Genomic DNA, 57671 nt, shown 5'->3' with positions numbered 1-57671 from the left:
CGTTGGCAACCAGTTCTTTCATAACGAATGGTTTGAACAGCTCAATCGCCATTTCCTTCGGAAGACCGCACTGATAAATTTTCAGCTCCGGTCCTACGACGATAACGGAACGTCCGGAATAGTCAACACGCTTACCAAGCAGGTTCTGACGGAAACGTCCGGACTTGCCTTTCAGCAGTTCTGACAGGGATTTCAAAGGTCTGTTGCCAGGGCCGGTAACAGGACGGCCGCGGCGTCCGTTATCGATCAGCGCATCCACAGCTTCCTGCAGCATACGTTTTTCGTTGCGGACAATGATATCAGGAGCGCCAAGCTCCAGAAGTCTTTTCAGACGGTTATTACGGTTGATGATTCTTCTGTAAAGATCATTCAGGTCAGAGGTGGCAAAACGTCCGCCATCCAGCTGTACCATCGGACGAAGATCCGGCGGGATAACCGGAATCACGGTCAGGATCATCCATTCCGGACGGTTACCGGATTCACGGAAAGATTCCACAACCTCCAGACGTTTGATGATTCTCGCACGTTTCTGACCGGTTGCATCCTGAAGTTCGCTCTTCAGTTCTGCCGCATCTTTTTCCAGATCAATTGCTTCCAGAAGTTCTTTGATGGATTCTGCACCCATGCCTACACGGAATTTGCTTCCGTATGCTTCTCTCGCATCCTGATATTCTTTTTCGGTCAGAATCTGTTTGTACATCAGACCGGAATCAGCAGGATCCAGGACAATATAATTTGCAAAGTACAGAACCTTCTCCAGTACTCTCGGAGACAGGTCAAGGATCAGTCCCATACGGGACGGAATTCCTTTAAAATACCAGATATGGGATACCGGAGCTGCAAGCTCGATATGTCCCATACGCTCTCTGCGGACAGAAGACTTGGTAACTTCTACACCACATCTGTCGCAGACAACGCCTTTGTAACGAATTTTCTTATATTTACCGCAATGACACTCCCAGTCCTTGCTTGGCCCGAAAATTCTTTCGCAGTAAAGTCCGTCCTTCTCGGGTTTCAGGGTACGGTAGTTGATGGTCTCAGGTTTTAAAACTTCGCCTCTTGACCACTCTCTGATCTTCTCAGGGGACGCCAGTCCAAGTTTGATGGCATCGAAAGTCATTGGCTGATATGTTTCTGTGGTATTTGTTGTTTCTGCCATGTATTCTTTCCCCTTTCTATTCCTCGTCATCACCCAGAGATTCTTCAAACTCCAGGTATTCTTCATCCTCGTCCTCGTCTTCAGGTTCCTCGATATCTACCAGTTCCTCTCCCTGGAATTCCTGCTTGGTAAAGCCGTATTTGCCAAGGGATTCTTCATCGTGATGTCCTCTGGAATCACCCTCAATAACGGAACGCAGATCAGTATCGCCGTAGTCTACGGTTTCCATGATCTTCACTTCTGTATTGTCATCTTTAAGGACTTTAACATCCAGAGCAAGAGACTGGAGTTCCTTCAGAAGTACCTTGAAGGATTCCGGAATACCCGGCTCAGGAATATTTTCACCCTTAATAATTGCTTCGTATGTCTTCACACGACCAACAACGTCATCGGACTTGACTGTCAGGATCTCCTGCAGAGTATAAGCTGCGCCGTACGCCTCAAGAGCCCAAACCTCCATCTCACCGAAACGCTGTCCGCCGAACTGTGCCTTACCACCCAATGGCTGCTGAGTAACCAGAGCATATGGGCCGGTAGAACGTGCATGGATCTTATCATCTACCAGATGATGCAGTTTCAGGTAATGCATGTGGCCGATGGTTACCGGACTGTCGAAGTATTCTCCGGTACGTCCGTCACGAAGCCGTACTTTACCGTCTCTCGAGATCGGAACGCCCTTCCAGAGTTCTCTGTGAGCTTTGTTTTCGTCCAGATACTGCATAACCTCCGGATCAAGAATATCCTGATATTTTGCACGGAATTCTTCAAAATCCTCAATATTTACATAGTCATTGGCAAGTTCCAGAGTATCCTGAATATCATTCTCGTTCGCACCATCAAAGACAGGAGTTGCCACATTAAAGCCAAGTGCTTTGGCAGCAAGACTCAGATGGATCTCAAGGACCTGTCCGATGTTCATACGGGACGGCACACCCAGAGGATTCAGTACGATATCCAGCGGACGGCCATTCGGAAGGAACGGCATATCTTCTACAGGAAGTACACGGGAAACGACACCCTTGTTACCATGACGTCCGGCCATCTTATCACCAACGGAAATCTTACGTTTCTGTGCAATGTAGATGCGGACTGACTGATTTACACCAGGTGACAGCTCATCGCCGTTTTCTCTTGTAAATACTTTGGCGTCTACGATAATACCGTATTCACCATGCGGAACCTTCAGGGATGTATCACGTACTTCACGTGCCTTCTCACCGAAGATCGCGCGCAGAAGTCTCTCTTCTGCAGTAAGCTCGGTTTCTCCCTTCGGAGTTACCTTGCCGACCAGGATATCACCGGCACGTACTTCTGCACCGATACGGATAATTCCGCGTTCATCCAGGTCTTTCAGAGCATCATCGCCCACACCCGGAACGTCACGTGTGATCTCTTCCGGTCCCAGTTTGGTATCACGGGCTTCTGCTTCATATTCTTCAATGTGAACAGATGTATAAACATCGTCCTGTACAAGTTTTTCACTTAAAAGAACCGCATCCTCGTAGTTATAACCTTCCCATGTCATGAAACCGATCAGAGGGTTCTTGCCCAGTGCCAGCTCGCCATTGGCTGTGGAAGGACCATCTGCAATAACCTGTCCTGCCTCTACGTGCTCGCCCTGGAAAACGATTGGTTTCTGATTGTAACAGTTGCTCTGGTTACTTCTCATGAACTTGGTCAGATGATAATTCTCTTTGGTTCCGTCATCGTTCTGAATAGTAATATCTGTAGATGTGGAACGAAGAACTGTTCCGGCTTTTTTCGCAACGACACATACACCGGAGTCTACTGCAGTCTTGGTCTCCATACCAGTACCTACAACCGGAGCTTCGGTAGTAAGAAGCGGTACGGCCTGACGCTGCATGTTGGATCCCATCAGCGCACGGTTCGCGTCGTCGTTCTGCAGGAACGGAATCAGTGCTGTCGCTACAGAGAACACCATCTTCGGGGATACGTCCATGTAGTCAAACATTCTCTTCTCGTATTCCTGTGTTTCTTCACGGAAACGACCGGATACGTTCTTGTGAATGAAATGTCCCTCTTCATCCAGAGGCTCATTCGCCTGTGCTACATGGTAATTATCTTCTTCATCTGCAGTCATGTAAACAACTTCTTCGGTTACACGCGGGTTCTGCGGATCTGTCTTGTCAATCTTACGGTACGGTGCCTCAATGAAACCGTACTGGTTAATTCTTGCGTAGGATGCAAGGGAGTTGATCAGACCGATGTTCGGACCTTCAGGAGTCTCGATCGGGCACATACGTCCGTAATGGGAGTAATGTACATCTCGAACCTCGAATCCGGCTCTGTCTCGGGACAGACCGCCAGGTCCCAGGGCGGAAAGACGTCTCTTGTGTGTCAGCTCACCAAGCGGGTTGTTCTGATCCATGAACTGAGACAGCTGGGAAGAACCGAAGAACTCTTTCACTGCTGCAGTTACCGGTTTGATATTGATCAGGGACTGTGGAGAAATACTCTCCGTATCCTGTGTGGTCATTCTCTCACGAACAACTCTCTCCAGTCTGGAAAGTCCGATACGGTACTGGTTCTGCAGCAATTCACCTACAGAACGGATACGACGGTTGCCCAGGTGGTCGATATCGTCGTCATTGCCCATGCCGTATTCCAGATGCATGTTATAGTTAATGGAAGCAAGAATATCTTCCTTAGTAATGTGTTTCGGAATGAGGTCATGGATATCTCTGCGGATAGCCGCCTTGATATCCTCAAGGGTGTCGTTTTCTTCCAGAATTTTTTGGAGTACCGGGTAATATACTAATTCTGTAACACCCAGTTCCTTCGGATCGCAGTCCAGATCCACATGGCTGCGGATATCTACCATAAGGCTGGAAAGAACTTTGATATTGCGTTCTTCTCCCTGAATCCATACATAAGGAACTGCTGCATTCTGGATGGTATCTGCCAGTTCTCTGGTCACAACAGAGTCTTTCTCTGCGATGATCTCGCCGGTAGAAGCATCTACGACATCTTCTGCCAGTTTCTGACCTACGATACGCTTATTCAGATGAAGTTTTTTATTAAATTTATAACGTCCGACTTTGGCAAGGTCATACCTTCTGGGGTCAAAGAACATGGCCATGATCAGGCTCTCAGCACTTTCTACTGCGAGCGGCTCACCCGGACGGATTTTCTTATACAGTTCCAGAAGACCTTCCTGATAATTGGTAGAAGTATCTTTCGTGAAACTTGCAAGAATCTTCGGTTCTTCGCCGAATAATTCAAGAATCTCCGCATTGGTGCCAATACCCAGGGCACGAATCAGCACTGTAATCGGAACCTTTCTGGTTCTGTCTACTCTTACATAAAATACGTCGTTGGAATCCGTCTCATATTCCAGCCATGCGCCTCTGTTAGGAATAACGGTACTGGAAAATAATCTCTTACCAACTTTATCATGTGCGATTGCATAATAGATACCAGGGGAACGTACTAACTGGCTTACAATTACACGTTCTGCACCATTGATGACAAACGTACCAGTTGCAGTCATCAAAGGCAGGTCACCCATGAAAATTTCGGTTTCCTTAATTTCCCCTGTTTCCTTATTAATCAGCTGTACCCGAACCTTCAATGGTGCGGCATATGTTACGTCACGTTCCTTACACTGCTCAATCGAATATTTCGCATCTTTCTCGTCAAATGTAAAGTCGATGAATTTCAGGCTGAGTTTTCCGCTGTAATCTTCGATTGGAGAAATATCATCAAATACTTCATTCAATCCTTCGTCGAGAAACCACTGGTAGGAATCTTTCTGGACTTCTATCAAATTCGGCATTTCCAGGACTTCTTTTTGTCTCTGGTAACTCATGCGCATGCTTTTTCCAGTTTTTACAGAACGAATTCTGTTTTTTTCCATTGACGTTTCACCCCTGTTTTTTTTATTTATTACTGCATGATCCCGCTTATTTGTTCAGATAAGCAGGCATATCTTGCCATAATATAGCATCCTTTACTGTAGCATAAACCTTCAACCCTGTCAATCATTTTTTTATTTTTTGTAATATTTTTTATTCCAAAAAATAAATTGATTCCACTGTGCCAGAGCAAGTATGAAATCTCAGAAAAAGAAAGGGGCCAAACTGCCTTGACCCCTGTTGTTACCGCAGACTGATCCGCGATCTGTTCTTATTATTCTGTTGCTTCCTGTGCTGCAATTGCTGCAGACAAATATGCCTGCCGTGTCAGTCTGCCTTCTTTCTGTTCCTGAAATCATGCAGACATATAGGTTTGCAGCATCAGGCTACCTTCTTTTCATTTGTAATGGCATTTCCATATTTATCGTATACCTTGATCAGAAGAACGGTTCCTTTTTTCTGCGCCTTAATGGGAACGGTGTATTTCCAGTTCTTCGAGATCCTGGCGCTTCCCAGTTTTTTACTGTTGCTCTTCACATAAACATAAACACTGCTTCCTCCGGTGGCGGTACCTGTGATTGTCTTCGTCGTACTTTTCACCGTACTGATACTGAAATTCTTAACGTTCTGCACCTGCCCCTTACACTTGGAAAAATAAATCGCATAGGTTCCCTTATTCGCCTGGAGCGTATTCTTTTTCTGAAGCTTGATTGTGGAAGAATAACAGTAAATCCCGTACTTGGCATTGGTAATTGCTTTATTATACGTCATGGAAGTAATCGTGGAACTGTGAATCTCAATTCCATATTTCTTGTTGCTGGTGCATATATTCTTGTCAATGGAGGTACTGTGGCTTCCGGCTGAAATTCTGATTCCATCGGACGCACAGCTTTTCACCTGATTGCTCACCACCTTGTTTCCGGTACTTCCATATTTATAAGAAGAAGTAGTATAAATATAAATCCCAATATTGGATGCACCGGATACCACATTTCCGCTGATTTCATTATTCCGGCTTCCACCCAGGTAAATTCCGAAGCTTGTAAAAGCGCCCGGATTGGAAAGCGAAATGGTATTTTTGGTAACTTTACAGCTTGCTGTACGGGCCAGATGGATGCCGTTTGCATATCCCTTGATGGTATTTCCCGTTACAGTAACACCCCGCAGAACATAATCCCCTTTTGGAATCGGATAGGTAGGGGTCACCGCTTCCTGTCCGCCAAGATAAACTCCATATCCTCTCCAGAGAACCCCTGCAATATTACACGGTTTTGCCAGCGTAATTTTGTTTTTGGATACTACTACATTCTCCGAGTATTGGTTCTGTTTGGAACTGGCCGTCTGTCCCGAAAGGAGATGTGCATGGGTCTGCCTCATAGGACTTACATAAATACCGGATCCCACATTCGTCATTGTATTGCCGCTGGTTTCTGAATCCTTACAATTCAAAAACCAGACTGCTCTTTTTTTCACATTTTTAAATGTATTGTTTCGCACAATGATTTTGGTATATGGTTTATTAAATACCATGCTGTGGCTTCCCGCTCCGGCAAAAACATTCTGAAACAGATTTTTTTCAATAACAATGTCTGTGCAGACGGTTCCATCAAAAGGCTGGTACCTCGGAAAAATCTCATCCAGACACGTATCGATCTGAATGCATTCCTGCCCGGTAGTTTCATGAGGTGTCCAGTATCCCTCAAATTTGCATCCTGTGATCAGCGCATGTTTGACGCCTCCCAATTCGATAAAATGGGATTTCAGATTATTCAGGAATGTGGCATTTTTAATCGTCACGTTCGTGGCATGCCCGATTCGGAAACCGACAAAACCTCCGTCTGCTTCTTTGTTGGCACAGGACTCATAATTACAGTCCCAGGTTCCGCCTTCTATTGTAATGTTGCGATAACCGTTATATCCGCCCTCGGAAATTTCCGTATTTCCAAGACGGAGCAGAATCTGTTTTTTGGTACTGGTCTTCTTCATAACTGCGCCGACCGCATACAGATGCATATTGCTGTACATGCTGATCGTGCCCTTTATTTCATAATTGCCGGGCGGTATGATCACTTTATAGGGATGGTCATCCGTTGCCAGATCTTTTGCTTTATAAAGAAGGATATTCAGTCTTTCCACAAAATCTTCTCCTTCTTTCAAGACAAGTGTGGCTTCCGACTCTCCAAGTATCAGATCATCTTCGCTCTTCGTTTCTTCCCCATCCGTAATTCCCGGATTTGAGCCATCACCAATGGAATCTGTTCCGTTTTTGTCTTCTGTTTTGGTGTTATCTTCTGTTTCCGTTTTTTCCTGTCCATCTGAAAATACACTGCCGGAGGCGTTTCCCGAATCCGCATGATTGATGTTGGTATCTTCCCCTGCGGTAAACAATTCCACATCCGGATTCTGTTCTGTCAATTCTGACGAGGCACTGTACAGCTGAGAAATATCTCCGTTCTGAAACTCCACAGGACTCTGAAACACTTCCATATCGTCCGGACAGTTTTCTTCCGTCTGCCAGATATCCTGATCTGTTTCCCCAAATATTTCTGTACTCTGAGGATCCGACCCAGAATTTTCCCCTTCTGTTTCTATCGTATCCGGAGATGCGGTTTCTGCCAAAGACTCACCGTTCTGTACCAGTGCGGCATCTCCGGATTCAGCCTCCTCCATCTTCTCTTTTTCCGCGTCTTCTTCAAACATTGTATCCATCCAGGAAAAATCCTCCGGAATTTCCCCGCACTCAGTGTCCTCCGTTTCCTCCTCAAGATACTCTTCCACTCGCTCTTCAGCCAGAACTTCTTTCATTGGATCCGCAACCGTCGCAGTCGCCGCTTCTGCTTCAATCATTGTCAGCGGTCCGGACACACACATGGCCGCAGCCAAACATACGCTCAACCATTTCGCATATTTTTTTCTTTTCATCTTCTTCCCTCTTCCTGCCAGATGAACTCCTGCTTCCTCTGTATCTCACAGGCAGGGACAACAAATGCATCCCACTCTGTTGACTCTTTTCCGTTTCCTTTTCTTCTTTTCACGATATATAAGTAAAAATATTATAACACAGCTTCTTTTCCAAAATAAGTGTTCCTGATGCAATAGTTTTAACTTTTCATTACAATTCTGTTTGTTTTTTATAATTTTACAGGGAGTCGGAAGTCTTTTCATTATACAGAAGGATTCTCCGCCTGCCGCAAATTGCTTCAGCAGTATGTTCTCTCTCCGCCACAATGAGCTCCTGCCCGAAGGGCTTTTATATTGCAGGAAAATACAAAACATTTTCCTGCAAAACAAAAAAAGACCCGCGAAGGTCTGGAATCCAGAGCCTTCACGGGTGTAAGATCGGCTGAAATTATTTAAGTGTAACTTTAGCGCCTTCTGCTTCAAGTTTTGCTTTGAGGTCTTCAGCTTCTGCTTTGGATGCAGCTTCTTTAACAACCTTCGGAGCACCGTCAACAACAGCTTTTGCTTCTTTCAGACCTAAGCCTGTAGCTTCACGAACAACTTTGATAACTTTAACTTTGTTCGGGCCAACATCTGTAAGTTCTACGTCGAACTCATCTTTCTCTTCTGCTGCTTCTGCTGCGCCGCCTGCTGCTGCAACTACAACACCTGCTGCTGCAGATACACCAAATTCTTCTTCGCAAGCTTTTACTAATTCATTTAACTCTAATACGGATAATTCTTTGATTGCCGCAATAAATTCTTCTGTTGTTAATTTTGCCATTTTAATTTCCCTCCATATAATCTTATTATTTTTCTTCCCGTTCTGTATACGGGCTATTTTTAGAAATGTGACCGGGCTAATTAAGCCTCAGCGCTTTTTGCAGCGATTGCTGCTTCTGCTCCGCCTGCTTCTGCAACCTGATTAAGAACACGAGCCAGGTTGGTAATCGGAGACTGGATGCTTCCAAGCAATTTGCCAAGAAGTTCTTCTCTGGATGGAATCTGAGAAAGAGCCTGAATTCCTGCCTGATCATTGTAGTTGCCTTCAACGACACCGGCGATCAGTTCTAATGCCGGGAACTGTTTTGCATATTTAGCAAGGATTCTTGCCGGTGCTGTAGCGTCTGTTGCGGAAATTGCAAGAGCGTTGGTTCCTTCCAGATGCTTGCAAAGGCTTTCACATGCTGTTCCTGCAAAAGCACGATTCATCAGAGTGTTTTTGTAAACTTTGTACTGAACACCAGATTCTCTTAATTCCTTACGAAGAATAGTATCCTGCTCAACAGTAAGACCACTGTAATTAACAAGAACTACACACTGTGCGTCTTTAATGTTGTTTGCGATTTCTTCTACGATTGGTTGTTTCAGTTCTACTTTTGCCATGAAATGGTACACCTCCTTATAGATTTATACCGCCGCGCAATGAGAATATTCTGATGCGGAAACCCGCGTACAAAATAAAAAGGTCTGACTGCATGACAATCAGACCTTGTGTAATCTTAATAGAATACTTAGTCCTCGGTAGGCGTTTTAACCCTTATGCCTTACGGCACCTACTGTCTTCGGCAGCGTTCTTAGATACAATAACATATTGTACAACCGCTGTCAAGAGTTTTTGGAAAGATTCTTTGTTTGATTTTGAAAAGATTCTTTGCTTAAAAAAATTCTTTGTTTGAAAAGATTCTTTGTTTTTTGGACTACATCTGTTTACGCACAATTTTATATTCATCACCCATGCGGAAATACGGACACTGGCTGAAATTCCCGGAAATAAAACGGGCCATCTCATCTTCATCCAGATTCACTTCACATGTATAGCATTCATAATCTTCATCATAGGAATAATTCATGCAGTACTCACAGTTACTTATACGATGATTCTTCATTATATCTACCTCTCTTATGCAGAGTATCTCCCGTTATTTCCAGATTGCTGATTCTGAAATATTTTTTTGGGGGACCTTATTGCCATTCACTTTGTTCACCATCTCTCCACGATTTCCCGACTTTGCAGAAATATATTTTTCGTATATAATGCTGTTGAAATGAAAAGCTTATGATACGCTGACATTCAAAAAATATACAGGAGATTTCCCATGAAAAAAATACATTACCGCTTCGTTTCCTTTTTCCGCACCGCCATCCTTACATCCGCAGTTCTTCTGGCATGCAGCATATCCGGATGCTCTTCCGAAAATTCTTCCGGCAGTTCTTCCGAAGCTTCTGTTTCCGAAGAAGCAACGAAGGATTATATCCGTTCCACCAGCTTCAAGCTGAATACGGTTGTCACCATCACGATTTATGATTCCGAAGATGAAGCTCTGCTTGCTCAATGCATGGAGCTCTGCGATAAATACGAAAAAATATTCAGCAGAACCTCTTCTGACAGTGAATTATTCCAGCTGAATCACAGAGAACTCACTCCTGTTGAAGGACAGACGGATACTTATCAGGTATCAGAAGAACTGGCAGATCTTTTGTCCATCGGGCTTTCCTGGACTCAGAAATCTAATGAAGCCTTTGATATCGCTATTGCACCGCTGACAGAACTCTGGGATTTCACCTCCGAAACGCCCACGGTTCCTGCTGATTCCGATATCCGGAATGCCCTTTCCAAATGCGGTATTCAGGGCGTTTCCATCCATGACCGGAACATTACTCTGGAATCCGATGATACCGCCTTTGACCTTGGCGGCATTGCCAAAGGGTATATCGCCGACCGCATCAAAGATTATCTGGTTTCTCAGGGAATTCAAAGCGCAACCATCAATCTCGGCGGAAATGTACTCTGTATCGGAGCCAAACCGGATGGAACGCCTTTCAAAATCGGTGTACAGAAGCCGTTTGCAGACCGCAATGAAACTGCAGCCGCAATGGAAATCACCGACAAATCCGTGGTATCCTCCGGAATTTATGAACGTTTTTTTGAACAGGATGGTGTTCTTTACCATCATATTCTGAATTCTCAGACCGGATATCCTTACAAAAATGATCTCATTGCTGTCACCATCGTTTCTGATCATTCCGTAGATGGCGATGCGCTGAGCACCACCTGTTTTGCCCTGGGGTATGAAAAAGGGCTGGAATTCATCGAAACTATTCCGGATACGGAAGCTATTTTCATTACCAGTGATTACGAACTGCATTATACAAAAGATTTTCAGAAAAACATCACAGTCAGTGCTTCGCGCCTTTCCTGATCCAGAGCGTGTTGCTTCAGTGTTCCGCGCCTTCCCTGATCAGGCGCGGATGCAGGAAGCGGGCACCCTCTTCCCCCAGAATATATTCCAGCATATCCACATATTCTGCAAATGTCAGTCTTCCATCCGGTGTCAGAAGTTCAAAGTCCGTCTCATATACATTAGCAAAAAGTCCTGTTTCTTTCAGCCCATTTCGAAGATAAAACGCTTTTCTTCTTTTCCGGTCCTCTGCATTCTCTGCCGTTTCATCCTGCATCTCAATTTCAAAAATGTATTTTTTGCCCTGAAAACGTTCCAGGAGGGCACGGATGGCTCTGCTTCCGCAGCCGCTGCTGCGTCTGTCCGGTGCAATAGCAAAGTAATCCAGAAGCGCCGTTTTTTCTGCCAGCATATTCATTGCCAGCCCCGCAAATCCTCCCTCATCTGTAACTGCCAGCATTTCCATTTTTCCCTGTCTGACCAGATCCTCCATCAGAGCCAGAGGTTTTTTCTCTTCCTCGGGAAATGCTTCTTCATAAAGAGCATACACCTGCTCTCTGTACTGGCTTCCATCACCAAAAATATCCGCAAACTGCATTTTTCTCACCTCTTACTCCATCATATCCGGCCATGATAAAATTTCATCAGAAATTGTTTTTTCATAATCTCCTTCCACCTCACGGCTTCGCCCTGCGGAAAACACATTGGTCTCTGCTCCGCGTACTCCATCCTCGTATTCCCATACATGAAAGCTCAGCCCGCGAAACATAAAATCCAGACTTCCGCAGCCGTCCTCTTCCGTATACTGATAATTGATATTTTTTGTTTTCAGTGCTTCCTGCACCTGTTCCAGCCTCATTCCGTTCCTCCTTATCCTGTTCCGTGGAATTTTCAAACATGCTTCAGGCATTTATTTTTCGATGTATTCGTATCATCCAGGGTGGTATTTACTAGCTGATCAGATACACAAAATATGCCGCATAAGAAACCAGCATGACAATACCGCCTGCTCTTGACAATTTATGATCCTTCACTACACACAGCCACAGGAGAATTCCTGCCGCAGCGGAAATCACCATATCTATTATAAATTTGGATTCAAAAACGACCGGGGTGATCAGTGCTGTGGTACCAACCACAAACAAAATATTAAACACATTGCTTCCAACGATATTTCCAATGGCAATATCGGCTTTTCCCTTGCATGCTGCTGCAACGGAAGTTACCAGCTCCGGAAGAGAGGTTCCGAGAGCAACGATCGTAAGTCCGATAAAGCGCTCACTCATGCCAAAAATTCTTGCAAGTTCTGTTGCTGCATCTACAGCGAAATCGCTTCCCAGCATAATCAGGACAATTCCCACGGCAATCAGAAGCAGCAGCTTCCATATCGGCTGATCGACCGTTTCCTCTTCCACATCTGCTTTATCTTTTTTTGCCATCCAGAACAGATACGACAGATAAAGAATAAATGCCGCCCAGAGGACAACACCTTCCCATCGTACGATTTCATTCCCGTTACAGCCCAGCGCAAGCAGCAGAAATGTAATCACCAGCATGTACGGAATTTCAATTTTTACGGTAGATTTCGCTACTTTGATCGGTACGATCACAGATGCAATGCCAAGAATCACCAGAACATTCAGGATATTGCTTCCTACAATATTACCGATTGTAATACCTGCATTTCCCTTCAATGCTGCCGTAATACTCACCGCTGCCTCAGGTGCGCTGGTTCCCATTGCCACAATCGTAAGACCGACCACAAGATGCGGAATGCCGAATTTCTCCGCAATGCCTGCAGCTCCGTCCACAAACCAGTCAGCTCCTTTTACCAGCATCAGAAATCCCACTGCCAGAAGCAACAACTGCCACACAATCTCCATATACGATTCCTCCAATCTTTTCTCTGACATCTCTCGTCAAGATGCAAAAAAAGAGACTTTTACCGCACACAAAAATGCGATAAAAGTCTCGTTCTTATTTCAGTATGTATCCCGGCCCCGAAAGGCGTGATGACGTGATACATAACATCTTCCGAAGATGCGAACTACTCCCTGATATCGAGAAGATTTTATCAGAACCATGACACTCCGTCAAGGAGAAATATTTTTATTTTTGATGGTTTAGCTTTCCGATAGATGTGCATCACAATTTATGACAATTCGCCAGTTATCTTTTATACCAATGATTTTGTAATTTTACGGAAAACTGCCTTTTACCTGGCTATTTACATCGCAGAACTTTTCTTTGTTTTTTGTTTATTGCAAATTACGCTCCAATAGTATCATCGCGAATTCTCAGCAATTCTTTTCTATGAAAGAAATAATAAACAAAACCTGTCACATCTGCGAGAATCCAGCCAATCGGCACTGACCACCAGATTCCGACAACTCCAATGGAAGGAATTGCAGAGAGCACATAAGCCAACACAACTCGTGTTCCCAGAGAAATCACAGTAAGAACTACGGACATCCCGGGTCTGCTGACTGCCCGATATAATCCATATAACAAAAATAAACATCCGATTCCGCAGTAAAAAGCACCTTCAATATGCAGATAACGTACTCCTTCCGCAATAATTTCCGTTTCTCCGGCATTTACAAACAGCATCATCAGCGGGCGGGCAAACACCCACACAGCCATGGACACCACAATACAGAAGGCTGCCGAAGCCATTACCGCTCCTTTGAGCCCTGCCTGAATTCTCTTTTCATTTCCTGCGCCATAATTCTGTGCAATAAAAGTCGAAAAAGCATTCCCAAAATCCTGCACAGGCATATAAGCAAAAGCATCAATTTTTACAGCAGCCGCAAAAGCCGCCATGACAACCGGTCCGAAACTATTTACCAGCCCCTGGACCATTAGAATTCCAAGATTCATGACCGACTGCTGAATACAGGTAAGGACAGAAAAACCGGCAATTTCTCGGATACAGCTCAACCGGACATGCCAGTGGCTTCTGTCAGGACGAAGCTGCGGACATTTCACAATTGCATATACCGCAATCCCGATTCCTGAGATATACTGTGAAATCACAGTAGCCTCCGCAGCACCTGCCGCGCCCCTGTGAATCCCCAGTACAAACCACAGGTCCAGAGCAATATTCAGCACTGCCGAAACTGCCAGAAAAATCAGCGGAACCATGGAATTTCCAATCGCCCGAAGAAACGATGCAAAATAATTATAGAAAAAAGTTGCCGTGATTCCCCCAAAAATCACCGACAGATATTCCCTCATAATTCCCCATACTTCCTCCGGCACCTGCAACAGAAAACGGATCTGGTTCAGGCTGCAGAATGCAGCAATATTGAGAACAGCCGTCAGAACGGCTATCAGGATAAATGACCCGCAGATTCCATCCTGCAGTCCCTGTTCATCCCTCTGACCGAATCGAATAGAAAATACGGCTCCGCTTCCCATACAAAGCCCCAGCAGAATTGAAGTCAGAAATGTCATCAACGTAAATGACGACCCAACCGCTGCCAGGGCATTCGCACCGAGATACTTTCCCACGATTAAAGTATCCGCAATATTGTAACACTGCTGCATCAGATTTCCCAGAATCATCGGAACCGCAAAACGCAGCATAGACCCCATAACGGGGCCTTTTGTCAGATTGATATTCATAATTTTACTCTTTTCTTTTGTTAATTAGAGTGGGGTTGAAAATTGCTTTATTGTACGTTGTTTTACTGCACGTTGTTTTACTGTACGTTGTTACTGCTTATTTTCTTTTGTATTATATATTTTATTTTTACGTTGCACAATATCACATTACATAAATTCTTTCGATAAATCTCTATCTGTGTTCAAGACGCAGATATCTTTCTCTGGTCGCAAGACCGCCGCGGATATGACGCTCCTGTTTATTCAAATCCAGCACTGCCCTCGCCTGTCTGGCAAGTGACGGATTCAGCTGGATGAGACGTTCGGTGACATCTTTATGTATAGACGTTACTATTTGAAATGGTTTTATCGTTGCTGTTGGGATCATCCTCTATCAGTATTGTTTCATCTAACCCCAGATCCCCCAACAGACGTAAATAGATGTCTACATTCCCGTCTTTGTCTACTTCAATTTTCTGAATCAGTTTCTTTAACTGCACATTGGTCATCTGGTGTACATCCGTGATATCTTCGATTGTTTTGAATGTGTTGTTCAAAATGGCTTCCAGTTGCTCACCCTTAGTCAAATGGTAAGATACCATCTTAAGTTCATTTTCCAGACGCTCGATTTCCTGTCGCATGCCACCGATTTTCTCATTCAGCTCCTCACGAGAAATCAGATCATCGGTATACATATCCATATATTTCTGTCTGGTCTTTTGCAGCTTTGTAAGCTGTGCAGTCAACTCTTTCTCGTATTCCAGATTTTCATCCTTTGCCTTGTAAACTCTCTGGAACTCATTCACTACATGGTCGATTACCTTTTTCTTCTGCTTCAATACATTGGCAAAATACTCCTGCAGAACTCCGATCAGTTCTTCCTCATCCACTGTCATTGCATTCGGACAACTGTCCGCTCCACGCCCATTATGTCCGGAACAAACCCATCGGACATAAGTATTCTTGTAAGTACGAACCATCCTTCGAAAAGACCATCCACATTCCTTGCATTTAATTAAGGTGGAAAAAAGGTATTTATTGCTTTGGCGTTCGTGCTTCATATTGAAAGACGCATGTCGGGAGTGCAACGTGTCCCCTGCCTTTTCAAAGGTCTCGTCATCAATAATCCGAAGCTCCGGCCGCTCTACGACCATCCATTCCGTCTCATCTTTATCCGCTCTCTGACCGGTCAAGAAATCTGTCACTTCCTGCTTGCCATTGATGATTTTCCCGGTATAAAGCTCATTGGTCAGGATCCGACAGATAGCATTCTGGCTCCATTTGCAATTCCGCTTTGTGGTCAGCCCTTTTTCGTTCAGCATATTGGCAATCTTGGCAGCTCCATAACCTTCTTCCGTATACCATCTATAAATCTGGCGGATCACTTTCGCTTCTTCCTCATTAATAGCCAGATTGAAATAATCTCCAATTGTCTTATCATATCCGTACACAATGTTAGGAACCCGTCCTTTTTCTGCGTTCATTTTCTTGCCGAACTTTACACGTTTGGAAGTGTTGGCACTTTCCTCCTGGGCAAGCGCACCGAAGATAGTCAACACAAATTCACTGTTACCCATGCTGGTCATGTTGGCTGTGAGGAATTGGGTTTCGATACCAAGGGCTTTCAGTTTGCGGATGTTCTGTAAAAGATCCACCGTATTTCTGGCAAAACGGGAAATATCCTTTACAACGACCATATCAAATAAACCATGCTCCGCATCAGACATCATGCGAAGAAATTCTTTACGATTTTTTATTTTAGTTCCTGAAATGCCCTCATCTGCATATAATCTTACTAAGATGTCGCCGGTACGTTTGGTGTATTCGGAGAAAAATTCTTTTTGAGCTTCCAGGCTGTTGAGCTGGTCAGTTTTATCGGTGGAAACACGACAATAAGCTGCTATGTTCATGTTGGGTGACCTTTCTGTTATAGTTGTGACGTTCTGTTACTACTTTATTATATCGTAAAGTGGAGGATCGTAAACATAGAAAATGTAGGAGATTATGAAATACTATTCCATAATCTCCTACAACTCAATTAATAATTCTCTCTGAAAAAAATTTAATCGTATCTTTCAGATCATCACTGAAGTCATCAAGATCTTCCAGTGTAATGGCACCTTCATTTAATAAAGACATTATAATTATCTGATGGATTTCCCTCTCCACTAAGGATTTCGATGTACTTTTTATTCAGTTTATCCATATATGCTTCTTGCCATCCAGCAATCTTACTTCGGAATAATTTCCAGTCTTTTTCAGAAAATCTGTTCATATCAGTCACAGCACCTCTCAATACTATTTATCTTTTTTTGTAGCGCTTTCCTTTAGTTGCTCCATTATCTTCAAGTTTTTCATCGGATACTAATGCGCGAAGCAATTCCTTAGTCCTGGTTTCTTTCACTCCAAGTACCTCTACCAACTCATTTGCTTTATACCAGATATCCGGTTTCATAAAAGCAAGAATCTTTTCATATTGTTCTTGCGTTTTTTTCGTCGCTTTTTTTCCGTCGCTTTTTTCCGTCGCTTTTTTTCCGTCGCTTTTTTCCGTCGCCTTTTTCACAAAAGGAAGTGACAGTACTGTCCTGTCCGGATCAAATCGTTCCTCAATCTCCGGTTCTATGAATCCTTCATCTTCCCATACATTGAAAATATTCGGAACACCACTTCCGGCACGTTCACCTATATTAATGAGATTGAACATTTTCATGAGAGATTTGTTTCTAGGATCAGACTCACCACCTAAGCGCATCTGTTTTTTACCGGTTCTAACATATCCTGGATTCGCAAAGATAATTTTATCTGGTTCTTTTCTGATTACCACTCCACGAACTCCATGATAATCAGCATTAATCAAGCAGTTTGCCAATGCCTCACGAAGTGCCTTGTGTACCGGAGTATCATCAACACGCTCTCCGCCTACCATCTTAAATGGTATTTTGATATCCTTAATAATCTTATTGTAAACTCTAAAGTAAAAATCACAAACATTTCCCGACCATTCACCGGAACTGGACTGTAATCTATCAGTCCAACGAATCGTGGGGTCGAGTTCTTCCCTGTAATCCAAAAAATATTCTGGAAAATGTCTGACAATGTTATACTCATTACCAAACATAAGCATACCTGCTGCAGTCGGATGTAACTGTCCATCTTCCTCCGAAATGGCTGCGGCACCTATACTTCTTAAATACTCATGGTCATTAAGACGTTCAAAAGGATGTCCTTCTTTCAAAGTTCTATGACTATTACGGTAACCATGGATTGTCTCATAATTTAAATCTTCCATAGGTACTTTATCAAGTACTTCCATATCCATCGTTCTCTCCGTCTGGTCACGGAGCATGGTCTTTACCTGTAATCTGGTACAATGATAGTCACCTTCATAATTCCTGCGAAATGTTCCATTGAAAATGTCATTATTAATATACACCGGTTTTTGTTCTCTCTTCGCCATCGGCACATAAATAACCATAACAACATCTTTATTTTCGCCTACCACATAAGTGTCTATATCTTCATCAGACAAAAGATTAATATTTACTTTTTTCGGATTGTTAATGGTGTCCCAAAAATCTTTGCGCAATTTCGCTTCATTTTGTAATCCTGTTGTCCTCCAACTGCCATCTTTTTCTTCTTTAACACCAAGAATAATGACACCGCCATAGCAATTTGCAAATGCAGAATAAGTATCCCATAAAGAAACCGGCAAACCACCATTTGCCTTTTTCACTTCTCTTCGGTTATCTTCTCTATATTCATCGAACTGTGAAATATCAAATATATCTTGCACTGCAATCACCCTTCTTTCACATATTTGTATTAATGATTTTAGCCCAACTTTAGACATAAAACAATACATAAATCATTCTAAAATCCCGCTTTCCTCAGCTCATCCATCATTGCCGGTCTTCTACGATATATTACTTTCCACTCTTTAGCAATCTGATCTGCCATCTCCCTTCCGTCAGGATATTTTGCAATCTTTTTCATATAAGTCATTAAACCTTTGTATGCTTATCATCTGAATAAATATTGTCATTTTCATCACTGAATACGAGCCTGGAAAAATATTTTCTGGAGTATCATACAGTTCAATTAACAGGATATCATCAGCAATAATGCGTGTTTTGAAGTTTTCAGTATTGACAAACTCTTCAAGGGACATCTCCATGCGCCTTATTATTTCTTCATCCAGATCGAAAAAGTCAAATCCAAGCCGTTCGGCAAGCAATTTTCCAACGGTTGATTTTCCAACATTTGAAACGCCAAATAAAAGTATCTTAATTGTTCAATAGCCTCCATTTGATAAGTTTACCATATCTGCTCTTTATTTCTTTCCATGTATTCCTGGCGACGTTTTTTCTTCCATGATTTCATCCCGACCTTTTTAGGCATTGACATTCCCCCAATCTATGATTCTTCGCAAGTTTGGATCAGCGCCATATTTCCCCTCCAGATACTGCTTGTCAAACTTTGCATCTTTACGAACAGATTCTCCTTTACTGTTCTTAAATTCAACCAGAGAATAAAGCTTGGAGTTCTGACTGTTTCCTTTCGCGACAAACCAGATTTCGTCTCTACGGAACACTTCGCTGTTCATTGTTGACAAATCATGAGATGTAAAGATTAGTTGAGCACCTTTCCGATTCACTTCCATATCGTTGTACAGCATAATAATATGCCGAAGCAATGCCGGATGAATTTTCGCATCCAGTTCATCGATTACTAAAGTTGTTCCACTGATTAAGCTTTCAGCTATAAATGGGAGCAATCCAAACAATTTTTTTGTACCACTGGACTCATCAGACAGATTCAGTTCTGCCTCATAGCCATCTACTTCATGCTTCGTAAAAACCTCAATCCGGTCATGTTCTTTTTCTTCCACACGGAAATCCAAAATATCCAGATCCATTTCCTGAATCATTTTCAAAACAAGATCCTTTACATCATCAGAATTAGCAATCGCCATACGTAATTCCTGCATCGGATTTCCGTAATTCATAAAATCAATACCAAACTCAAACCAATCCAACACATCATTTACGATTTCATTTTTCCGATAAGTAATTCCAAGATAGGAGAGTAACGGAAGAGTGTCCGATAACTCGTCACTTATTTTCAATCTGGCAAAAGTGCCTTTCAGAATAATTCCCTGATCGCCTCTCTCAAAAAGTGCTGATCTTCTACCGGTATCTAACTTTACACGATCCAGACGTTCATATAAAACCACATCGCGTTTTATATTCAAAATATAGCGGTACTCAGCCAACTCTGTTCTGAAAAACACCTCAAATTCCGTAGGTTCTTCTTTTTTCTTTTCCGAAAAAGCGAACGGCTCAATAACCAATTTTTTACGAGGTATTACACGATCTTCATTATCACTGGTTGCATATAATGGTCGAAGTACCTTTAATGATAAACTATGCAAAGCTTCAAGGACATTTGATTTGCCACCACCATTCGGTCCGTAAATAGCTGACACCGGCAAATATAACTCACCGTCTCTATCCTTGATGATTCGATCTTCATGTTCAGAAATGGCGGCAGCTTGCATATCAAACGTTGCCTCGTCTCGTATACTTTTAAAATTCTTAACTGTAAATTGACACAACATAATAGTTACCTCCAAATTCCACACTACTTTCACTATCTATTATATTCCATTTTCATATTTTGTAAACAATATTTGCGATAAAATCTCATATTTTTGTTTGTAATTTGTATAAAGGGAGATTCTACACACTATTTACGCAGAATCTCCCTCATCACATTCCTTCTCCCGGTCAACCTGATCCGCCGCAGCCTGAATCGCTTTTTCTACCTTTTCTGAATTGGCATCTATTAAAATTTTTAGTATGTAATCGGCGGTTGCTACCACTGAGTTCGGATTATGAATTCTATAATTTAGTTTTCTTTTCTGCATAGCGGAGCATCCACCTCCTCCCTGCGGTTTTCTCTTTGTCCATAACTATGAGAAAATATATGAAAATAGTCCTTTAAAATATTGTGCTTCGCAAATGTAACTGAAACACACAAAAATCCATGTCGATTGCCCGACAGAGAGAGTAGATATTTTCTCTTCGGAAATGCTGCTTTCAATCTGTGACAAAGTGATGTAAACCAGAATGTCAACTATATTGAGAACACTTTTAAAAATCAGTCTATATAATTCATTCCTCTTCATGTATGAAAATAAAGTTTTCAAATTCAGTAGTTTACATTTCTATGAAAGTCTTAAAAGCACTGATATTACAATGATTTTCCCAGCAAACCAACTGTAAACTATCTGTCAATTATCGAATACTATTCGTCATAAAAGTTCATCTCCCCAAATGATAAAACATCCTCTCTCTGTCGAGCATTCAAAATGGTAACACCTGTTGTTCACTCTCTGTCAGTTCCCGAAATCCATCCTCGGCGTTCTGGTTTACATCATTGACGCATCTCGTCCAGCCTTTCTGAGTTCCATAATTTCGGAATCTGTGAGAGCTAATCCGCTTCCAGCCAACAATTTTTGTATCCATAATCTCTGCGATTTCATTTGATTCATATCTCTTTGGTTCTCCATACTGATGATCCAGTGCTTCTTTCCAGATCATTTTGATGCAGACATAATCTTCCCTATAATCATCCAGCCATCCTTGAATTGTCCCTGCCAATGTATCCTCCTGCATGAACTGTTCCCGATATAAGCTAATTTGTGATTCCATTTCTCTGGAAAATTTCATCAGCTCTGCCGGATTCTCCGCGGTACGATATAGGTACATAGCCTCTGCCCAGAGCTGATCAAAGTATGCTCTTGCCTCCGCTTCGTCATCTAAAATATGTTTTTCTGCTTTCTCTGCATGAATCATGATTGGCAGAAATCTTCTCGCCCCACTCCGGTCAAATGGCAAGAATTGCTTTGTATTCGTTGTCCCTGCAAAAACACATTGTCTCAGTCGATCTTCTTCATACTGCTGATACGGAATACGAAACGTATCTTTCTGTCTGACAAGAAATGATTTGATCTCTTCGTTACTCTTTGCACTGACTGCAGCAATCATCTCCGACATCTCCATAATCCAATGTCCACGAAGTTTTCCGTATACTTTTTCATCATTCAGATGTTTCAAATCATCAGAAAACCAGTCATCCTTTATCGCAAGAAAGCGAAAAAATGTTGATTTTCCAGCTCCTTGTGTGCCAACCAGGCAGAGCATTTCATCCATCTTATACCCTGGATGAAAAACTCGTAGTATCGCACCTATCATAAAATGCTTCAAGCATTCATGTGCCAATTCCGATTCATCCGCTCCCATATACCGCTTCAACACATGACGGATACGCTCCGTTCCATCCCATTGAAGTTCATTCAGATAGTCACAGATTGGATGATACTTGTTGCTGTTCGCCTCTGCTCTCAATGCTTTTTTCATATTTTTCTCATTTCCCAAATCATAGTATCGTTCAAAGTAATAAAACAGAAATTCCTCCCCTTCGTCTGTCAGCGAAGTAACCCGGTCATTCCACCAGAGGATTTTTACCACATCTACCCGCTGATTCAACAAATTAAAACGCAGACTTCCGGCAAGAATCGGATCTTCTCTGAGGACGGTCATATAATTCTGCATCGTTCCCTTAACCGTTCCGTTCATTGTTACCGCAAGCTGCTCTTTGATATTCCTCACCGCTTCCAGATCTACCATTGATTCCATCCGACACACTGCATTCTCTCGATTTTCTTCTGACATAATCATCACACTTTCGCTCAATTTCTTCCACCTTCTTTCTCTTTTCCTGCACCCAATAATCTCTATCCCATTTTTCACCGAACAAAAGAATATCCAGAACGTACTCAACATAGCTTAGTTCCCGTAATGCTTCCACAAAACGTTCATTCCATTCTTCCTTCGGATTCTTGGGTGCATATTGTTTCTTCCAGTCTAAAAGCATTAATCGATAATCCAAATATGCTCTTACACATCTAATCCCATCATCATCCCGTTTCTTTGTCCGTATTATTTCTGCCGTTTTAATCGAATCGTTCTTTTTCCCTACAGGAGAGTTCCTTGACTTGCTGATGTAGCTAATTCCAAAATCATCTGCCAGTTTTACAGCTGCTTCTCTGGCACCGAGTCCAAATAACTGTGCAGTAAAATCAATTGCATCTCCGGTACATCCACAACCAAAGCAATAATATCTACGATCAACCTTCATGCTGGGAGTGTTGTCCTTATGAAAAATACACCTGATCAACCCACTTCGGTTAGGTTTGAGCCCATACAATTCCGCCGCCTGTCTAACTGTGACATTCTTCTTTACTTCTTCAAATAATCCCATCTTAGTTCCTTCCCATCTGCTGAAATATTACATTCGGACTTTTATTCAAAAATGAATATATCGATTGTCCAAAGAAGGATAAAAAAAGACCCTTCTATATATCCAAATTTTGAGAGGGTCTTATACAACATTTTTTCAAATTTTTTTCAAAAAATATAATCTCTACCTTTATCACCACAGGAAATACATACGGTCTTAAAATTTCCCTGCGAAGCTAAAATACCATTTCTATTTTTTTAAAAAATGGCAGGAAACCGAGGGTATGGGGAAGCGGAATCCCCATCAAGATTGCTACTCGCCAATATTACTAAAATCATAAAATGATGATATTGTAATACGCGGGTGGATCTTGCTCTTAAAAATGTGCAAAATAAAAACCTCTGTATCCATTAGTTTCTAACAGACACAAAGGTTTCAAGATTCATCGATATTAAATTTTTCTTATCCGGCAAGAGCAAGTTCCATCCGGTAATACATAATCTATCATAATTCATTAATTGTCTCTGTAATTGCCATATTCCGTATATTTTTTGTAGGAGCATAAACGGCAATAAAAGCTGAAGCAATAACAAACAATATAATAACAACAATAAGTGTCCCCGGAATATGCCATGCAATTCCAAAATGTCGGGTAATCAAGACATCATACATAAGTCTGCTTAACGGAAGCCCTGCAGCACATCCAACAATAAGACCTGAAATTGCATAAGTAAATGCTTCTGCAGAGATCATTTTCGTAAGCTGATGATCATCCATTCCGACAGCCCGCATGACCCCATATTGCCGGATTCGTGCAGATACGCTCATAGAAATACTGTTGATAATATAAAACACCGTAATCATTGCAATAATTGTCATGAAACCATATCCAATAATCCTCGTTGCCCAATAAGTGGCGGTGGTTTCCTGATTGGACTTTCGATTATCTGTAAATATCTCTTCGTTGTCTGCAAAAGTACTGATCTGCTTAATGGTTTCTTCTGTTGCGCCATTTGTCAACTTCACATTGAGCATAGTATACTTCTGTTCCCCCAGTAAATGTTCAAATGTTTCCTCAGAACATATCAGTATCATATCATCTGAAAACAATCCATCAGAGATTTCGCATGCAACTTCAACTTCTGTTCCAGCAATTTGAATTGTATCTCCAACATGTAATGGATTATTTTTATTGCAAATCGTCATAACCTTTCCATTATCACCATAAATTTCAGAGATATTTCCTTGTACCACATCCTCGGCAGCACAATCAAGCATATAGCTATCATAAGATACCATATTCACACGATCCAGAGGTACTTGTGAAGAGGATGCTGGGATATCACCCAAATATGTATTTCCATAAACTTTAGAGACTCCCGGTATTTTTCCAATCTCGTTCACCAGTGATTTTTCGATCGTACAGGCATTTGCATATCCGTTGATGGTACAATCTGGCTGCCAGGATCGCAGCGATGGAAGAAGCGCACGGGCAAAGTCCATTCCCACTGAAAAACACAAAAACATAATAATACTGAGTGCAAAAGAACCTGTCATAAGTAACCAGTTTTTTCTGGACGACATTGCATGGTGAACTCCCAATGATGATTCTATTTTCAAAAGTGATTTTTTTGCCGCATGATGCACGCTTATCTGTTTTTGTGTTCCACCCAAGACTGCCGCTGCCGGTGATACTTTGGCGGCTCCCCTTGCAGGAGACTGGGCAGCCAGAAGAACTGTCACCAGTCCTACAAGTATCCCGCTTGTAATTCCGGCTATGCTTACTGCAAATACCGGCATAGTGGAAAACTCACCACCAATCCCATATCGCAAAATTGCGCACAAACCACTGCTGGTGACAATTCCAAGAAGCACTCCTGCCGGAATTCCAAGTTTACACCAATTCAATGCCTCCAGACGAACAAACCGCATGATTTGCTGACGACTAGCACCAATACAGCGCATCATTCCAAAAAACTTTATTCTCTGGCTGATATTGCTATTCATGCTTCCCGAAATCATCAGTACACCAGCCAAAAGTACAAGAACAAATAAAACAGCCGCTATACTATACATATTTTTCATAGATTCATTTCTGCTGGCACCTGACATTCCCATCAAACCAGTATTTTCAGAAATCGTATCATCCGACAGATGATACTGTTGCTCTATTTCCGTTCTTGCTTTCGCTGCTTCCTTCGCACTTTGAAACTGTACATAAAAATTTGATGGAATACTGTCTATTCCGTTTTGCTCCACAATATGATGAAATGCCTCTCTCGTCATATACACACCGACCAGATACGACTGACCCTGATAATATTCTGGATCATCCTCACCAAAACCAGAGATTGTATACTCTGAATCTCCGGCAGGAGTACGAAGCATAACAGAATCACCAATTTTCAGATTCAAATAATCTCTCGCATTTGTCCCAAGCATGACTTCATACTCATTTTCAGGAAATTTCCCCTCTTTTAATCCATTCGAAATCTGTTCGATGTAAGAATCATCCGTGCCACACAGGACAGCCCTTTTTTCCCCGATAAAATAAGGTTGCTCTGCATTTATATTAAATACAGACGACCATCCTGTTGCTGTAACATCCGATCTTTGTCCTATCTCTGAAGCAATCTCATCCGATATATTTTCCAGCTGTATATGCCAGTTTCCATGTTTATTCAACATACGTGATGTTTCTGTCCGCACCATCATGTCTGCCATACTGAAAACTACTGTTACCAGAAATACAGAAATAATAATACAAAGCAAAGTCATACGATTTTGTTTTCTCCGCACTTTTGCAGAAATAGAAATCAGACTTAAATAGCTTTTCATGATTAGCACCTCCCAAGATCCGTCAAAACGCCATCTGACACCTGAAGTACCCGGTCTGCAATCTGTGCAATACTCCGATTATGCGTAATCATAATAATTGTCTGTGCATATTTTTTGGATGCTTCTTTCAATAGAGCAATCACTTCACTGCTGTTTTGTGAATCCAGATTTCCGGTCGGCTCATCCGCAAGAATCAGAGACGGTCTCGTTAAAAGAGCCCTCCCGATTGCTACTCTTTGCTGCTGTCCACCAGACAACTGATTTGGCAGATGATTCCGTCGTTCTTTTAAATTCAATACAGTAAGTAATTCTTCCAGATACTTTTTATTTGGTTTCTGATAATCCAGAAGCACAGGGAATATCATATTCTGTTCTACAGTTAATTCTGGAATCAGATTAAATGCCTGAAAAATGAAACCAATATTCCGGCGGCGAAAAACTGTCAGTTTCCTTTCTCTCATGGAAAAGATATCCTTTCCATCAATATACACTTTCCCGGAAGTAGGTGTATCTAATGCCCCCAAGGTGTTGAGCAGCGTACTCTTTCCAGAACCAGATTCACCAACGACCGCCACAAATTCACCCTTAGGAACAGAAAAACTCACATTTTTCAAAGCCTGTACAGCAGTCTCTCCACTGCCATACGTTTTACAAACAGATTTTACTTCTAATAAATCCATTAGATCAACACCTCTTTCTTTTTTTGATTTATTGGAAGAATATCATTGCCACCTTACTGTAGCATTACTGTAAAACTACAATTTTGTAGGAATCAAAAAATTTATGATAAATATTGTTCCTTCCCCCAATGCACTATCCACCTCAATCGTGCCATTATGTTCTTCAATAATCGCCTTTGCCAGTGGCAATCCAAGTCCCAGTCCCTGAATATCTTTTGAAAAACGACTACGATAAAACCGTTTAAAAATATGATGCAGATCTTCCGGATGAATCCCGCACCCGTTATCTTTTATCTGAATCTGAATCAAAGACGAAAACTGTCTCCATTCTATATGAACAAAATCACCCTCTTTTATATGATCCAGTGCATTTTTTACAATATTATCAATTGCTTCCATCATCCAGTCCCGATCACAATAAAGCATAAGAGAATCATCACCAGTAAAAGTAAGTGTTTTTCGATCCTGTTTGGCTCTATATGCAAAATGAAGTTCTACATCTTTCATTAGATCCTCCACATTTTCCATACGTTTTTCAAAGACAATGGAACCGGCATCCAGCTTTGTTATTTTCAAAAGGTTCTGCACCAGAGTCTCCATCCGGTCAAGCTCTTTCTCTGACAATGAAGCAAACTCCTGAATGTCAGATATACATTTTACTTCCTCTTGCATTAACCCATTATAAATATTCAATGCTGCCAACGGTGTTTTCAACTGGTGAGAAATATTCGATATGGTATTTTTCAAAAATTCTTTTTCTCTGTTTTCGTTTGACGCCTGGGCACTTAACACGGCTGCCAGAGTATTTACAGAATGAAAAAGTCTGTATATTTCCCCTTCCTCGTCACATGCAATTCTAGCATCTATATCTCCATCCAGAAATGCATTAATCTGATCCACTGCATTTTCCAACATCCGGTTTTGTCTGCTAAAGTACCGGTAACATAAACCCAATACCATCAAAAGCAACAAAAGAAAAAGGATAAAAATCAATATTAAAGCACGAAGATTTCTAGAAAGAAACCAGACTCCTATCTCCGTTAACAGGCAAAAGCTTCCCACAACGCCTACTATCGCATAAAACAAATACTTAATTTCTCGATTTGCTATTATTTTCATCATAATCCTCAGGAATTCACATTCCATTTATATCCCATCCCGCGAACCGTCACAATCATTTCCGGTTTTCCAGGATCATTTTCCACTTTCATACGAAGCCTACGAATATATACAGTCAGAGTATTATTATCGACATAGTTACCATCGCAATCCCACAACTGATCAAGGATCTGATCTTTAGAAAGCACTATATTCGCATTCTTCATAAAATAGCAGAGCATCTTATATTCAACCGCAGTCAGTTCTAATAATTCTCCATTTTTATAAGCCAGACCCTTCAATAAAAGCACTTTTATCCCATTTGACTGAAGTTCTGTATCTGCCTGTCCAAAATTTTTTGTCCGCCTGAGCAGAGCATTTACTCTGGAAATTAAGACACCCAATTTAAATGGTTTTGTAATATAATCGTCACCGCCTATATCAAGCCCCATCATAATATTGGTTTCCTCATCAGAAGCAGTCAGAAATATAATCGGCACTTTGGAACACTGCCGAACTTTCCTACAGAAATCGAAACCAGAACCATCCGGAAGTGAAACGTCTAAGATTAGCAAATCATATTTACCATCATCCCAGATCACATCCGCCTCTTTCAAAGTCCTTGCGACATCTACAGAAAAATCCTGCTTTTTCAAAGCATATGTAAGCCCGGTTATGAGACTTAAGTCGTCTTCAAGAAGTAATATTCTATTCATCGTTCTTCTCATCTCCCAGTAATAAAAAATGAATGTTAAGCGTATATACCCACTTCTATTATACTTCTCAATTATTGAAAGGCAACTTACAGAAATGTAGGAATCCCATTTCCTGTTATTCATAAAACCTGATAAAAGTTATAGTTCAAAGTAAAAGCATTTACATATGAGGAAATCTACTTTCCTAAATATACACTTTATCAAAAATCTATTCTTGATAAACAGGTAGAACACACATAATAAATGCCAGATTTCAGAAACGCAAAAGAGCACTCCCGAACAATCAACTCCATTTTATTGAAGCCACACATGCTACAAACACTACAAACAAAATGAAAGCTACTGATATCCACCATTATCTACATGAAAGTAAAACTGTAAGAGGTGTAGATTCCGACAGTAACTAAACGCTTACAATGAATTTTATTGTTGTTCAAAAGCAAGGCTTTATCTCAACACACAACCAAAATCGATTACAGATTCTCTTTATAGTGTTTATAGCTTCCAACCGGATTATCAATCCATAGCTAAAAGCACAATAAAAACTCTCACCCCCCAAAGAAAAGAAAGAAATTTTGCCGTTTCGTTACAATACTCAAAATCGCTGCATCCCATTAAATATAAGGGATACAGCGATTTTATTTTACTAACGGTCAAAGATACAAGTTTTTTTATCACAAATAAGAACATTAAGCAAAATAATTTTTCTCTCCCATTTCTTGCAAACGGTATTTTTAGTGTTCTTACAAATAAGTTTATATAAAATTCTTTGATAATAACACTCTTCACAAATATATTAAAGCATATCAGTCTTTATTTCTGAAGCAAGATTTCCTCCGCCATGTTTACTGTCACTACCAGATGCTGCCATTGTAAATAGATATCTGGGATCTCCATTATATGTAAGTTTATAATGACCACCCTCTTTAGTAATGACAAAACCAAACTCTTTTAAATCCCGTTTTAAACTTTCTCCAACTTTTGTATAGCCTTTTAATATTCGTTTAATGTCTTCTCGTTTTTTATTTAAAGCACCGGTAGGTTCGTTACATTCCAAAATATCTTGTAGTATATGTTCTTTACGAGTTTTCTTTTTTACATGATTAAGTTGGTTATCAAGTATCTCCAATATCTGATCCTTAATTTCTCCTTCATAAAGTTCATCTTCTATGCCGTAATACAACAGAGGTACTTCTGTAACTCGTTCATACTTTCCTCTAAGTCCCTGGTTTTCAGCTTGCAATGCCATTATACGATTATTCAATTCCTCGATTGTATGCTCTTTTTCCTCAAGTTCTTCAGCGAAATTATCGTAAACTTCAAACACTTCATTTTCAGCTTGGGCTTTCTTTTCAGTAGCACTTGCATATCGTAATTTTAATAGTTCATTCTGAACGCCTTCCCAAGTCATCATTCTATCACGGGCCTGCTGATTAACATATCGACAAACAATAGCTACAATTCGGTCTATCAATATTTCTTCTCGCCCTTCGTATTTACCTGTCGAAATTATTTTATGTGATGCAGAACTACTTGGATAATAAATACCAACACTTCCATGATGAGAATTTTTTCCACAGCAAGTTTCTCTAAGAATTTTTGATACATCTGCATCCTCTTCTATAAGTACATGAGCAACTTTATTATTCATGTAGAATTTCTTATATATTAATTACTTTGCAGAATTGACTGATAAATGCTATTATCAATTTCTAGTCTTTCCATTTCTCCAATGGTCTCTTCTCTATTACTTATACGCAATATTTTATCGTTCCACTCTCTAACAACATCTTGAAATAAAAGATATTGAATTGATTTTATAATTTTCGAAGCACTATATATTTTTTTATCCGTCACTAAAACAGCTAAATCTGTTAATTCTGTGTTTCGAACAACTATTTCATTATTTGAATCGATTTTTTGCCATTCAACATATCCTGAAAGTAAAGAAGGCTTCTTTTCTGCAAGAAGTGTATATAAATCTTTATATACATATTTTTGTTCCATATCATACGCAAAATATGGGGTAATTTTTCCATCCACCGGATTAATATATATATGATTATAATAATCAATATCGACAATGCAGCCATGAATACTACCATCTCCACCAATTGATTTAATTACTTTAGAGATATTCAACAATTTATCCATGTAAGAATTCATTATTGTTTTTATATTAGACACATATTTATCGAGATTTTTGTAATAATAATTCAATTCATGATAAAGCCGTTTTGGACTACCTCCATTTAATAGCATCAGTTTATTACTACGATTATAATATACAAACATATGTGCAAAGCCCTTTTTTAATAATACAATTTGCTTTCCATCATTTTTCTTTTTTAATCTAACATTTTTCCCAATATTAAAATCAATATATTGTTCATATGTAATCTTATAAATACCATCAGAATAATTTATAAAGCTATCATATGTACCGTTAATTAAAAAGTATCTCAAATCGTAATCATCACTAGAATATCCAACCTGATTGTCTGCGAAAACTGTTTTATCTGAGGACATATGAAATATATTATGGTGTGTATGCCCACTAAGATAGATGAAATTAGAATTATAGTCCCTTTCACTCCAATTATCCAGCGGACAATGGGTTGCAATAATAACATTATAATTAGATAATGCTTCTAATACTTTTAAATATGCTTTTTCACTTTTTTCTGCTTGTATAATATCTTCCGCAAGCGTAGGAACAGCATCTCTATATAATCCTATATCAGCATTATATATACTACCTTCTGATGTTAAAGTTTTACACTTTCCGGAAAAACCTAGTCCTCCAAATACAATCATTTTTGCTTTTTCTGCATACACTTGTATTTCATCAATTGCTAACTCTGATAATTCATTTTCCGAAATTACATGATGATGACTGAACGAAAGTAATTCTCCATTTCCTGTTCTATCATCATAAAAGAATGCCAATTCATTTTGTAGCATTATCACATCATGTTTTTTACAAATAACTCGATACCTTTTAATTATTTCATCTAAATCAGAAACCGCCATGTCATAAGCCCATATCTCATGATTTCCCAATACAAAAATTATAATACCATCTCTGCGCATTCTAAGCTGTGAAAAAAAATAATCCACATTTTCTGTACAACAATCAATATCTCCCACTATAATCAATGGATTATCCCCAAATGGATCATCTCCGTTCATCTTTTTAATAACATGATTTATATATTCCTTATCAGAAAAATCCTTAAATCCCTTTTTCATTTTCATATCACAATGAATATCACTTATATAAAAAACTTTTCTTCTTCCCTGCATTGTCATATTATTATGTACACAAGGCAAGGAATCAATAACTGGTTCGAGATCACATATTTCTTCATAAATATTCTCACATTTTCTCAATTAAATGGTCCCCCAATCCTTTCAATATATCTTCCTTTTTATTTTCTTCTGGTATATTTTTAATGTAAATCAATTATCCTAATCAATAATTCCATTTTCATTATCTAAAATATAACACCTATCTATTTCCTTTTCAATCTGCTATCTAACTTCATATAAAAACACTAAAAGCAAGCCCAAACAAATATTTCCACCCAAATATTTCTTCAAACTTGCTTCCTTCTATATCTTATTTAATTGAATATATTATATTTGTATAACGTTCTATTTTATTACTACTATATGTACTGTAGACTTACTGATTCCATATTTTTTTGCCGCCTGGCGTACTGTCGCCTTAGTTTCAATGATATAATTCGCAAGCTCCACTGCACGTTCTTCGATATAATCTTTCAAGGATAAGCCTCCGAAGACGCTGTTTTTACAGTGTATGCGGAAAAATCGAAAAGTATGAGCGGCAACTTTTTTATCACTTCTATACATTTTCTTCTCAAATTCCCGGCTTATGAAGCGGTTTTTCCCGAAATCCACTTCAGCATAACATCAACTGCTGCCTTTGCAGCTCCGCTTTTTTCTTCATGAAGCAGGTCGTGACGCGCATCGGGGAAAAAATAAACCTCTGTTTCTCTTAAGCCCGCTTTATCCATGCTTTTTTTTACCTGCTGTACTCCTTTTCCGAAATCTCCTACCGGATCCTGCTGACCGGATAACAACAAAACCTGAACTGTCTTATTCCAGTTTTTGTATGTACTCTTCTTTCCGGTCCGTCTCATGGCATCCATCAGCTGATAGAACAAGCCTGCGGAAATATGCTTCCGGCATAAAGGATCTTCCCCGTATGCACTGCGCTGCTCCTCATCTGCGCACAGCCAGTCAAACGACGTCGTATTTGGAGCAAATTTCTGATTATAATTTTCAAAAGACATTTTATCTACCAAAGGCGTGGAACAGTCGAAACCATGTGCCTTTATTTCCCTTTTTACGATCTGCATCAGTACAGAAAGTACGATACCGGGCTGCTGGCCGGTTCCCATAATCACCGCACCCGTTATCTCATCATTACAGCAGCTCAGATAATCTCGCAGCAAAAATGATCCCAGAGAAAATCCCAGCATAAAATGAGGGATATCCGGAAATCGATTCCTCAGTTCCTGATAAAAAAGATGCATATCCCGAACGCTGGCCTCCCATCCGCCTTCTCCAAAAGATGCACATTCCGGATCACTGCCGCTGTGTCCATGCCCCCGCAGATCATATCCGGCAACCACAATGCCGCGATTTGCCAGTGTCTCTGCCATTTTTTCATATCGTCCGATATGTTCTGTCATACCATGGGAAATCTGCAGTACCGCACAGGGATTTCCTTCAGGCATCCATATTTTCCCATACAGATGTACATTGCTTTCTCCAAATACTATATCTTCCGTTTTCATATCATTCTCCAATCTTCAAAGATCACATCAAACCACCGGAATCCCCCATGACTTTTGTCATAGAGCAAAGTTTCATCCAGAACTTTTTACTATACCTATAATAGTGATTATAATCCATCTCCACAGAATATACCAGCTTAAATCCTGATACACGGATTTCTCCGCACTTTGTCTGTTGCTGAGAACGGAGTAAACAGTAACAATAAAAAATTTATATTCCTCATTCTGTACAGATTTTTCTTGCCCTTCCCCCTATGCTCCATATATAATAAGCCAAGAGGAGGAAATCGACATGCCACAAAGAACAGATATTCATAAAGTACTTATTATCGGCTCCGGTCCGATTGTCATCGGACAGGCCTGCGAATTTGACTATTCCGGTACCCAGGCCTGCAAAGCACTTCGCAAACTCGGATACGAGATCGTCCTGGTTAATTCCAACCCGGCTACCATCATGACCGACCCGGAGACAGCAGACGTCACCTACATCGAACCACTGAACGTAGAACGTCTCGAAGAAATCATTAAGAAAGAACGCCCGGATGCGCTTCTTCCCAACCTGGGAGGCCAGTCCGGCCTGAACCTGTGCGCAGAATTAAATAAAGCCGGAATTCTTGACAAATACAACGTCAAAATCATCGGCGTACAGGCAGATGCCATTGAACGCGGCGAAGACCGCATCGAATTCAAAAAGGCAATGAACAAACTCGGCATCGAAATGGCAAGAAGTGAAGTTGCCTACAGCGTTGACGAAGCCCTTGCCATCGCGGACGAACTGGGCTACCCGGTAGTTCTCCGTCCTGCCTACACCATGGGAGGCGCAGGCGGCGGTCTCGTCTACAACAAAGAAGAACTGAAAACCGTATGTGCCAGAGGACTTCAGGCCAGTCTTGTGGGCCAGGTTCTGGTGGAAGAATCCATTCTCGGCTGGGAAGAGCTGGAGCTGGAAGTTGTCCGTGATAAAGACAACAACATGATCACCGTCTGCTTCATCGAAAACATTGATCCTTTAGGCATTCACACAGGTGACTCTTTCTGTTCCGCACCAATGCTGACCATCTCAGAAGAATGCCAGAAACGCCTTCAGGAACAGGCATACAAAATCGTAGAATCCGTAGAAGTCATCGGCGGTACCAATGTACAGTTTGCCCACGATCCGGTTTCTGACCGTATCATCGTCATTGAGATTAACCCGAGAACATCCCGTTCTTCAGCACTTGCATCCAAGGCGACAGGCTTCCCCATCGCTCTTGTATCCGCAATGCTCGCCACAGGACTTACCCTGAAAGATATCCCCTGCGGCAAGTACGGTACACTGGATAAATATGTGCCGGACGGGGATTATGTAGTAATTAAATTTGCACGCTGGGCTTTTGAAAAATTCAAAGGTGTAGAAGACAAACTCGGCACTCAGATGCGTGCAGTAGGCGAAGTCATGAGCATCGGCAAGACCTACAAGGAAGCCTTCCAGAAAGCCATCCGCAGTCTGGAGACAGGCCGCTACGGTCTCGGACACGCCCGGAGTTACGACTCCATGTCCAAAGATGAACTTTTAAGACTTCTGGGAACTCCGTCCAGCGACCGTCATTTCATCATGTATGAGGCACTCCGCAAAGGTGCTTCCACAGAAGAGATTTTTGAACTTACCAAAATCAAGACCTATTTTATCGAACAGATGAGAGAACTGGTGGAAGAGGAAGAAACCCTTCTGAAATCCAAAGGTTCCCTGCCGTCTGATGACCTTCTGATCCAGGCCAAAAAAGACGGTTTCTCTGACAAATATTTAAGCCAGATTCTTGAAATTCCTGAAGAAACTGTCCGTGACCGCAGACTTTCCCTTGGTGTGGAAGAAGCGTGGGAAGGTGTTCATGTAAGCGGCACCGAAAACAGTGCCTACTACTATTCCACCTACAATGCACCGGACAAAAATCCGGTTTCCCAGGAAAAACCGAAGATCATGATTCTCGGCGGCGGCCCGAACCGTATCGGTCAGGGTATCGAGTTTGACTACTGCTGCGTACATGCTTCCCTGGCACTGAAGAAGCTTGGCTTTGAAACAATCATCGTCAACTGTAATCCGGAAACCGTATCCACTGATTACGACACCTCAGACAAACTGTATTTCGAGCCTCTGACTCTGGAAGATGTTCTGAGTATTTACCGCAAAGAAAAACCTCTTGGCGTGATCGCACAGTTCGGCGGACAGACACCTCTGAACCTTGCCGCAGACCTGGAGAAAAACGGTGTCAAAATCCTGGGCACTTCTCCTTCTGTCATTGACCTTGCAGAAGACCGCGATCTTTTCCGTGCAATGATGGACAAACTGGAGATCCCGATGCCGGAATCCGGAATGGCAACCACAGTGGAAGAAGCTCTGAACATTGCCAAAGAAATCGGCTATCCTGTTATGGTACGTCCTTCCTACGTACTTGGCGGACGCGGTATGGAAGTCGTATATGATGACGAGAGCATGGCCGGCTATATGAAAGCCGCTGTAGGCGTTACCCCGGACCGTCCGATTCTGATCGACCGTTTCCTGAATCATGCCATGGAATGCGAAGCAGATGCCATCAGCGACGGCACAGACGCTTTTGTTCCGGCTGTTATGGAGCACATTGAGCTTGCCGGTGTGCATTCCGGTGACTCCGCCTGCATCCTTCCGTCTGTCCATATCTCTCCGGAAAATGTACAGACGATCAAGGAATACACACGCAGAATTGCCGAAGAAATGCATGTCAAAGGCCTGATGAATATGCAGTATGCCATCGAAAACGGCAAGGTTTACGTTCTGGAAGCCAACCCGAGAGCTTCCCGTACGGTACCGCTGGTATCCAAGGTCTGCAACATCCGCATGGTACCAGTTGCCACTGATATCATCACCTCCGAGCTCACCGGACGTCCATCCCCGGTACCCGCTCTGAAAGAACAGAAGATTCCTTACTACGGTGTCAAAGAAGCAGTCTTCCCGTTCAATATGTTCCAGGAAGTAGACCCGATCCTCGGACCGGAAATGCGTTCCACCGGTGAAGTTTTAGGTCTCTCCGCTTCCTACGGCGAAGCATTCTACAAAGCACAGGAAGCAACCCAGCTGAAGCTTCCATTAGAAGGAACGGTACTGATTTCCGTAAACCGCAAAGATAAAGAAGAAGTCGTAGAAGTTGCGCAGAAATTCCATGAAGACGGTTTCCGCATTGCAGCAACCGGAACGACTTATGACCTGATTACTTCCGCTGGAATTCCGGCTGACAAAGTGAAAAAGCTTTACGAAGGCCGCCCGAATATCCTGGACATGATCACCAATGGAGAAATCGACCTGATTGTCAACTCTCCTGTCGGCAAAGACAGTGTCCACGATGACAGCTACCTGCGCAAAGCCGCAATCAAAGCCAAGGTTCCATACATGACCACCATTGCAGCTGCAAAAGCAACCGCAGAAGGCATCGGTTATGTCAAAACACACAAAAGCGGCGAGGTAAAATCACTGCAGCAGCTCCACAGCGAAATTACTGATCTGTAAGATTGGATACAGCAGGAAAAATTCTGCCGAAAATGCATTTTCATATCACAGGAAAATGAAAAACGCTCCTGCGCAATCATATACGTCAAAAAACGGGTGTCCGCACAATACGGACACCCGTTTTTAACGTTTTTATTTTCATTCTCCCGGATACATCACAATCGGATGCTTCCCTTTCTCCCCGGACGGAAGAAGAATATCACACTGGCACAGCGATTGCATCCCTGTTCTACTCCCATCCGTGAAGCAATGACACTCTCTCCCGAGGATGTTCCTCAATGGATCGAGTATTCCGACCGGTTCCACCTGCTGTTTTATGATTACTGCAATAACAGCAGGCTGACTCATGCTGCCGAAAAACTCCGCAGCCAGTTCACTATTTTTTCCAATTTATATGAAACAGAAACGGCTCCTCAGAAAAAAATCAATCAGATGCATACAGAAATTTACCACGCATATCGCAGTGGGGATTATTCCAAAGCCGGTGATCTGATGAAACTGCACCTTCAGGATTCTCTGCAGTATGCACTGGAGCGTATTTAAAAATTGCTTTTCGACAGATGTGCGTCACATACACGCTCTACAGCACACGCTCAAACGCTACTCTCGCATCTCCATCTTCCGAACCGCCTTTCAGATGGATGGTCCCACAGGGTAAAAATCCCGCTTTCCCAAGGGCACGCTGCATAGGCATATTCCCGGGATGCGTATCAATCCGGACGGAACCAAACCCAAGCTTCTCTGCCATGGCAAATCCCTGTGCAAACATCTTTCCCGCAACACCTTTTCCCTTGCTTTCCTCAGACACACAGACCCTGTGCATGGAAGCATATGCACCATCCGTCAACCATTTGCCGTCAATTTCCCCATACGAAACATCCGGTGTGGTCTGGAAAGCAAACACGCCCAGAACCTTTCCCTCTTCCACAGCAAGCCATGCCATCTGATTCCGAATATCTTCCTCCCATATTTCCCTGGAAGGATATCCTTTCTGCCACTGATCCAGTCCAAGTCTCCGCAGCTGTGCCTTCGCCTCAGCGGTAATTCTGCACATCTCCTCCAGATGCTCTTTCTGCGCTAAAATAAATTCCATGCAATATCCCTCTCAATTAATCTCCCGCGTCAGATCCTTTACCCAGATATATTTCTTATAATGAATCATGACCCACGGAATCTTTCCGACCTCATCAAGACAGGTGCAGGCATACACCACAAGTACCGGCCAGTGGAACAGAAAAGTCCCTGCTGCTGCCAGAGGAACCGCCAGGCCCCACATACTCACTGCAAGACTGTACAGATCAAACATCGTATCTCCTCCTGCCGCAAATATTCCATTAATGATGATCGTATTCACCGCTCGCCCGATCATATAAACAGCCATAATAACCATCATACCAACCAGATATTTGCCAGCCTGGTCCGTAAGCTTCACAAAATGCAGCACTGCCGGAGTTGCCAGAAACATAATTCCCGTTGAGAGAATACCGCACAGAAAAGCCAGTTTTACCAGGCGGTCTCCATACAGTTTTCCACGTTTCAAATTACCGGCTCCCAGTTCATTTCCAACCAGAATTCCACCGCCGCTGCTGATTCCGTTACAAAGACAGCAGATCAGATCTCTGACTACGGAAGCTACCGAATTCGCAGCTGCCGCATCTGTCCCCATATGGCCCATAAATGCTGTATAGGAAGTAAATCCAACTCCCCAGAACAGCCCGGCTCCGACAAGAGGAAACGCACATTTCCGGAAATCTGATGACAGCAGCGCATTTCTTTTAAAAAAGCGGCTCCAGTCCGGACGGATATATCCTTCTTTCAGAGAACAGGACACACACCATACCAGTTCCACGATTCTGGCAATCAAGGTCGCCAGTGCCGCTCCCTGCACTTCCATAGCTGGCACTCCGAATAATCCGAAGATAAACACCGCATTCAATACAATATTGAGTATCACTGCACCGGAACTGATCATCGCCGTCTTCGATGCATGCTCACTGACTTTCATAATCGCCAGATAACACTGAGAAATCCCGGTAAGCAGGTAAGACCATCCGGCAACCCTGAGATACCGTACTCCAATCGAGATCAGCACCTCTTCATTCGTAAAAATCATCATCAGATAACGCGGAAAAAAGACACATCCCAAAAAGAACAGAAGGGAAACTCCCCCGCAGTACCTCAGGCTGATGCAAAAAATATCCTGTACTGTCCTTTTGTCGCCTTTGCCCCAGTACTGGGCTCCAAGAATACCTGCTGCCGCGACAATCGAACTCAGTGCCATATTCTGAATAAACTGTATCTGTGTTGCCAGCGATACAGCCGCCATAGAATCCTGTCTGACACTCCCCAGCATAATAGCATCCGCCGCTGCCACCGAAGCCAGCATCAGACTCTGCAGTGCGATCGGCAAAGTAAGCTGGAAAAGCTTCCTGCAAAAAATTTTGTCCGCAAATAAACGATCCCACATTTCCCTTATCTCCCTGGTATTATTTTGATATTTCAGTACACGCAATCCTGTGTGATCCAAACATCCTGAAATGATTCTCCGCTGTATTATACTACGTTTCTTTCTGATTTGATATGTCATTTCTTGTCATCCGGATGTATGATATTGATTTTTCTGTTATTCCTGTAACAAAATGTCAATAGTTTTTTAATCACTTTTTCCAGAAAATGGGCAAAAAATAAGACATAGGAACCTCTTCTCACGGTAACAGATCTTCCTGTATGATTTTACTTTTTACATCATTTTATTTTCATAATCTTGCAATTCATGAAAAATATTATCTACAAACACAATATCATCAACGATTCTGTACATCATAAAATACCTATGTGAAAGAAAATTTATTCTTCGATACCCCAATTTCTTTAATCGAGGATTATCACACGGTTTCAAACTGCCTGCAACATTTTTTAGACTCTGAATAGTAGCCTCAAAATCATCTAAAACATTTTTCGCCGCCTGCTCGCTTTTTTTCACCAGAAGCAAATATCTGATATATTGATTTAAATCTTCTTCTGCATCTGCTGTTACAACTACTTTATAATCCATACTTTTCCCTCATATCGGCAATGACAGAATCCGCAGTTCTATAGTTTCCCTGAGATGCAGATACTCTTGATTTTTCAAGTTTCTCTAACAACATTTCTTCTGTCATAGCAGCATACGGGTTATGCTCTACCCTTTTTATCTCAAAAGGAAAACCGTTATTTGCAACAGCCTGTGTCAAAAACATCCTGATTGCAGAATTTGTATCTGTTCCGAGATCTTTAAACAACTGATCTGCTTTGCTTTTTAACTCATCATCAACACGTATTTGAATTGTACTAGCCATTCATCATTCCTCCATTTCTTTTCTATTATATTACATAATCATTGCTATTTCAATTCATTTGTATTGATTTTGCATCCAACCACTCCGCCTATTTTTATGAGAAAACTCAATTTTTATGAGAATACTCATATTTTCCGGAGAAAATTGTTCCCATATGAAGCAAAATTTGTTATGATAAAGACAAAAATCAATACACTTAAGGGAGGACATATTATGTTAGACAAAAAAGTAGTAGAACTGTTAAATCAGCAGGTAAATAAAGAATTCTATTCCGCATACTTATATCTGGATTTCTCCAACTATTATTATGATCATGGTCTGGATGGATTCGGCAACTGGTATAAGATTCAGGCACAGGAAGAACGCGACCATGCAATGCTCTTTATCCAGTATCTGCAGAACAACGGAGAGAAAATTGTTCTTGAAGCAATCGACAAACCGGCTGTAGAGCTTACAAGTGCCAAAGCGGTACTCGCAGAAGGCTTAAAACATGAACAGTATGTCACAAGCCTGATCCATAACATTTATGATGCAGCATATACTGTAAAGGACTTCCGTACCATGCAGTTCCTTGACTGGTTCGTAAAGGAACAGGGTGAGGAAGAAACCAATGCCGACGGTCTCATCAAGAAATTCGAACTGTTCGGCGATGACCCGAAGAGCCTGTACATGCTGGACAGCGAACTCGGCGCACGTGTATACTCCGCACCATCTCTGGTACTGTAATATGAATCCGGACAAAGTCATCTGCTCCTGCTATAAAGTAACCAAAGGAGATGTCGCCCGTGCCGTGGCAAACGGTGCCACCTCTTTCAAAGAAGTCAAAAAAGCCACCAAGGCAGGAAAAGCCTGCGGGAAATGCAAAAAGAAAGTCAAGAAACTGACAAAGAAATTATTAAAAGATTAAAAGACTGAGGAGCCATCCCGGCTCTCTGTAAATTCAACCAGGCATACAAAATGAAATGAAGTTTCATTCTGTATGCCTGGCTGTCTATTCATGGTTATTTTTTGATAAAATCTTCTCTCATCGGTGTAAAAATATCCAGAACCACAGCATCATCCTCCAGTGCAATCAGTCCATGAGGTACATTTGCCTCCACATAAAAACATTCTCCCGGGCCAAGAATCTTTTTTTCGCCATCCACATTGGCCTCAAAGGTTCCTTTTACCACATAATCACACTGACGGTGTGGATGAGAATGTACTGCACCCTCTTGACCTTTTTTCCATATCAATTCTGCTACCATAAGATCGTCAATATACCCCTTGATTGTTCTTACGACACCATTTTCCAGTACTTCTGTCTGAAAATCATCTCTTGTAATAAACTTGCCATTCACTTTGTCTTCCTCCTTATTATTAATCTAATTTTAATCACAAGATTTAGTACATCGAATAATAAATAACCGGCTATATTACTTGCCTGCGTGATATAAATAGTCATTTATTTTTCCGGGCTATGTTGACCGAATGCGAGATAAATTTCCTGCAAAGTAGGGCGTGCAGATGGCGGAAATGAATTTTCAAACACGCTCTAGCATTTCTTATAATCGAATACCATCCAACATCATCTCTTCCTCAAAAAAAATGTCGGAATCCTCTCCCGGACAGGTGATTTTTATCTCGATATGAGGCCATAATTCTCTGCATTTCTCCTGCAGACTTTCTGCCTTTACACTCCCGTCCACAGCAATTTCCAGAATCATTTCACATGATGAATCCGGGCTATTTCTGGAACTGAGCAGCACAACCTGATCGGCTCCCATGGAGCGAAATGTCTTTCCAATCCGGCGATACAATTCAGTAATTGTACATGCATCTTTCATTTACTATTCTTCCCATCCGTTTACAGTTTTTATAATCCAGTTTCCATTTCGGTCAGCAATTCCATGGTAGATTCCGCGGTCCAGAACAATATATCCGTTTTTCCAGACAGATGCCCTCACATTCTCTGATTCAAAGCAGATCTTCCCTTCCTCATCCATGATTTTTATTTTTGTTTCATACCCGTTATCACTTTCCTTATCTTCTGTTATGATACAATAATCTGACCCCAATGTAAAATAAATATTTCCATTTTCTCTCCATTCTGACTCCAGAAGTGTCTCTCCTGTTTTGCGGTTGATAAGAAGTTCTGAATAGTTTTCATCCACATACTTTCCTTTTATCAGATAGGCATCATTCAGGGTACTCAGAGTTTCCCCCGGCTCCATAGGAACGGAAATCTGTTCCCCGTCTGCATAGATCACACCTGCATTTTCCTCCGAGACATAAGGGTACCAGCAGGTATTTCGATACTTTACAAAGCCTTCACATTCTTTTCCGTCCAGCTGCCGGTAAGATACTCCTGTTACAAATCCTCCGGCATATCTGCTGCTCCAGTATCCATCCTCAGGAACATTCATGATTCCGCATTCTTCCAGATCGGTATTATAAATCAGACACATTCCGTCCATTTCTCTGAGCACCAGAGATATCCGATAATTCTCGCCGGAATTAAATACAGAACAAAATTCATCATCCGCGTATGTACTTAAATACGATACAATATCACCCAGAAGCATATTTCCGTCCAGATTATAAATCGCACCGGTATCTTCATTCCAGTCAAAAACAAAAACATTATTTCCAAATTCCTGAAGATTCCATTCCGCAAACTCTTCCGTCAGATACTCGTCTGTAATTACTCTGCTCTGATTCCCGTCTCTGCTGACCCATACCGGATTTCCGGCAGCAAAATACCCATCATCCGTCATTCTGATGGAGCCAATCAGATATCCGTCATCCAACACCAGAATCCTTCCCAGAAAATACTCATTCATCGAGAACTCATCGATATTTTTCTGCATGGACTCCTCATATTCTGCTTTCTCCGAATATTTATCCGAATCGGACTCCTCATATCCTGCTTCCTGCAAAGATTTATCCGGAACGGACTCCTCATCATAGAATTCCTGTCCTTCTGTCCAATCCCCGGATTCATATAAAATATCACCATGACAATCATACAATGCAAATGCCCCGCTATGACGATCTGTAACCAGAAATACCTCTCCACTGATCTGAATCTGATAATCGTCCACAGGATATTCCTTAATGATCTGCAATTCCGGCATGCTGTATACACTCCACGCAGTATCATCTGCATAGTCCAGAACATATTTTTTCTTTATTGTACAGATTTCATAAGTACTGTCCATGCAGGCACGGCACCGCGACAAATAATTTCCCTGCCCATCGTATAGTTCCGCGTAATTATCTCCCACAGAAAGCAGCACATATTCATCCTCCCCACAGACAGGCGGAATAACAGCAGCATTCGTATCATCCGAATATTCTGCATCTACTGCAGTATTTTTGTCATTCACAGACGTGAAATCTGCTGCAGTATCCTTATCATTCACAGATGTTAAATCTGCTGCAGTATCTTTACTGTCCGGAGCTGCCGTACCGGCAATTGTTCGGGAAGATATAGGATCAATCGTGGCGATTTCCTCGCCCTGACATTTATTTTCTGTCAGAAAAATCCCGCCTGTCAGAAGGCATACGGCTGCGACAGTAACTCTGAAAAATCGTCTGTTTTTATCAGTTCTACATAACCGGAACATACCCGCATCCCTCCACAAAATCCTGTCCTTCTTCTGATAAAAGCCATGTTTTTATCTCCTTAGCACGCTCTGAGGACTGTTCGTTTGTTACACAATAAAACTCATTGATCAGTGGATAATCTCCGGATTTTATGGTTTCATTATTTGGCTCTGTACCGTCTATCTGAAGGAATTTCACCCCCGGCTGACGGAACATTTCTGATGCATAATAATATACAGAATAGCCAAGGGCATTGGCAGAATTATCATATTTTTTCAGTGCTTCAATAATATCATCCATCCCGGAGGCGATCATTTCTTTTTCCGCCTCTGCCATCTGTGCATCACCGATCAGAAGTTTGCGCATCATGGTCTGGCTTCCGCTGGTTTCCGGACGCTGAAAAGCTTTGATTTCTATATCCTCACCGCCAACTTCACTCCAATTGGTGATTTTCCCGGTATAAATATCGTATGCCTGCTGCTGCGTCAGATTTTCCACCGGATTATCTTCATTTACAATAAATACCAGTGCATCTTTTCCCACAGGATCCATATCCAGCGGATCATAATTTTCCAGTTCTTTTTTCGTGCTGTCTGCAGGTTCATAAGCCAGAAGAATGTCTGTTTTTCCCTGCGCAAGCTGGAGATAGCAGGGATTCGTATTGGTAAAATCCGCCATCGTTTCCTCTGCCTGTGCATCTGTACAGCCTGTCATTTCCACTGCAAGTGCTTCACAGAGCGGTACACATGCCAGAGATCCGTCGATTCGCGGATATTCTTCGTAGGACATCTGCGGCTTCGGCACATCAACCGTTTCTGCTCCCACCTGACAGAGCCCCGTCATCATTATCCCAGTCGCTGCCAGCCCCGCAATTACCATCGTCGGCGTTACTTTCCCGTTCATTACCCGCCCCGATATTTCTATTCCTGATACTGCTCTCGCTGGCACTGTCTTTCCTGACATTGTTTTCGCTGACATTCCTCTTCCTGACATTGTTTTTTTCGGCAAAACAATCCCCAAAACCTTTCCTGCTTTTTCCTTCATATACGCTTTCTCCTTTCCATATCCTCATGGATATCATCCCATTGCTTCAACCTGTAATCGGCAATGTGTGGAACAGTAATCGTATCTCACTTCTTCACGAACTTTCAGATACCTCATTATATCATATACGTTTCTGATGCCTGTATATAAAATATATCTTAGTTATGTAATATTTTTGCTTCCTCTTTTTGTTAAAATTGCAGAATGCATCTACGATTGCGCATAATAAAAAGCCTCAGCGTAGCCCGCTACGCCTGCGTTTTTTACCATGCACACTCGAAGAAATATTCTTCGTTATTTGTATAGTTATTTACGAAACGATGTATTAAAAATAAGAACTTTGTATTCCATGTCCAAAAGTGTCAATAAATAGTTTCTTGACACTTTTTTTACTGCATGCTATACTCAAAAAATAAGAGGTGATAATATGAAAACAGATTTTGAACATCAAATCATGGAAATTTTTGGAACCACTGACCTCGACAAACTTCGTGAAATTGCCAGAAATGCACAGAGCAGCCACTGCACAGCAGAAGAATCGGTTTATCCAGAGCAGCACTTCTGTGAAGAGCATTACATCTGTGCAAAACATTCCACCGGCAGAAAAAATTCCTTTAACGAACAGCAGATTGCGCAGATTCTTGCACTGCAGCAGCAGGGTATGAAGATTACAAATATTGCGAAACAATTTCATGTATCCCGCCAGACAATCTATAGTCAGATCAAACGGGCACATCATTTCAGCGATGACCCAGATGTTAAAATGCGTATGAATTTCATGAATCGCAATAATCTCTGTACAACCATTGATATTGATTTCAAACATGAAAAAATCAGCATTCAGAACTATACAGATGAGATTCCGCTGCGTGCTTTCGGAGTAGTAACCAATCCGGACTGGAGTGATTTTGAATATTTTCTGGAAGACAGATGCTTTCCCAGAACCCGCGACCATGCGAAGGAAATCCTGCGTGAAATGGGACTTCCCTTTTATGATCCTTTGTTAATTATTGAGAAAACACAGGGACGAATGGCAGGTGATCACCAGTGGATCATGATTCTGAAAAAGGAGGAATAGGACTCATGCAAAGAGAAACAGGTCCCTTGCAAAAAGAAATAAGCCTCATGAAAAAAGTTCATCTTGGTACCTGTTCCCCACTTCATAAAACAGATCATACTTCCAAAGGTGATCAGCGCAAATGGAAAGTGGAAGACACATGGTACAAAGCAGATTATATGGGATATGAAAGCTTTTCTGAAGTTCTTATCTCCCGTCTCCTGCAAAAAAGCAGTCTGCCTTATCCTTTTGTAACATATCAACCCGTTCAGATTGAATATAAGGGAAATCTGATCCGTGGCTGTTCCAGCAAGGATTTTTTAAACCAGAATCAGATGCTGATTCCTCTGGAAAAATTACATCGCCAATATACCGGAGAGAGTCTTGCACTCAAACTTTCAGAATTTCCCGAAACAGCGGAACGTATTGAATACCTGGTAAAAAAGACAGAAAAGCTTACACACATCAGTAATTTTGGTTCATATATCACTGCAATGCTGGAGATTGACGCTTTTTTTCTGAATGAAGATCGTCATACAAATAATATCGCTGTTATTTATGATGAAGAAACAAAGCAATATTCCTTAAGCCCAATTTTTGATCAGGGACTTTGCCTGTTTGCAGACATAACCCAGGATTATCCTCTCCATCTGTCTGTAGAGGACTGCATAAATAAAATTGAGGCGAAACCATTCAGCACTGATTTTGATAACCAACTGGAAGAAGCAGAGAACTTATACGGAGTCCAGCTGCATTTTCATTTTTCTTTCAAAAATATTCAGGAAGAATTAGAACAGCTTGCCGGGTTTTATCCTATAGAAATTTGCGGACGTGTTGAACAGCTGCTGCGAACGCAGATGCGAAAATATGCGTATTTGATAAAAAATAAGTAATGTACTCTTAGTATATCAAAATCATCGTTTTATATCATCTTCATTTCAAATTCCCGATTTGTCCATAGATTAATCTCTATATGATAAATCGGGAATTCACTGACTTATTATCCAGTTTTAATAATACTTTTCACGATATTTACCTTAGCGCTAATGCTTGCCTTAGGAAAAAAAGATTCATATTTCCTATGTCTTCAAAACATTCCCGTATATTGTTCGTCGTTTTCGAGAAATCTATTAAAATATATGACTTATATTCGTTTTTAGCAAAACACTCTGCAATAGTTGATTTCCCAACTCGTCTTGTGCCTTTCAGTAAGACTGCATATTTATCTAAATAATTCTTTTTTCCACTCTAGAGCTTGTTTGAAAATTACTTTCCGACAGATGTGCGTCACAATTTGTGGGAAATTTGACTCAAATGAGGGAGGCATAGCGGGCTATGTTGACCGAATGCGAGGCAAATTTCCCGCAAAGTGGGGCATACAGATGGCGGGAATGAATTTTCGAACACGCTCTACCCCAGAAAAACATCTCGAATCGCTTCAAGATAACCCATGCCATACGTTTCATCCGGTTCGAGATAGCTTCCTTCTGTCCATTCGTTCCAGGCATTGATCGTAAACATTTTTGTATGATTTTCCTCTGTAAATCGCTTCATTTCTTCCAGCGCAGCCTTGAATTTTTCCGGTGTATTGTCCGTAACAATCGCTGTATACGGATAGTTCAGCACCTCATATCGATCTGTCATAATCGTGCGTGGAGACGGATCCCAGCCCATTGTAATATTGGGGAAATACGGGACATTGTATGTCTCTGTATATTCAGAAAACAACGGCACACTGTGCTTTATCATCTCATCGTAAGGCACTGTCAGCCTGTCTTCCGGAAGGTAATGGTGTACCCATACATAAGAAGATACACTGTCAAAACCAAGGTCTTTTAAGAACCTGTTAATGTCCTCCACCATAATCTCTCCGGGCAAAATCTGTCTGCACCACACAACAGAATTCAGATGGAGTCCGCCAAGTCCTCTGTCTGCTGTCTTCTTTCTGAAGCGTTCCAGCGCTTCCCTTGTTTTCTCCACACTTCCAAATCCCTGTACCAGATTGGACGGCATGTAAAAGGACATATACAGATCTCCGTCTATCCTCCAATAATTCTCCTGCGTAAAATAATTTTCGATAATATAATCTGTCATTTTTTCAAAAGTTTCCGGAGTAATCACACCCTCTGCGAGAACAGGCGGATCCAGATGTCTCGTACACGGGTGAATATCTGTCCAGTCATGATTTGCCCACATAAGAGCAAACTTCAAGTCTTTGCTGTTCTCTGCTTTCAAAAATCCCTGTTCCAGAGCACGGTTCAGATAGGGTCCATCGTTATACCAGTACCAGTCAAAGATAAACGCATCGATTCCATGATCTGCTGCTGCCCTGATTTTCTTTCCCATAACCTCCGGTCTGGATTCGTCTTCATATCCCCAGGCAGGTACGCGAGGCTGATAATGTCCCTCAAACCGCGGTTTTGCATTCTTCACAAGTTCCCATTCCGTCCATTCTCTGCCATGCCATTTCTCATTTCTGGGATCCACATGGTAATTTGGAAAATAATATACCCCAATTTCACATTCTTTCTTCCTGTTCATAACACTCCAAAATCCCTTTCTCCAATCTAATTTTTCAGCTGGTTTTCTATCTGGTTTTCCAATTTGTTATACTGTAAAATCACCAATACAACTGTGAAATCACTAATACACCGGAAAAGATTCAAGTCCGTATACAAATCCAATGTATCCGTTATTTTATTTAAAATGTATCAGTTTTATCCATCATTATCAGCCTTGCCGCTCCATAAATACCGGCATCATTTCCAAGAGAAGCCAGTCGCAGTTTTGTACCGCCAAATGGTTCATATGCGTACTGTCGGTAATATTTTTCAATATAATCCAGCACAATCTGACCGCCTTTTGTCACGCCTCCGCCGATTACGATCATCTCCGGATTCAGCAGACAGGTACAATCTGCAAGCGCTTTTCCAAGATATTTTCCAAACCGCTCTGCTATCTGTACAGCCACCCGATCTTCTTTTCCGGCAGCTTCAAAAACTGTTTTGGCTGATACTTTTTCATTTCTTAAAAGAGAGGGTTCCATGGTTTGCTCCAGTGCTCTTTCTCCCATCCAGCGAAGCCCTGTTGCAGAAGCCAATTGCTCCAGACATCCATATTTCCCGCAGACACATGGAACCGGCATACGATCTTCCACATGCATATGCCCAATCTCTCCTGCAGTCCCATATACACCTGTCAGAATCTGATTTTTCACCACAATTCCGCAACCGATTCCCGTCCCAAGAGTGACAAACATCATACTGTGACAATCCCTGGCACTTCCCTTCCATGCTTCTCCAAAAGCCGCCAGATTCGCATCATTCTCTGTCCGGACAGGCAATCCGGTTTGTTCTGACAGTTCTCTTCCAAGCGGTACATTTTGCCATCCAAGATTCTCTGCCAGAAGGACCATTCCATCCTCTGATACCTGTCCCGGCACGCCTGCTCCAATGCCGGTCAACCGCTCCGGTTTCAGTTTTCGTTCGTATAATTTCCGGTTCACAGATGCTGCAATATCCTGAATAATCTCTGCTCCATTTCGTTCTCTGTTTGTCGGAATACTCCATTTTTCCAACAAAGCACCTTCTAAATCAAACAGTCCTAATTTAACAGAGGTCCCTCCGATATCGATACCAAGACATGCTTTTTTCTGCATATTTCCCTCTATATTACTGTCAATGCATACTTCTTTTCTCATATTCATTTCTATCCCTAAGTGTTTTATTTTCAAACACGCCCCGGTCCATAAAGGAAACAAAGCTGCACAAATCGTGCAGCTTCATTCCCTTTATTTATCTATCTCCCTCTCAAAAAATCCATTATTCACCGGCAAACAGAACCACTTTTACCGGTCCGCTGGAATGTCTTCCTGCCAGGGAAATATCCACGATCAGTTCCAGTCGGCTCTCTTTAAATGCCTCTGTATTAAGTTCAAATTCTTTCTCTGCGCAGGCAAGATACAGGTTATTCAGCGGAAGTTCTGCAACTGAAGCGCCCACGGTTTCCACGCCATCCGGAAGATACAGTTTGATTTTGACCCACTGCTGTTCTCTCATGGTGTTGGAGTTTACCACTTTTACTTTGAATTTTCTTGTTTCTCCGCGTTTGAAGAATACGGAATCCTCATAATCGATCATAACACTGAAGGCCGGGAACTCATATCTTGCAACATAAGACGGCAGTGCACACAGATCACGGATCGGCAGTTCCTCCGAAATGCCATTTCCATTGATTCTCGGGAGATAATCGGTTGTCTTGCTGCAGAACAGTTCATCTCCTTCACGGCACTGAATTTCCATACCGCCAGGTGCAAATACATCGCAGAGATCCTGTCCCAAGAAGCCCGGTACATCACGAAGAATACGTTCCGCAAGTTCGGTTGCCGTATCAGGTACCCAGATTCCATGGCTTGTCTTGTCAATACACATAGTTACAATTTTGTCATTCAGCGGGCTTGTCCATTTCTCAGGAAGTCCGGATGCACCGTAAATAATACCAAGCAGAGCACCAAGAGTTGCACAGGTACAGTCAGTATCTTCTCCACAGTTATTTGCGTAGATCAGACTCTTTCCGAAATCACCTTCTCCATACAGAAGTCCCAGAACAGTAAATGCCACATTTTCCGGTGCATCAAATCCCGGTGCGCCGATTTCCATTCCCTCGTTATCTTTTTCAGGAATTTCACTGAGTTTCTTTCCCTGAATACCAAATGTACCGGGAGCTGCATTGTGCACCAGTTTCCTTGCTTCCAGGAAGTCCACATGATTGTGATAACATTCTACTGCCTTGCGGATTGCTTTTGCCATCATGCTGTCTTCCGGAATATAGGACAGACCGATTTCCACCAGCTTCTCTCTGTCACTTTCCACAAATGCCGCACTCTGAAGAGCAGCGGTAAAAATTTCCCCGTACATGCCCTCGCCTGCATGGTCTACGATTGCATCTTCATAGGCATATCTGGTTGCAATTTCCGGATGCCCAGGTGCCAGGCATGCCCATACTTCTGAACGGATCCAGCAGCCATTGCTGTCTTTGTAAGTATTATCCACTTCCCCGCTCATCGGAGGTACCAGTCCGGCTTTCAGATTTGCTTTTCCTGTACCATATTCCACCCAGTTGGGGATTACATAGGAAAGCCAGTATTCACCTAGGATCGATGCGTTTACATTTCTTCCGTAACGCTCTACAGCTGCCAGCCATACGATCTGCAGATCCAGGTCATCATTGGCAGGCGGTCCCATAGTAAGATCCTGAATGTAAAAATCAACATTCGGAATGGAACGTGTACATTCAAACGGAGCGCCAAGAACACCTCCCACATTCTTTCCGACCCAGCATCCTGTCATCTTGTCTCTGAATTCTTCATACTTTAAAATCATCGTTTTTGCCTCCCGTTTTCCTTATCTGGAATTTTATTTTTTGAACTGTGAAGAATTTACTTCCACAGTATCCTTTTATCACCATAAATTCGCTTTCACAATATTTTTTCATCAAAGATTACTTTCCTGTAATCTCATCGTTTTCTGAACTGCGAAGGTGTTTCCCCCATAATACTTTTAAATACTTTTGTAAAAACCCGGTAGTCACTGAAACCAACTTTTTCCGCCACCAGAGTAATGGATTCATCACTTTCTGTCAGGTACTTCTTCGCCCGCTCTACCCGCATCTGATTCAGATACGCATGATAACCGATACCCAGTTCTTTCTTAAACAGCTGACTGATATACGCCGGATTCATCTCCATCTGTTCCGCCAAAAGAGTCAGACTAACATTCTTTTCCTCCAGATGCAGCTCCATATATGCAACAATCTTTTCCAGAGTTCCGGAAATCACCTGTCGCCGTCTGGGATTGTTCATCACCTTTTCCACCAGCTTCTCAAGCACCGGCACAAAGCTTTCAAAGTCAATAGGCTTCAGAATAAAATCCGATACACGCAGCCGCAGTGCTTCCTGACAATAGGAAAAATCATCATATCCGGTCACTACCACCACATAGACAGGCCTGGAATCCTCTGTTTGATTCTGGATCTCCTTAATTGCTTCCAGTCCATTCAATTTGGGAAGATTAATATCCATGATTACAATATCCGGCTTCAATTCTTCCGCTTTTCTTACGGCTTCCTCCCCATCCATGGCTGTACCAACAACTTCACACTGATACTGCTTCCAGTCAAATACCTTCTGGTAGCCTTCCAGTATCATGGCTTCATCATCTACCAGAAGAACTCTGCATAAATTCATCTTTCCTCACTTTCCACCTTAATCTGAATATGGACACTTGTACCGCCTGCTTCATTTTTGGAATAACAGATACTGCAGTTACTCTGATAATACAGTTTCAGTCTGCTGATCACATTCACGACTCCCAGATGTGCAGCCTCACCCTGTACCTCAAACTGGGTCCGGTAAATACTCTCCGCACTTTCCCTGCTGTAACCATTCAGTTCGTCAAGTTTTTCCTGAGAAATTCCAACTCCGTCATCAATGATCCAGATGGAAAGCACCTGTTCTTCCGCCCGCTCTTTGAATATTTTCAAAGTGATTGTTCCGCAATATCGCCGATCCTTCAAACCATGCATCAAACTGTTTTCAAGAAGCGGCTGCAGGGTAAAATTCGGGATTTCCAGCCCCAGAACCTCTTCCGAAATCTCTGTCTGATAGTTCAGTTCCGAATACCGGTAACACATCAGACTCATGTAGGCATCCAGCATTTCCACTTCTTCTTTTACTGTCACCATGGATGAATGCACACGGGTACTCAGGCGATAAAATTTCACCAGTTTCATCAGCATTTCAGAAACTTCTGCATCTCCATTGATAGCTGCTTTCAACCGTATCATATCCAGAGTATTGTAAAGAAAATGAGGATTTATCTGCTGTTTCAGATAAAGCATCGCCATTTTCTGTTCTGAAATCTCGGCTTTCTGCAGCTGGTCGCGTGCGCGATATTCCGAAATGACCAGCTTATTGATTCTGTCAATCATGTTATTAAACGAATTTTTCAAAATTCCTACTTCATCCATGCGATGAATTTCATAATGATTGATCAGGTCATCCGGTTGAAAATTCTCAACCTCCACAGAAAAATCGACAAGACGTTTCAGATTTTTCCTGGTCATTTTCTGAACACTGAACAAGACAATCAGCGAACACAAAACGGCCAGAAGCAGACACCAGACTACTAATTCTCTGACTTCAAGATAGATCGAAGCATACGTCTTCATCGTGATCAGAAGCATACCACTGTAATCAGACTTCTGATAAGCGCACAAATACTTTTTTCCACCGATTTTTGTGGTAAATGTTCCTTTTTTGTCAGTAATTTCCTCATAGATTTCTGAGTCCTCATCTGCCAGATTCTCACCTATGGAATCCTGATCAGAACAACAGACAATCTGATTATTTTCATCTGCAATGACATAGGAAATATCCTTTTCCAGATATTCATCACAGATATCCTTCATCTTTCGGATTGGTGTCCGAAGAGCAATATATCCGATAATTTCATAAGGAGAAAAACTTCGTATCGGTCTCACCAGATAAATATTATTTCTCTGAAAAATATCATTTTTATATGTATCCGAATATCGAAAACCCTCCGGAAATCCATCCATATATAAATGACATCCTGAAATGTTTGTTTCAAAATCAGCATTACTTTTTACTACCTGAAAAAACTCATCCACATTTCTTTCCAGTCCAAGAGAAGGGGAAGCGGAATCACGATAAAAAACCATGGTTTCGTTATTAAACATATAAATCCCCTTAATATCATCCCTGATGGAAATCATAGAAAAATAGAGATTTTTCAGATATTCCTCATTCTCCACCTCTTCTTGATAGGTGTATCCGAATCCCTTCAGAATTTCCTGTACCCGGTTGTCTGAAAAGGCAATCAGAGACACCCGCCCCATATCCTTCAGTTTATTATCCACAGAGCTCAGAGTATTGGAAATGTAAACATCCATCATCTTCTCATCTCTGCTGACATGATACTGAATATTCAATTTCAATGTACCTGCAATACTGAATATGGATACCAGAAGGAAAATCAGAATATTCGTTATACTGATTCTTTTTACAATACTGGTTCTTTTGTACGAAGCATTTCTTTTCATAAAAACCTATCCTTTGACTGCTCCTGCCGTCAATCCTTCCATCAGCTGTCTGGAAGCCAGCGTGTAGAATATGGCAATCGGAAACAGACAGATAATACATGCCGCAAACAGATTATTGATCGTAAATCCAGTACTCAATGTGGTCTGTGCGAAACGCAGCGGGACTACAGACATTGGCTGTTTATCCGTATCATTGATAAAGATCATAGCCATCTGCAGTTCATTCCAGGATGACAGGAATGTCTGAATCAGAACAAACACAAGCCCCGGTTTTGCAATCGGGAGCATGATCTTGCAGAATGTTTTCCATTTACCGGCACCATCAATTCTGGCCGCATCAAGCAGCTCATCCGGCAAAGCATTATAGTAATTCGTCAGAATCATCAGGTTAAAGCATGCACTTCCTGTTGCATACGGAAAAACCAGAGACCATCCTGTATTATTCAGATGAAGCCCTCTGACAATCTGATAAAGTGGAAAAATGGTTGCAGAAGCCGGAATCATCATTGCGGTAAGAAGGAGATAATAAATCGCCCTTTTACACGGAAAATGAAGCTTCGAAAACGCATATGCTGCCATAGAAACCACGATACCAACTACCAGAAGCGTTCCTCCAACTACAATGATACTGGTAGTAATATTAGGAATCAGATTATAATACTCAAATACCTTCAGATAATTTCCAAATCCATTTACAGCCAGAGATTTCTCCAGCATCAGGCATAATGGAAACATTACAATGACCAGCACAATGATGCATACAATCTGTGTTACAATCCTGTAAGGCAAAGAATTTTTCATCGGCCGCTCATCTCCTCTTTTTCATTTTTGTAATAATACCTTAGCTGCAGAACCGTTAATACCATTGCAATGATAAACATATATACTACAATGGTGGAGGCTTCTCCCTGCTTAAAAGTATTAAACGATTTCGTATAAATGTACGTTGAAAAACTTTCTGTTGCATGGGCAGGACCGCCCTTTGTCAGAACATATGACAGGTCAAAAAACTTCAAAGCACCAAGAACACCCAAAAGAATCAATGTAATGTGTGTTCCTTTCAGAAGTGGAAATGTAATATAAATAAACTGTTTAAAGCTTCCTGCTCCATCAATTGTTGCTGACTCATAAAGATCCTGAGGAATATTCAGCATATTTGTGTAATACATCAGCATACTGTATCCGGTCCACTGCCATATATTAACAAAAATCAGGCAGCCCAGAACCGTTTTCGGAGACGCCAGCCAGGGCTGGCAAAGCGCATCCAGATGAATCATGCGAAGGATGGTATTCAAATAACCTCTGTTTGTTTCAAATATTTTTGAAAAGACAGTACCTATAATTGTTGATGTACAGATTGCCGGAAGATAAAACAAAATCCTGTAAAATCCGGATAATCTGATTTTTCTGATAAAAAACGATGCCAGTACAATTCCAAGAGCTGCCTGAATCAACGTTGTTGCGACTGCAATCCAGCAAAAATTTTTGAAGCATTTATGCATAATAGGATCTGAAAATAATTTTTTATAGTTATCCAGTCCGACAAAAACTTTTTCAGGACTTACTCCATTCCAGTCATAAAAGCTGATAATAAAATTATATACAATCGGATAAGCAAAGAATATCAGAAATAAAACCAGAAGAGGAACAACAAACATAAAGCTGGTCAGACTGTCTTTTTTTCTGTAATTAAGGTGCATCTATTTCTCCTCCTTTCACAGCAGACAACTGCAGCTGTCCTATGACACCTTTTGCCGAAAACAAAAGGCTGCCTGCTGCCGGCAGCCTTTTGCATCAATATCGTTATCTTTCCTGAACCTGAGATGCTTCTTCAATAATAGCTGCTGCATCTTCTGGTGTTATGCTATCCAGTGCAAGTTCTGCAAGTTCATTAATAATAACTTCTTTCAGTTCTGCGTATGCCATTTCTCTGTATCCGCCAACATTGTCTTTGCCCTGTTCTACAGCGTATTCCAGATTAGCCATTCCGTCTTCACTTAAGCCTTCTACATTCAGTTCCATGTCATTGCGGGCAGGAACATACTGCAGATGTCCATTAATCAGGAAATCAGCACCTTTATCCATCATCCAGTCTACAAATGTCCATGCTGCCTCTTTTACTTCAGACTGATTGTTGATTGAGAGTGCTACATCGATTGCTTCCTGTGTATGAGCAATCTGTCCATCACCATTCCAGTCAAGCAGGAACATTTCATGATCAGCACCTTCACTGTTATATACTGTCTGACTCTGATCATCTACATCAAGATAAGCTCCCAATGCCCAGGAACCATTGGTAATCATCGGTACAGATCCTTCTTTCTGGAACATATCCGTTGAATCTGTATACATACCTACACCAAGAGCTCCATCCTGGAAAATACCATCTTTAAAACAATTCTGCCAGATTTCAAAAGACTTCACCAGGTCTTCATCCGTAAATGGTGTTTCGCCTTCAAGTGCGGAATACAGTTTTTCTGCATTGATATCACCGGCAATATTCATCCACATATCAATGTTAATCCAGGAATCCTTTGCACCGATGACCAGTGGATATTCTCCATTGTCACGGAAAGCCTGGCATACTGCCTTTAACTCTTCATAATTGGTCGGAAGCTCCAGACCATATTTTTCGAAGTAGGACATATCTGCCCATACATAACCTGCATAACTCAGTCCAAGAGGCAGTCCATAATATTTATCATCACCGGCTTTCAGAAGAGACATTGCGTATTCATTAAAGTTTGATTCCCAATCCTCACCATACGCTTCTGTCATATACGGTGTCAGATCTTCCTCAAAATCACGGAATTCATTATACATAGCACCTGTCTGAACGCCAAATACATCTGCTGCATCTCCTGCGGAAATATCCACTTTTAATTTCTCCACATGATCCGTATAAGGCATATAGGTATAATCAATTTTGATATCCGGATGTTCTTCTTCAAACATTGCAATCAACTGCTCGGTAACCTCACCTTCGCCCGGATTCCATGTCTGGAATTTCACAACTGTCTGCTCACCGCCTTCAGCTTCTTCCGCAAATACCTGTGCTGCCGGCATGGAAACCAGCATAGCTCCTGTTAATAAAATACTGACTACTTTTCTTTTCATTTTGTAAATACTCCTTTCTTAAAATAAATAGTTCCGTATCAACATATCTATAAATTACCATCTTTTGTGTGCGAAAAATAGTCATTTTTTCTATATCTATGTGTCATTATTTTAGTTTTGCATGAATATTGCCCATTTTTCCAGAAAAAAGAGCTTTTTATTTATCATCAATACTGTTGAAGGCGTATAAGTCTTACAACACTTTCTCTGCCCATTCTGCTTCTTTAAATCCGACCAGAACCTGATTCTCTTCAATCAGCAGCGGACGTTTTACCAGCATTCCGTCAGAAGCCAGAAGCTGATACTGCTCTTCCTCAGACATGTCCGGAAGCTTGTCCTTCAGCCCCATTTCCTTGTACAGCTGGCCGCTGGTATTGAAAAACTTTTTCAGGGGCAGACCGCTTTTCTGATGCCATTCCTTCAGCTCCTCTGCCGTCGGATTTTCTGTTTTAATATTGCGTGCCTCAAAAAAAACTCCATGCTCTTCCAGCCATTTTCTTGCTTTTTTACATGTCGTGCATGGTGGATATTCTAAAAATAACATTTTGTATTCCTCCCTATTAAGTCAAGTCTTTTTTCCTTGAATATCAAGGATTTTTTCAATATATCATCAATAAATATCTCAGAAGAAGGAGCCATAGGAATGGACATTTCTCTGTATCTGG

Annotated in this window: 49 protein-coding genes, 6 pseudogenes and 1 other annotated feature (1 of these 56 running past the window's edge); of the genes and pseudogenes, 9 read left to right on the top strand and 46 right to left on the bottom strand. The window is 41.6% G+C overall.

The window, feature by feature from the left end; all coding sequences use genetic code 11:
* The 6 genes from rpoC to ACTNEW_RS11445 form a co-directional block, all read right to left on the bottom strand.
* On the bottom strand, positions 1 to 1159 hold the start of the coding sequence (rpoC, locus tag ACTNEW_RS11470) for a DNA-directed RNA polymerase subunit beta' (protein ID WP_441061004.1). The gene continues 2561 nt to the left of window position 1, outside the view; the window shows 1159 of its 3720 coding nt (coding positions 1-1159); it begins with the start codon at positions 1157 to 1159; its stop codon lies beyond the left edge, outside the window.
* Between the two features lie 16 nt (positions 1160 to 1175).
* Positions 1176 to 5036 (bottom strand): DNA-directed RNA polymerase subunit beta, encoded by a 3861-nt coding sequence (gene rpoB / locus ACTNEW_RS11465; RefSeq protein WP_441061001.1) that lies wholly within the window; start codon positions 5034 to 5036, stop codon positions 1176 to 1178.
* A 379-nt stretch (positions 5037 to 5415) separates the two neighbouring features.
* Positions 5416 to 7956: a right-handed parallel beta-helix repeat-containing protein gene (locus ACTNEW_RS11460; protein ID WP_441060999.1), complete on the bottom strand. Its 2541-nt coding sequence runs from the start codon at positions 7954 to 7956 to the stop codon at positions 5416 to 5418.
* A gap of 427 nt (positions 7957 to 8383) precedes the next feature.
* The gene (rplL, locus tag ACTNEW_RS11455; RefSeq protein ID WP_441060996.1) at positions 8384 to 8758 is read right to left on the bottom strand and encodes a 50S ribosomal protein L7/L12; all 375 of its coding nucleotides are present in this window, start codon (positions 8756 to 8758) and stop codon (positions 8384 to 8386) included.
* An 80-nt stretch (positions 8759 to 8838) separates the two neighbouring features.
* Entirely contained in the window at positions 8839 to 9360 is a 522-nt protein-coding gene (rplJ, locus tag ACTNEW_RS11450) for a 50S ribosomal protein L10 (protein WP_441060993.1), read from the bottom strand.
* A 66-nt stretch (positions 9361 to 9426) separates the two neighbouring features.
* Positions 9427 to 9561 (bottom strand) — a sequence feature (ribosomal protein L10 leader region).
* A 113-nt stretch (positions 9562 to 9674) separates the two neighbouring features.
* Positions 9675 to 9863 (bottom strand): DUF6472 family protein, encoded by a 189-nt coding sequence (locus tag ACTNEW_RS11445; RefSeq protein WP_441060990.1) that lies wholly within the window; start codon positions 9861 to 9863, stop codon positions 9675 to 9677.
* A gap of 210 nt (positions 9864 to 10073) precedes the next feature.
* On the opposite strand from ACTNEW_RS11445, the gene ACTNEW_RS11440 reads away from it, so the two are divergent.
* Positions 10074 to 11177: an FAD:protein FMN transferase gene (locus ACTNEW_RS11440; protein WP_441060987.1), complete on the top strand. Its 1104-nt coding sequence runs from the start codon at positions 10074 to 10076 to the stop codon at positions 11175 to 11177.
* A 16-nt stretch (positions 11178 to 11193) separates the two neighbouring features.
* Here ACTNEW_RS11440 and ACTNEW_RS11435 read toward each other — a convergent pair whose 3' ends face one another.
* From ACTNEW_RS11435 to ACTNEW_RS11340, 20 genes and pseudogenes are all read right to left on the bottom strand, one after another.
* Positions 11194 to 11754 carry a GNAT family N-acetyltransferase gene (locus ACTNEW_RS11435; protein WP_441060984.1) on the bottom strand — a complete coding sequence of 187 codons (561 nt, stop codon included), beginning with the start codon at positions 11752 to 11754 and terminating at the stop codon, positions 11194 to 11196.
* Positions 11755 to 11766: 12 nt separating this feature from the next.
* On the bottom strand, positions 11767 to 12015 hold the full coding sequence (locus ACTNEW_RS11430) for a kinase (protein WP_441060981.1): 249 nt from the start codon (positions 12013 to 12015) through the stop codon (positions 11767 to 11769).
* A 91-nt stretch (positions 12016 to 12106) separates the two neighbouring features.
* Positions 12107 to 13039, bottom strand: a complete 933-nt coding sequence (locus tag ACTNEW_RS11425; RefSeq protein WP_441060978.1) for a calcium/sodium antiporter — start codon at positions 13037 to 13039, stop codon at positions 12107 to 12109.
* 385 nt (positions 13040 to 13424) lie between these two features.
* Complete coding sequence (locus ACTNEW_RS11420) at positions 13425 to 14783, bottom strand: MATE family efflux transporter (protein ID WP_441060975.1); 1359 nt, start codon at positions 14781 to 14783, stop codon at positions 13425 to 13427.
* 172 nt (positions 14784 to 14955) lie between these two features.
* Positions 14956 to 15135 (bottom strand): annotated as a pseudogene (locus ACTNEW_RS11415) (sporulation transcriptional regulator SpoIIID); the annotation flags it as partial.
* Entirely contained in the window at positions 15098 to 16672 is a 1575-nt protein-coding gene (locus ACTNEW_RS11410; protein WP_441060972.1) for a recombinase family protein, read from the bottom strand. The gene ACTNEW_RS11410 and the pseudogene ACTNEW_RS11415, both read right to left, overlap by 38 nt.
* A 392-nt stretch (positions 16673 to 17064) precedes the next feature.
* The gene (locus tag ACTNEW_RS11405) at positions 17065 to 18555 is read right to left on the bottom strand and encodes an ATP-binding protein (protein WP_441060970.1); all 1491 of its coding nucleotides are present in this window, start codon (positions 18553 to 18555) and stop codon (positions 17065 to 17067) included.
* A gap of 174 nt (positions 18556 to 18729) precedes the next feature.
* Positions 18730 to 19044, bottom strand: coding sequence for a shikimate kinase (locus ACTNEW_RS11400; protein WP_441061024.1), 315 nt, complete (start codon positions 19042 to 19044; stop codon positions 18730 to 18732).
* Positions 19045 to 19152: 108 nt separating this feature from the next.
* Entirely contained in the window at positions 19153 to 20379 is a 1227-nt protein-coding gene (locus ACTNEW_RS11395) for an AAA family ATPase (RefSeq protein WP_441060967.1), read from the bottom strand.
* Between the two features lie 132 nt (positions 20380 to 20511).
* Positions 20512 to 20688 (bottom strand): hypothetical protein, encoded by a 177-nt coding sequence (locus tag ACTNEW_RS11390; protein WP_441060964.1) that lies wholly within the window; start codon positions 20686 to 20688, stop codon positions 20512 to 20514.
* A 439-nt stretch (positions 20689 to 21127) separates the two neighbouring features.
* On the bottom strand, positions 21128 to 22462 hold the full coding sequence (locus ACTNEW_RS11385; RefSeq protein ID WP_441060962.1) for a VapE domain-containing protein: 1335 nt from the start codon (positions 22460 to 22462) through the stop codon (positions 21128 to 21130).
* Positions 22386 to 23087: a CHC2 zinc finger domain-containing protein gene (locus ACTNEW_RS11380; protein WP_441060959.1), complete on the bottom strand. Its 702-nt coding sequence runs from the start codon at positions 23085 to 23087 to the stop codon at positions 22386 to 22388. The genes ACTNEW_RS11385 and ACTNEW_RS11380 overlap by 77 nt, the downstream gene beginning before the upstream one ends.
* Before the next feature lie 483 nt (positions 23088 to 23570).
* Positions 23571 to 25904: an ABC transporter permease gene (locus tag ACTNEW_RS11375; protein WP_441060956.1), complete on the bottom strand. Its 2334-nt coding sequence runs from the start codon at positions 25902 to 25904 to the stop codon at positions 23571 to 23573.
* Positions 25905 to 25906: 2 nt separating this feature from the next.
* Positions 25907 to 26584 (bottom strand): ABC transporter ATP-binding protein, encoded by a 678-nt coding sequence (locus tag ACTNEW_RS11370; protein WP_427820706.1) that lies wholly within the window; start codon positions 26582 to 26584, stop codon positions 25907 to 25909.
* Between the two features lie 75 nt (positions 26585 to 26659).
* Positions 26660 to 27703: a sensor histidine kinase gene (locus tag ACTNEW_RS11365; protein ID WP_441025069.1), complete on the bottom strand. Its 1044-nt coding sequence runs from the start codon at positions 27701 to 27703 to the stop codon at positions 26660 to 26662.
* A gap of 8 nt (positions 27704 to 27711) precedes the next feature.
* On the bottom strand, positions 27712 to 28398 hold the full coding sequence (locus ACTNEW_RS11360; RefSeq protein WP_427820707.1) for a response regulator transcription factor: 687 nt from the start codon (positions 28396 to 28398) through the stop codon (positions 27712 to 27714).
* Positions 28399 to 29194: 796 nt separating this feature from the next.
* A complete protein-coding gene (locus ACTNEW_RS11355; RefSeq protein WP_441060954.1) occupies positions 29195 to 30049 on the bottom strand; it encodes a hypothetical protein in 855 nt (284 codons plus the stop codon).
* A 17-nt stretch (positions 30050 to 30066) separates the two neighbouring features.
* A complete protein-coding gene (locus ACTNEW_RS11350) occupies positions 30067 to 31791 on the bottom strand; it encodes a hypothetical protein (RefSeq protein ID WP_441060951.1) in 1725 nt (574 codons plus the stop codon).
* Positions 31792 to 32073: 282 nt separating this feature from the next.
* Positions 32074 to 32187, bottom strand: a pseudogene (locus ACTNEW_RS11345) (sporulation transcriptional regulator SpoIIID); the annotation flags it as partial.
* Positions 32188 to 32294: 107 nt separating this feature from the next.
* Positions 32295 to 33224, bottom strand: a complete 930-nt coding sequence (locus ACTNEW_RS11340) for an alpha/beta fold hydrolase (protein ID WP_441060948.1) — start codon at positions 33222 to 33224, stop codon at positions 32295 to 32297.
* Positions 33225 to 33516: 292 nt separating this feature from the next.
* On the opposite strand from ACTNEW_RS11340, the gene carB reads away from it, so the two are divergent.
* A complete protein-coding gene (carB, locus tag ACTNEW_RS11335) occupies positions 33517 to 36741 on the top strand; it encodes a carbamoyl-phosphate synthase large subunit (protein ID WP_441060945.1) in 3225 nt (1074 codons plus the stop codon).
* A 165-nt stretch (positions 36742 to 36906) separates the two neighbouring features.
* Positions 36907 to 37284, top strand: coding sequence for an FCD domain-containing protein (locus tag ACTNEW_RS11330; protein ID WP_441060941.1), 378 nt, complete (start codon positions 36907 to 36909; stop codon positions 37282 to 37284).
* 37 nt (positions 37285 to 37321) lie between these two features.
* Here the strand turns inward: ACTNEW_RS11330 and ACTNEW_RS11325 are convergent, their stop codons facing one another.
* The 4 genes from ACTNEW_RS11325 to ACTNEW_RS11310 all read right to left on the bottom strand — a co-directional run bounded on the left by ACTNEW_RS11325 (position 37322) and on the right by ACTNEW_RS11310 (position 40079).
* Positions 37322 to 37834, bottom strand: coding sequence for an N-acetyltransferase family protein (locus ACTNEW_RS11325; RefSeq protein WP_441060938.1), 513 nt, complete (start codon positions 37832 to 37834; stop codon positions 37322 to 37324).
* Between the two features lie 12 nt (positions 37835 to 37846).
* Positions 37847 to 39208 (bottom strand): MATE family efflux transporter, encoded by a 1362-nt coding sequence (locus ACTNEW_RS11320; RefSeq protein WP_441060935.1) that lies wholly within the window; start codon positions 39206 to 39208, stop codon positions 37847 to 37849.
* Between the two features lie 273 nt (positions 39209 to 39481).
* Positions 39482 to 39796 carry a type II toxin-antitoxin system RelE/ParE family toxin gene (locus ACTNEW_RS11315; protein WP_441060932.1) on the bottom strand — a complete coding sequence of 105 codons (315 nt, stop codon included), beginning with the start codon at positions 39794 to 39796 and terminating at the stop codon, positions 39482 to 39484.
* Positions 39786 to 40079: a type II toxin-antitoxin system RelB/DinJ family antitoxin gene (locus tag ACTNEW_RS11310; protein ID WP_441060929.1), complete on the bottom strand. Its 294-nt coding sequence runs from the start codon at positions 40077 to 40079 to the stop codon at positions 39786 to 39788. The genes ACTNEW_RS11315 and ACTNEW_RS11310 overlap by 11 nt, the downstream gene beginning before the upstream one ends.
* Positions 40080 to 40292: 213 nt before the next feature.
* Here ACTNEW_RS11310 and ACTNEW_RS11305 point away from each other — a divergent pair, with 213 nt between their 5' ends.
* Positions 40293 to 40805 carry a ferritin gene (locus ACTNEW_RS11305; protein WP_441060926.1) on the top strand — a complete coding sequence of 171 codons (513 nt, stop codon included), beginning with the start codon at positions 40293 to 40295 and terminating at the stop codon, positions 40803 to 40805.
* Between the two features lies 1 nt (position 40806).
* Entirely contained in the window at positions 40807 to 40986 is a 180-nt protein-coding gene (locus ACTNEW_RS11300) for a (2Fe-2S)-binding protein (protein WP_441060923.1), read from the top strand.
* Positions 40987 to 41080: 94 nt separating this feature from the next.
* On the opposite strand, the gene ACTNEW_RS11295 is transcribed toward ACTNEW_RS11300, so the two are convergent.
* Positions 41081 to 41419, bottom strand: a complete 339-nt coding sequence (locus ACTNEW_RS11295) for a cupin domain-containing protein (RefSeq protein ID WP_441060920.1) — start codon at positions 41417 to 41419, stop codon at positions 41081 to 41083.
* 157 nt (positions 41420 to 41576) lie between these two features.
* On the opposite strand from ACTNEW_RS11295, the pseudogene ACTNEW_RS11290 reads away from it, so the two are divergent.
* Positions 41577 to 41621, top strand: a pseudogene (locus tag ACTNEW_RS11290) (DUF6783 domain-containing protein); the annotation flags it as partial.
* A gap of 2 nt (positions 41622 to 41623) precedes the next feature.
* Here the strand turns inward: ACTNEW_RS11290 and ACTNEW_RS11285 are convergent.
* The 3 genes from ACTNEW_RS11285 to ACTNEW_RS11275 are packed head-to-tail and all read right to left on the bottom strand — an operon-like array spanning position 41624 to position 44711.
* Positions 41624 to 41905, bottom strand: a complete 282-nt coding sequence (locus ACTNEW_RS11285) for a hypothetical protein (RefSeq protein ID WP_441060918.1) — start codon at positions 41903 to 41905, stop codon at positions 41624 to 41626.
* A 3-nt stretch (positions 41906 to 41908) separates the two neighbouring features.
* Positions 41909 to 43687, bottom strand: a complete 1779-nt coding sequence (locus ACTNEW_RS11280; RefSeq protein WP_441060916.1) for a hypothetical protein — start codon at positions 43685 to 43687, stop codon at positions 41909 to 41911.
* Positions 43671 to 44711, bottom strand: coding sequence for a PstS family phosphate ABC transporter substrate-binding protein (locus ACTNEW_RS11275; protein ID WP_441060913.1), 1041 nt, complete (start codon positions 44709 to 44711; stop codon positions 43671 to 43673). Before ACTNEW_RS11275 ends, ACTNEW_RS11280 begins: the two co-directional genes overlap by 17 nt.
* Positions 44712 to 45138: 427 nt before the next feature.
* Between ACTNEW_RS11275 and ACTNEW_RS11270 the strand changes: the two genes are divergently transcribed.
* Positions 45139 to 45789, top strand: coding sequence for a helix-turn-helix domain-containing protein (locus ACTNEW_RS11270; RefSeq protein ID WP_441060910.1), 651 nt, complete (start codon positions 45139 to 45141; stop codon positions 45787 to 45789).
* A gap of 5 nt (positions 45790 to 45794) precedes the next feature.
* Positions 45795 to 46661 carry a hypothetical protein gene (locus tag ACTNEW_RS11265; protein WP_441060907.1) on the top strand — a complete coding sequence of 289 codons (867 nt, stop codon included), beginning with the start codon at positions 45795 to 45797 and terminating at the stop codon, positions 46659 to 46661.
* A gap of 139 nt (positions 46662 to 46800) precedes the next feature.
* Here the strand turns inward: ACTNEW_RS11265 and ACTNEW_RS11260 are convergent, their stop codons facing one another.
* Positions 46801 to 46944: a hypothetical protein gene (locus ACTNEW_RS11260; RefSeq protein WP_441061022.1), complete on the bottom strand. Its 144-nt coding sequence runs from the start codon at positions 46942 to 46944 to the stop codon at positions 46801 to 46803.
* A 50-nt stretch (positions 46945 to 46994) separates the two neighbouring features.
* Positions 46995 to 47150 (bottom strand): annotated as a pseudogene (locus ACTNEW_RS11255) (DUF6783 domain-containing protein).
* On the opposite strand from ACTNEW_RS11255, the pseudogene ACTNEW_RS11250 reads away from it, so the two are divergent.
* Positions 47088 to 47279, top strand: a pseudogene (locus ACTNEW_RS11250) (DUF6783 domain-containing protein); the annotation flags it as partial. The pseudogenes ACTNEW_RS11255 and ACTNEW_RS11250 overlap by 63 nt on opposite strands.
* Here the strand turns inward: ACTNEW_RS11250 and ACTNEW_RS11245 are convergent.
* The 10 genes and pseudogenes from ACTNEW_RS11245 to ACTNEW_RS11200 all read right to left on the bottom strand — a co-directional run.
* Positions 47212 to 48309, bottom strand: a pseudogene (locus ACTNEW_RS11245) (glycosyltransferase WbsX family protein); the annotation flags it as partial. The pseudogenes ACTNEW_RS11250 and ACTNEW_RS11245 sit on opposite strands and share 68 nt — an antisense overlap.
* 160 nt (positions 48310 to 48469) lie before the next feature.
* Positions 48470 to 49468 (bottom strand): ROK family protein, encoded by a 999-nt coding sequence (locus tag ACTNEW_RS11240; RefSeq protein WP_441060904.1) that lies wholly within the window; start codon positions 49466 to 49468, stop codon positions 48470 to 48472.
* Positions 49469 to 49589: 121 nt separating this feature from the next.
* A complete protein-coding gene (locus ACTNEW_RS11235) occupies positions 49590 to 51149 on the bottom strand; it encodes an ADP-ribosylglycohydrolase family protein (RefSeq protein ID WP_441060902.1) in 1560 nt (519 codons plus the stop codon).
* The gene (locus ACTNEW_RS11230) at positions 51133 to 51264 is read right to left on the bottom strand and encodes a hypothetical protein (protein ID WP_441060899.1); all 132 of its coding nucleotides are present in this window, start codon (positions 51262 to 51264) and stop codon (positions 51133 to 51135) included. The genes ACTNEW_RS11235 and ACTNEW_RS11230 overlap by 17 nt, the downstream gene beginning before the upstream one ends.
* A gap of 19 nt (positions 51265 to 51283) precedes the next feature.
* Positions 51284 to 52012: a response regulator transcription factor gene (locus ACTNEW_RS11225; RefSeq protein WP_441060896.1), complete on the bottom strand. Its 729-nt coding sequence runs from the start codon at positions 52010 to 52012 to the stop codon at positions 51284 to 51286.
* Positions 52009 to 53889, bottom strand: a complete 1881-nt coding sequence (locus ACTNEW_RS11220; protein ID WP_441060894.1) for a cache domain-containing sensor histidine kinase — start codon at positions 53887 to 53889, stop codon at positions 52009 to 52011. The genes ACTNEW_RS11225 and ACTNEW_RS11220 overlap by 4 nt, the downstream gene beginning before the upstream one ends.
* A 6-nt stretch (positions 53890 to 53895) precedes the next feature.
* On the bottom strand, positions 53896 to 54690 hold the full coding sequence (locus ACTNEW_RS11215) for a carbohydrate ABC transporter permease (protein ID WP_441060892.1): 795 nt from the start codon (positions 54688 to 54690) through the stop codon (positions 53896 to 53898).
* Complete coding sequence (locus tag ACTNEW_RS11210) at positions 54687 to 55589, bottom strand: carbohydrate ABC transporter permease (protein ID WP_441060889.1); 903 nt, start codon at positions 55587 to 55589, stop codon at positions 54687 to 54689. The genes ACTNEW_RS11215 and ACTNEW_RS11210 overlap by 4 nt, the downstream gene beginning before the upstream one ends.
* A gap of 103 nt (positions 55590 to 55692) precedes the next feature.
* The gene (locus ACTNEW_RS11205; RefSeq protein ID WP_441060886.1) at positions 55693 to 57006 is read right to left on the bottom strand and encodes an ABC transporter substrate-binding protein; all 1314 of its coding nucleotides are present in this window, start codon (positions 57004 to 57006) and stop codon (positions 55693 to 55695) included.
* Positions 57007 to 57199: 193 nt separating this feature from the next.
* A complete protein-coding gene (locus tag ACTNEW_RS11200) occupies positions 57200 to 57550 on the bottom strand; it encodes an arsenate reductase family protein (RefSeq protein WP_441060884.1) in 351 nt (116 codons plus the stop codon).
* Positions 57551 to 57671 lie beyond the last annotated feature (121 nt).

The organism is Blautia sp. HCP3S3_G3 (assembly GCF_052063365.1).
Classification (GTDB): Bacteria; Bacillota; Clostridia; order Lachnospirales; family Lachnospiraceae; genus Blautia_A.
The sequence above is the reverse complement of the archived record's forward strand: the minus strand, read 5'-3'. Positions and strand labels throughout refer to the sequence as shown.

Bases quoted from the DNA above. Each gene is read 5' to 3' on its own strand.
- ACTNEW_RS11360 (WP_427820707.1), bottom strand. From the start codon at position 28,398: ATGAATAGAATATTACTTCTTGAAGACGACTTAAGTCTCATAACCGGG.
- ACTNEW_RS11225 (WP_441060896.1), bottom strand. From the start codon at position 52,012: ATGAATTTATGCAGAGTTCTTCTGGTAGATGATGAAGCCATGATACTG.
- ACTNEW_RS11265 (WP_441060907.1), top strand. From the start codon at position 45,795: ATGCAAAGAGAAACAGGTCCCTTGCAAAAAGAAATAAGCCTCATGAAA.
- ACTNEW_RS11305 (WP_441060926.1), top strand. From the start codon at position 40,293: ATGTTAGACAAAAAAGTAGTAGAACTGTTAAATCAGCAGGTAAATAAA.
- ACTNEW_RS11285 (WP_441060918.1), bottom strand. From the start codon at position 41,905: ATGAAAGATGCATGTACAATTACTGAATTGTATCGCCGGATTGGAAAG.
- ACTNEW_RS11380 (WP_441060959.1), bottom strand. From the start codon at position 23,087: ATGGGATTATTTGAAGAAGTAAAGAAGAATGTCACAGTTAGACAGGCG.
- ACTNEW_RS11200 (WP_441060884.1), bottom strand. From the start codon at position 57,550: ATGTTATTTTTAGAATATCCACCATGCACGACATGTAAAAAAGCAAGA.
- ACTNEW_RS11420 (WP_441060975.1), bottom strand. From the start codon at position 14,783: ATGAATATCAATCTGACAAAAGGCCCCGTTATGGGGTCTATGCTGCGT.
- ACTNEW_RS11410 (WP_441060972.1), bottom strand. From the start codon at position 16,672: ATGAACATAGCAGCTTATTGTCGTGTTTCCACCGATAAAACTGACCAG.
- ACTNEW_RS11460 (WP_441060999.1), bottom strand. From the start codon at position 7,956: ATGAAAAGAAAAAAATATGCGAAATGGTTGAGCGTATGTTTGGCTGCG.
- ACTNEW_RS11445 (WP_441060990.1), bottom strand. From the start codon at position 9,863: ATGAAGAATCATCGTATAAGTAACTGTGAGTACTGCATGAATTATTCC.
- ACTNEW_RS11440 (WP_441060987.1), top strand. From the start codon at position 10,074: ATGAAAAAAATACATTACCGCTTCGTTTCCTTTTTCCGCACCGCCATC.
- ACTNEW_RS11395 (WP_441060967.1), bottom strand. From the start codon at position 20,379: ATGTTGTGTCAATTTACAGTTAAGAATTTTAAAAGTATACGAGACGAG.
- ACTNEW_RS11270 (WP_441060910.1), top strand. From the start codon at position 45,139: ATGAAAACAGATTTTGAACATCAAATCATGGAAATTTTTGGAACCACT.
- ACTNEW_RS11365 (WP_441025069.1), bottom strand. From the start codon at position 27,703: ATGAAAATAATAGCAAATCGAGAAATTAAGTATTTGTTTTATGCGATA.
- ACTNEW_RS11280 (WP_441060916.1), bottom strand. From the start codon at position 43,687: ATGTTCCGGTTATGTAGAACTGATAAAAACAGACGATTTTTCAGAGTT.
- ACTNEW_RS11375 (WP_441060956.1), bottom strand. From the start codon at position 25,904: ATGAAAAGCTATTTAAGTCTGATTTCTATTTCTGCAAAAGTGCGGAGA.
- ACTNEW_RS11205 (WP_441060886.1), bottom strand. From the start codon at position 57,006: ATGAAAAGAAAAGTAGTCAGTATTTTATTAACAGGAGCTATGCTGGTT.
- ACTNEW_RS11315 (WP_441060932.1), bottom strand. From the start codon at position 39,796: ATGGATTATAAAGTAGTTGTAACAGCAGATGCAGAAGAAGATTTAAAT.
- rpoB (WP_441061001.1), bottom strand. From the start codon at position 5,036: ATGGAAAAAAACAGAATTCGTTCTGTAAAAACTGGAAAAAGCATGCGC.
- rplJ (WP_441060993.1), bottom strand. From the start codon at position 9,360: ATGGCAAAAGTAGAACTGAAACAACCAATCGTAGAAGAAATCGCAAAC.
- ACTNEW_RS11240 (WP_441060904.1), bottom strand. From the start codon at position 49,468: ATGAGAAAAGAAGTATGCATTGACAGTAATATAGAGGGAAATATGCAG.
- ACTNEW_RS11425 (WP_441060978.1), bottom strand. From the start codon at position 13,039: ATGGAGATTGTGTGGCAGTTGTTGCTTCTGGCAGTGGGATTTCTGATG.
- ACTNEW_RS11340 (WP_441060948.1), bottom strand. From the start codon at position 33,224: ATGAAAACGGAAGATATAGTATTTGGAGAAAGCAATGTACATCTGTAT.
- carB (WP_441060945.1), top strand. From the start codon at position 33,517: ATGCCACAAAGAACAGATATTCATAAAGTACTTATTATCGGCTCCGGT.
- ACTNEW_RS11210 (WP_441060889.1), bottom strand. From the start codon at position 55,589: ATGCACCTTAATTACAGAAAAAAAGACAGTCTGACCAGCTTTATGTTT.
- ACTNEW_RS11320 (WP_441060935.1), bottom strand. From the start codon at position 39,208: ATGTGGGATCGTTTATTTGCGGACAAAATTTTTTGCAGGAAGCTTTTC.
- ACTNEW_RS11435 (WP_441060984.1), bottom strand. From the start codon at position 11,754: ATGCAGTTTGCGGATATTTTTGGTGATGGAAGCCAGTACAGAGAGCAG.
- ACTNEW_RS11275 (WP_441060913.1), bottom strand. From the start codon at position 44,711: ATGAAGGAAAAAGCAGGAAAGGTTTTGGGGATTGTTTTGCCGAAAAAA.
- ACTNEW_RS11330 (WP_441060941.1), top strand. From the start codon at position 36,907: ATGCTTCCCTTTCTCCCCGGACGGAAGAAGAATATCACACTGGCACAG.
- ACTNEW_RS11215 (WP_441060892.1), bottom strand. From the start codon at position 54,690: ATGAAAAATTCTTTGCCTTACAGGATTGTAACACAGATTGTATGCATC.
- ACTNEW_RS11310 (WP_441060929.1), bottom strand. From the start codon at position 40,079: ATGGCTAGTACAATTCAAATACGTGTTGATGATGAGTTAAAAAGCAAA.
- rplL (WP_441060996.1), bottom strand. From the start codon at position 8,758: ATGGCAAAATTAACAACAGAAGAATTTATTGCGGCAATCAAAGAATTA.
- ACTNEW_RS11235 (WP_441060902.1), bottom strand. From the start codon at position 51,149: ATGATTTTAAAGTATGAAGAATTCAGAGACAAGATGACAGGATGCTGG.
- ACTNEW_RS11430 (WP_441060981.1), bottom strand. From the start codon at position 12,015: ATGAGGCTGGAACAGGTGCAGGAAGCACTGAAAACAAAAAATATCAAT.
- ACTNEW_RS11300 (WP_441060923.1), top strand. From the start codon at position 40,807: ATGAATCCGGACAAAGTCATCTGCTCCTGCTATAAAGTAACCAAAGGA.
- ACTNEW_RS11325 (WP_441060938.1), bottom strand. From the start codon at position 37,834: ATGGAATTTATTTTAGCGCAGAAAGAGCATCTGGAGGAGATGTGCAGA.
- ACTNEW_RS11370 (WP_427820706.1), bottom strand. From the start codon at position 26,584: ATGGATTTATTAGAAGTAAAATCTGTTTGTAAAACGTATGGCAGTGGA.
- ACTNEW_RS11385 (WP_441060962.1), bottom strand. From the start codon at position 22,462: ATGGAATCAATGGTAGATCTGGAAGCGGTGAGGAATATCAAAGAGCAG.
- ACTNEW_RS11390 (WP_441060964.1), bottom strand. From the start codon at position 20,688: ATGCAGAAAAGAAAACTAAATTATAGAATTCATAATCCGAACTCAGTG.
- ACTNEW_RS11220 (WP_441060894.1), bottom strand. From the start codon at position 53,889: ATGAAAAGAAATGCTTCGTACAAAAGAACCAGTATTGTAAAAAGAATC.
- ACTNEW_RS11355 (WP_441060954.1), bottom strand. From the start codon at position 30,049: ATGAATAATAAAGTTGCTCATGTACTTATAGAAGAGGATGCAGATGTA.